The organism is Pseudomonas sp. P4_B3 (genome assembly GCF_056402295.1).
Genome location: NZ_JBFUHR010000034.1, coordinates 1 through 52,754 on the forward strand (window position 1 = coordinate 1; position 52,754 = coordinate 52,754).

Annotated in this window: 45 protein-coding genes, 1 tRNA gene, 1 rRNA gene and 1 pseudogene; 26 read left to right on the forward strand and 22 right to left on the reverse strand. The window is 60.3% G+C overall.

Annotated elements, in window-relative coordinates; genetic code table 11:
* Positions 1-115: 115 nt before the first annotated feature.
* A 5S ribosomal RNA gene (gene rrf / locus AC1DWG_RS28795) occupies positions 116-231 on the forward strand.
* 244 nt (positions 232-475) lie between these two features.
* On the opposite strand, the gene AC1DWG_RS28800 is transcribed toward rrf, so the two are convergent.
* The 4 genes and pseudogenes from AC1DWG_RS28800 to AC1DWG_RS28815 all read right to left on the reverse strand — a co-directional run bounded on the left by AC1DWG_RS28800 (position 476) and on the right by AC1DWG_RS28815 (position 3,677).
* Positions 476-2,215 (reverse strand): dipeptidase, encoded by a 1,740-nt coding sequence (locus AC1DWG_RS28800; protein ID WP_477763958.1) that lies wholly within the window; start codon positions 2,213-2,215, stop codon positions 476-478.
* A gap of 160 nt (positions 2,216-2,375) precedes the next feature.
* Positions 2,376-2,675 carry a hypothetical protein gene (locus tag AC1DWG_RS28805; RefSeq protein WP_477763959.1) on the reverse strand — a complete coding sequence of 100 codons (300 nt, stop codon included), beginning with the start codon at positions 2,673-2,675 and terminating at the stop codon, positions 2,376-2,378.
* Positions 2,676-2,841: 166 nt separating this feature from the next.
* Positions 2,842-2,964 (reverse strand): annotated as a pseudogene (locus AC1DWG_RS28810) (sodium/glutamate symporter); the annotation flags it as partial.
* Between the two features lie 152 nt (positions 2,965-3,116).
* Positions 3,117-3,677 carry a lipid-binding SYLF domain-containing protein gene (locus AC1DWG_RS28815; protein ID WP_477755602.1) on the reverse strand — a complete coding sequence of 187 codons (561 nt, stop codon included), beginning with the start codon at positions 3,675-3,677 and terminating at the stop codon, positions 3,117-3,119.
* A 937-nt stretch (positions 3,678-4,614) separates the two neighbouring features.
* Here AC1DWG_RS28815 and nirB point away from each other — a divergent pair.
* The 3 genes from nirB to AC1DWG_RS28830 all read left to right on the forward strand — a co-directional run bounded on the left by nirB (position 4,615) and on the right by AC1DWG_RS28830 (position 8,104).
* Positions 4,615-7,176: a nitrite reductase large subunit NirB gene (nirB, locus tag AC1DWG_RS28820; protein ID WP_477788689.1), complete on the forward strand. Its 2,562-nt coding sequence runs from the start codon at positions 4,615-4,617 to the stop codon at positions 7,174-7,176.
* Positions 7,176-7,562, forward strand: a complete 387-nt coding sequence (nirD, locus tag AC1DWG_RS28825) for a nitrite reductase small subunit NirD (protein WP_223448538.1) — start codon at positions 7,176-7,178, stop codon at positions 7,560-7,562. Before nirB ends, nirD begins: the two co-directional genes overlap by 1 nt.
* 101 nt (positions 7,563-7,663) lie before the next feature.
* A complete protein-coding gene (locus tag AC1DWG_RS28830) occupies positions 7,664-8,104 on the forward strand; it encodes a CBS domain-containing protein (protein ID WP_477756596.1) in 441 nt (146 codons plus the stop codon).
* A gap of 191 nt (positions 8,105-8,295) precedes the next feature.
* Here AC1DWG_RS28830 and AC1DWG_RS28835 read toward each other — a convergent pair.
* Positions 8,296-8,383 (reverse strand) — tRNA-Ser (locus AC1DWG_RS28835).
* Positions 8,384-8,506: 123 nt separating this feature from the next.
* Here AC1DWG_RS28835 and AC1DWG_RS28840 point away from each other — a divergent pair.
* On the forward strand, positions 8,507-9,178 hold the full coding sequence (locus tag AC1DWG_RS28840) for a Bax inhibitor-1/YccA family protein (protein WP_477788690.1): 672 nt from the start codon (positions 8,507-8,509) through the stop codon (positions 9,176-9,178).
* A gap of 61 nt (positions 9,179-9,239) precedes the next feature.
* Here AC1DWG_RS28840 and AC1DWG_RS28845 read toward each other — a convergent pair whose 3' ends face one another.
* Both AC1DWG_RS28845 and AC1DWG_RS28850 read right to left on the reverse strand, forming a co-directional pair.
* Complete coding sequence (locus tag AC1DWG_RS28845; protein ID WP_477756988.1) at positions 9,240-9,569, reverse strand: YceK/YidQ family lipoprotein; 330 nt, start codon at positions 9,567-9,569, stop codon at positions 9,240-9,242.
* A gap of 56 nt (positions 9,570-9,625) precedes the next feature.
* Positions 9,626-10,063: an Lrp/AsnC family transcriptional regulator gene (locus tag AC1DWG_RS28850; RefSeq protein ID WP_477756987.1), complete on the reverse strand. Its 438-nt coding sequence runs from the start codon at positions 10,061-10,063 to the stop codon at positions 9,626-9,628.
* Between the two features lie 136 nt (positions 10,064-10,199).
* On the opposite strand from AC1DWG_RS28850, the gene AC1DWG_RS28855 reads away from it, so the two are divergent.
* Positions 10,200-11,093 carry a DMT family transporter gene (locus tag AC1DWG_RS28855; protein WP_477788691.1) on the forward strand — a complete coding sequence of 298 codons (894 nt, stop codon included), beginning with the start codon at positions 10,200-10,202 and terminating at the stop codon, positions 11,091-11,093.
* Between the two features lie 15 nt (positions 11,094-11,108).
* Here the strand turns inward: AC1DWG_RS28855 and AC1DWG_RS28860 are convergent, their stop codons facing one another.
* A complete protein-coding gene (locus AC1DWG_RS28860) occupies positions 11,109-12,149 on the reverse strand; it encodes an FUSC family protein (RefSeq protein ID WP_477764107.1) in 1,041 nt (346 codons plus the stop codon).
* A 44-nt stretch (positions 12,150-12,193) separates the two neighbouring features.
* Positions 12,194-13,819 (reverse strand): NADP-dependent glyceraldehyde-3-phosphate dehydrogenase, encoded by a 1,626-nt coding sequence (locus AC1DWG_RS28865; protein WP_477760327.1) that lies wholly within the window; start codon positions 13,817-13,819, stop codon positions 12,194-12,196.
* 447 nt (positions 13,820-14,266) lie between these two features.
* Between AC1DWG_RS28865 and AC1DWG_RS28870 the strand changes: the two genes are divergently transcribed.
* The 10 genes from AC1DWG_RS28870 to AC1DWG_RS28915 all read left to right on the forward strand — a co-directional run bounded on the left by AC1DWG_RS28870 (position 14,267) and on the right by AC1DWG_RS28915 (position 23,619).
* A complete protein-coding gene (locus AC1DWG_RS28870) occupies positions 14,267-15,154 on the forward strand; it encodes a Dyp-type peroxidase (RefSeq protein WP_477764003.1) in 888 nt (295 codons plus the stop codon).
* Between the two features lie 16 nt (positions 15,155-15,170).
* Positions 15,171-16,139 carry a Gfo/Idh/MocA family protein gene (locus tag AC1DWG_RS28875; protein WP_477788692.1) on the forward strand — a complete coding sequence of 323 codons (969 nt, stop codon included), beginning with the start codon at positions 15,171-15,173 and terminating at the stop codon, positions 16,137-16,139.
* 157 nt (positions 16,140-16,296) lie between these two features.
* Positions 16,297-17,049, forward strand: a complete 753-nt coding sequence (locus tag AC1DWG_RS28880) for a GntR family transcriptional regulator (protein WP_477764005.1) — start codon at positions 16,297-16,299, stop codon at positions 17,047-17,049.
* Positions 17,046-18,776 (forward strand): fumarate reductase/succinate dehydrogenase flavoprotein subunit, encoded by a 1,731-nt coding sequence (locus tag AC1DWG_RS28885; RefSeq protein ID WP_477764006.1) that lies wholly within the window; start codon positions 17,046-17,048, stop codon positions 18,774-18,776. Before AC1DWG_RS28880 ends, AC1DWG_RS28885 begins: the two co-directional genes overlap by 4 nt.
* A 26-nt stretch (positions 18,777-18,802) precedes the next feature.
* A complete protein-coding gene (locus AC1DWG_RS28890; protein ID WP_477788693.1) occupies positions 18,803-19,048 on the forward strand; it encodes a 4Fe-4S dicluster domain-containing protein in 246 nt (81 codons plus the stop codon).
* Positions 19,049-19,212: 164 nt separating this feature from the next.
* Positions 19,213-20,619 carry an ABC transporter substrate-binding protein gene (locus AC1DWG_RS28895; RefSeq protein WP_477788694.1) on the forward strand — a complete coding sequence of 469 codons (1,407 nt, stop codon included), beginning with the start codon at positions 19,213-19,215 and terminating at the stop codon, positions 20,617-20,619.
* Between the two features lie 135 nt (positions 20,620-20,754).
* Positions 20,755-21,537 carry an ABC transporter permease gene (locus tag AC1DWG_RS28900; protein WP_477764008.1) on the forward strand — a complete coding sequence of 261 codons (783 nt, stop codon included), beginning with the start codon at positions 20,755-20,757 and terminating at the stop codon, positions 21,535-21,537.
* A complete protein-coding gene (locus tag AC1DWG_RS28905; RefSeq protein ID WP_477788695.1) occupies positions 21,537-22,385 on the forward strand; it encodes an ABC transporter ATP-binding protein in 849 nt (282 codons plus the stop codon). The genes AC1DWG_RS28900 and AC1DWG_RS28905 overlap by 1 nt, the downstream gene beginning before the upstream one ends.
* Positions 22,382-23,344, forward strand: a complete 963-nt coding sequence (locus AC1DWG_RS28910; protein WP_477788696.1) for a HEAT repeat domain-containing protein — start codon at positions 22,382-22,384, stop codon at positions 23,342-23,344. The genes AC1DWG_RS28905 and AC1DWG_RS28910 overlap by 4 nt, the downstream gene beginning before the upstream one ends.
* Positions 23,341-23,619, forward strand: a complete 279-nt coding sequence (locus AC1DWG_RS28915; RefSeq protein ID WP_347907001.1) for a DUF971 domain-containing protein — start codon at positions 23,341-23,343, stop codon at positions 23,617-23,619. The genes AC1DWG_RS28910 and AC1DWG_RS28915 overlap by 4 nt, the downstream gene beginning before the upstream one ends.
* Positions 23,620-23,688: 69 nt before the next feature.
* Here AC1DWG_RS28915 and AC1DWG_RS28920 read toward each other — a convergent pair whose 3' ends face one another.
* Complete coding sequence (locus AC1DWG_RS28920) at positions 23,689-24,408, reverse strand: AAA family ATPase (RefSeq protein ID WP_477788697.1); 720 nt, start codon at positions 24,406-24,408, stop codon at positions 23,689-23,691.
* Between the two features lie 1,315 nt (positions 24,409-25,723).
* On the opposite strand from AC1DWG_RS28920, the gene lexA reads away from it, so the two are divergent.
* The 4 genes from lexA to AC1DWG_RS28940 are packed head-to-tail and all read left to right on the forward strand — an operon-like array spanning position 25,724 to position 31,455.
* A complete protein-coding gene (gene lexA / locus AC1DWG_RS28925; protein ID WP_347906995.1) occupies positions 25,724-26,341 on the forward strand; it encodes a transcriptional repressor LexA in 618 nt (205 codons plus the stop codon).
* On the forward strand, positions 26,341-26,958 hold the full coding sequence (imuA, locus tag AC1DWG_RS28930; protein WP_223462842.1) for a translesion DNA synthesis-associated protein ImuA: 618 nt from the start codon (positions 26,341-26,343) through the stop codon (positions 26,956-26,958). The genes lexA and imuA overlap by 1 nt, the downstream gene beginning before the upstream one ends.
* Before the next feature lie 7 nt (positions 26,959-26,965).
* Positions 26,966-28,381 (forward strand): Y-family DNA polymerase, encoded by a 1,416-nt coding sequence (locus tag AC1DWG_RS28935; RefSeq protein ID WP_477788698.1) that lies wholly within the window; start codon positions 26,966-26,968, stop codon positions 28,379-28,381.
* Positions 28,357-31,455: an error-prone DNA polymerase gene (locus AC1DWG_RS28940; RefSeq protein ID WP_477788699.1), complete on the forward strand. Its 3,099-nt coding sequence runs from the start codon at positions 28,357-28,359 to the stop codon at positions 31,453-31,455. The genes AC1DWG_RS28935 and AC1DWG_RS28940 overlap by 25 nt, the downstream gene beginning before the upstream one ends.
* A gap of 120 nt (positions 31,456-31,575) precedes the next feature.
* Here the strand turns inward: AC1DWG_RS28940 and AC1DWG_RS28945 are convergent, their stop codons facing one another.
* The 7 genes from AC1DWG_RS28945 to AC1DWG_RS28975 all read right to left on the reverse strand — a co-directional run bounded on the left by AC1DWG_RS28945 (position 31,576) and on the right by AC1DWG_RS28975 (position 38,931).
* Positions 31,576-32,238, reverse strand: a complete 663-nt coding sequence (locus AC1DWG_RS28945; protein WP_007995928.1) for a flavin reductase family protein — start codon at positions 32,236-32,238, stop codon at positions 31,576-31,578.
* A 12-nt stretch (positions 32,239-32,250) separates the two neighbouring features.
* Positions 32,251-33,738, reverse strand: coding sequence for an amidohydrolase family protein (locus tag AC1DWG_RS28950; RefSeq protein WP_477788700.1), 1,488 nt, complete (start codon positions 33,736-33,738; stop codon positions 32,251-32,253).
* Positions 33,735-34,931, reverse strand: coding sequence for an amidohydrolase family protein (locus tag AC1DWG_RS28955; RefSeq protein WP_477764016.1), 1,197 nt, complete (start codon positions 34,929-34,931; stop codon positions 33,735-33,737). The genes AC1DWG_RS28950 and AC1DWG_RS28955 overlap by 4 nt, the downstream gene beginning before the upstream one ends.
* Positions 34,932-35,072: 141 nt before the next feature.
* Positions 35,073-36,125: an extracellular solute-binding protein gene (locus tag AC1DWG_RS28960; RefSeq protein WP_477764017.1), complete on the reverse strand. Its 1,053-nt coding sequence runs from the start codon at positions 36,123-36,125 to the stop codon at positions 35,073-35,075.
* A 16-nt stretch (positions 36,126-36,141) separates the two neighbouring features.
* The gene (locus AC1DWG_RS28965) at positions 36,142-36,930 is read right to left on the reverse strand and encodes an ABC transporter permease (RefSeq protein WP_007995935.1); all 789 of its coding nucleotides are present in this window, start codon (positions 36,928-36,930) and stop codon (positions 36,142-36,144) included.
* Complete coding sequence (locus tag AC1DWG_RS28970; protein WP_477764018.1) at positions 36,927-37,844, reverse strand: ABC transporter permease; 918 nt, start codon at positions 37,842-37,844, stop codon at positions 36,927-36,929. Before AC1DWG_RS28970 ends, AC1DWG_RS28965 begins: the two co-directional genes overlap by 4 nt.
* Before the next feature lies 1 nt (position 37,845).
* The gene (locus AC1DWG_RS28975) at positions 37,846-38,931 is read right to left on the reverse strand and encodes an ABC transporter ATP-binding protein (protein WP_477755208.1); all 1,086 of its coding nucleotides are present in this window, start codon (positions 38,929-38,931) and stop codon (positions 37,846-37,848) included.
* A gap of 140 nt (positions 38,932-39,071) precedes the next feature.
* Between AC1DWG_RS28975 and AC1DWG_RS28980 the strand changes: the two genes are divergently transcribed.
* The 4 genes from AC1DWG_RS28980 to AC1DWG_RS28995 all read left to right on the forward strand — a co-directional run bounded on the left by AC1DWG_RS28980 (position 39,072) and on the right by AC1DWG_RS28995 (position 42,731).
* The gene (locus AC1DWG_RS28980) at positions 39,072-39,761 is read left to right on the forward strand and encodes a GntR family transcriptional regulator (protein WP_007987445.1); all 690 of its coding nucleotides are present in this window, start codon (positions 39,072-39,074) and stop codon (positions 39,759-39,761) included.
* Positions 39,762-39,942: 181 nt separating this feature from the next.
* On the forward strand, positions 39,943-42,054 hold the full coding sequence (locus AC1DWG_RS28985) for a hybrid sensor histidine kinase/response regulator (protein WP_477788701.1): 2,112 nt from the start codon (positions 39,943-39,945) through the stop codon (positions 42,052-42,054).
* A 173-nt stretch (positions 42,055-42,227) separates the two neighbouring features.
* Positions 42,228-42,461 carry a DUF465 domain-containing protein gene (locus AC1DWG_RS28990; protein ID WP_046038510.1) on the forward strand — a complete coding sequence of 78 codons (234 nt, stop codon included), beginning with the start codon at positions 42,228-42,230 and terminating at the stop codon, positions 42,459-42,461.
* A 108-nt stretch (positions 42,462-42,569) separates the two neighbouring features.
* The gene (locus AC1DWG_RS28995; RefSeq protein WP_477755531.1) at positions 42,570-42,731 is read left to right on the forward strand and encodes a hypothetical protein; all 162 of its coding nucleotides are present in this window, start codon (positions 42,570-42,572) and stop codon (positions 42,729-42,731) included.
* Positions 42,732-42,865: 134 nt separating this feature from the next.
* Here AC1DWG_RS28995 and AC1DWG_RS29000 read toward each other — a convergent pair whose 3' ends face one another.
* The 5 genes from AC1DWG_RS29000 to AC1DWG_RS29020 form a co-directional block, all read right to left on the reverse strand.
* On the reverse strand, positions 42,866-43,945 hold the full coding sequence (locus AC1DWG_RS29000; RefSeq protein ID WP_477764020.1) for an SMP-30/gluconolactonase/LRE family protein: 1,080 nt from the start codon (positions 43,943-43,945) through the stop codon (positions 42,866-42,868).
* The gene (locus AC1DWG_RS29005; protein ID WP_477788702.1) at positions 43,942-45,087 is read right to left on the reverse strand and encodes a sterol desaturase/SRPBCC family protein; all 1,146 of its coding nucleotides are present in this window, start codon (positions 45,085-45,087) and stop codon (positions 43,942-43,944) included. Before AC1DWG_RS29005 ends, AC1DWG_RS29000 begins: the two co-directional genes overlap by 4 nt.
* 106 nt (positions 45,088-45,193) lie before the next feature.
* Entirely contained in the window at positions 45,194-46,057 is an 864-nt protein-coding gene (locus AC1DWG_RS29010; protein WP_477755528.1) for a LysR family transcriptional regulator, read from the reverse strand.
* 175 nt (positions 46,058-46,232) lie between these two features.
* A complete protein-coding gene (locus tag AC1DWG_RS29015; RefSeq protein ID WP_477755527.1) occupies positions 46,233-46,547 on the reverse strand; it encodes an SCP2 sterol-binding domain-containing protein in 315 nt (104 codons plus the stop codon).
* Between the two features lie 64 nt (positions 46,548-46,611).
* Positions 46,612-47,322, reverse strand: coding sequence for a histidine phosphatase family protein (locus AC1DWG_RS29020; RefSeq protein ID WP_477764022.1), 711 nt, complete (start codon positions 47,320-47,322; stop codon positions 46,612-46,614).
* 201 nt (positions 47,323-47,523) lie between these two features.
* On the opposite strand from AC1DWG_RS29020, the gene sohB reads away from it, so the two are divergent.
* Both sohB and AC1DWG_RS29030 read left to right on the forward strand, forming a co-directional pair.
* Complete coding sequence (gene sohB, locus AC1DWG_RS29025; RefSeq protein ID WP_477755525.1) at positions 47,524-48,546, forward strand: protease SohB; 1,023 nt, start codon at positions 47,524-47,526, stop codon at positions 48,544-48,546.
* 190 nt (positions 48,547-48,736) lie between these two features.
* Positions 48,737-52,708, forward strand: a complete 3,972-nt coding sequence (locus tag AC1DWG_RS29030; RefSeq protein ID WP_477788703.1) for a dermonecrotic toxin domain-containing protein — start codon at positions 48,737-48,739, stop codon at positions 52,706-52,708.
* Positions 52,709-52,754: the final 46 nt, after the last annotated feature.

Below are 52,754 nucleotides of genomic sequence, written 5' to 3' on the forward strand. Positions count from 1 at the left end.
GCGGTGTGTGAAGACGCAATGAACCGAAAGTTCGACGCTCACAAAACACCGAAAGCTATCACATACCCAATTTGCTGAAGCGAGGYCATCTGGTCACGACTCAGTACCCGAATTTCTTGACGACCATAGAGCATTGGAACCACCTGATCCCATCCCGAACTCAGCAGTGAAACGATGCATCGCCGATGGTAGTGTGGGGTTTCCCCATGTGAGAGTAGGTCATCGTCAAGATTAAATTCCGAAACCCCTATCTGCGTCTGCAGGTAGGGGTTTTGTTTTTGTCCGCCGTGTAGGAGCGAGCTTGCTCCGGGCGGCGTTCCGACGATGGAGGCCAACGATGACGCGGGAAACCAGACTTACCGCGGCGTCCTCTGGTTTTTCGCGAGCAAGCTCGCTCCTACAAGGGGGCCTGCATGTGATTTGGGAGTGGAAGTGAAGGCAATGGACCCGCCAGGGCGGCGGGTCCGAAGGGGGATCAGAGTTTCGGCAATTGCCCGATGCGGCCCATCATCTCGGTCACGATCTGCAGGTCCAGCAGGAACTGCTCGGTGGTCTTGAACTCGTTGTCGTTGTGACCGGTGTATTTGACGTCCGGCATGGCCAGGCCGAATTGCACGCCGTTAGGCAGTTCATGCACGGAGGTGGCGCCGGCGGAGGTGCCGAACTTGTGTTCCATGCCGAGGTTTTCGCTGGGCACCGCGAGCAGGGCCTTGACCCATTCACCCTCGGGGTTGCGGTACATCGGTTCGGCAATCGACAGGTCGAAGGTCGGTGCGATCCGGGTCTTCTTGCTCCAGGCGTCCAGTTTTCCGGCGATTTCGGATTTGAGCACTTGCGGCGTCTTACCCTTCGGCACGCGCAGGTTGACCGCGAGTTTGAAGGCTTTGTCATCCATCCCGACATAGGTCAGGGAAGTGGTCAGCGGGCCCATGAACTCATCGGCAAAACCGACCCCCAACTTGCCACCCAGGTAGTCCAGCCCCCAGTTGTCGGCGGCGTAGCGGGCGGCGTCAGTGATCTGGTTGTGCTTGAGCGCGACCTTGCCGTCGAGGCTATTGATGAAGTCGAGCATCCTGGCCACCGGGTTGACGCCGGACTCGGGCTCGGAGGAGTGGGCGGACACACCGGTGACCGTCAGTTTGACGTCCTTGCCGTCGACTTTGGCGGCGACCTCGAAGTTGCCGCCGTTGCGCTTGGCATACTCGCTGCCGGCCTTTTGCAGGCGGGCGGCCAGTTCGGCGGGCTTGTCGGTCACCAGGGTCGCGACCGATGTCGACGGAATCTGGTTGGTGGCCAGGCCACCGGTCATCGAGGTGATTTCTGCGCCTTTGCCTTGCGCGGTGCGCTTGGCGAAGCTGGCCATGACCGTGCCGTAACCTTTCTCGGCGATCACCACCGGGTAGCCACCATCCAGCGCCAGGTTGTAGTTGGGGGTCGGGTTGCGTTCGAAGTAGTAGGGGATGGCGTCGCCCGTGGTCTCTTCGGTGGTGTCGACCAGCAGCTTGAAGTTCCTGGCCAGCGGCAGCTGCTCTTCCTTGATGATCTTCATGGCGTAGAGCGCCACCACGATGCCGTTCTTGTCATCTTCGGTGCCGCGGCCATACATGCGGTCGCCGACCAAAGTGACCTTGAACGGATCGAGGCGGGTGCCGTCCTGCAGCACCCAGTTCTCCGGCGTCACCGGCACCACATCGGCATGGGCGTGAATGCCCACGACTTCATCGCCAGCGCCTTCCAGGGAGACTTCATAGACGCGGTTATCGATGTTGCGAAAGTTCAGGTTGAACGCCTGGGCGAGGCCCTTGATTTTCTCGGCAATCTTGAGAAATTCGGGATTGTCGTGCTGGGCAACACCGTCCACGCGCACGGTTGGAATGGCTACCAGCTCCTTCAAGGTTTCGGTGGCCGCGCTGCCGTATTTCACCCGGGCATAGAGGCCAAGCAGGCGATGGATTTGGTTTTGCTGCTCAGCGGTAAGCGTCTTGTTGCCCTGGAACGCACGGACGGCCGGGCCGAGGTCGTCGGTCTTGGCGATATCGCTCTTGGCCAGACTTGCGAGGAACTGCCTGAAATCCTTGACCGACGTATCGCTGAAGGTCTTGAGGATGATCGCGCTCTGTTGTGGCGTGATGTTGGCGTGGGCAGCGCTGGTGAACGACGAAAGGCTGGCGAGCATGAGGGTGGTCGCAGCCAGGTGCTTGAGGGAAAAATCCATTGCAGGGGGCATTCCTTTGCAGGCGGTTTGTACGAGATATCTGATCGTTTGATCAGAAACATTTGCAAACTACCACCACGAGCGTGTGAAACGGGAGCCCCTGAAGTGGGATCTGTCGCACAGAAATGCAAAAGCGGCGCAGAAATGAAAAACCGCTCTATCAATGCTTACATTCCGCCATCACCACGTGGCAGGTATTCGGCGTGCCGCCGGATCGGCCCGCATAGCGGATGCAATTATCCAGGGATTTCTGGCGAGCCATGTCCAGGGTGTCCGCCCAGGCGAGGCCGCCTTCGCCGACAGTGGGGAGGGCTTTTGCATAGCAGGTTGAACCCGTGTTTGGGGCTGAATAGCGAGCCGTGGTGGCTTTGCCTGAACATCCCGCTGTCAGTACCAGGTCGATGGCGAGCAGGGAAAGCAGGATCCATGGCGAGCATTGACGCGCAGTTTTTCCCGTCATCCCGGTTCCCCTGTAGCAAGAGGTGTATTTGAGATCGTACCCCGCCAGATCAGGGCAGGGGCACACTCTTTCTTTGAGCCTATCCTTGCGGCATCGATCCTGCTGCTCCTTTCGTCTGCTTTCCTTTTTTCAGTGTGTATGGTCGTCCGAGAGTCGAGGTGGGTCGCTATAGGCCACTGAACAGGCTGATGATCACAGCATTGACCAGGTCAATGAAAACGCCACACACCAGCGGCACGATCAGGAAGGCCTGGTGCGCCGCGCCATACTTTTGCGTCACGGTCGATACAGCCAATGCCAGCCTTGCTCGTCCAGATAGCTTCCTAATCATCAGCTACGTCCGTGCGCCAGGAGTGAGGACAGCCTAGCCTGAACGGGAAAACCCATCCGGGTTGGCATAGGCCGTCATCACGCTCCCGATGGTCAATCAAACGGCTGACGCTAGCGCTTGATCAGAGAAATCTTCGTTCCCTCGATACTGACCCCCGCCATTAATCCTTGCTGGTCGAAGATGAACGCGTAGGCGTCGTCTTTGAGCGTCGAGCTGGACAGGTTCTTCGCAACCCCTTCATCCACCACGACAACCGTTGGCCCTACACCGATTTCCCAACCCTTGGTTTCAGCGACATATTTCACGGCTTTATCGGTCATCAGGAAAACCACATAGCCGTACGACTGGGCGCCGGCCTGCAGCCCCCATGAACCGCTGACGGAGTTGTAGTAGTTCTCGACTTTCGTGCCCTTCATTAAAACGCCTTCGCCATAGCTGCCGCCGAACACGAGACCCGCCTTGATGATTTTCGGGAAAACCAGCACAGCCTTGGCGTTGTGCGAGATGGTTTCGGAAAAAGGATGGGTCTTGTTGAGAGTCTGCAACGCTTGTCGAGCGTCGGCATTCAGATCCTCGGCGGTAGCCGCTCCGGCATTGTTCAGGAAACTGGCCGATGCCAATGTTGCAGCCGCGAGGAAGAACGACAGGAAGAACCTCATTGATTGAGTCATTTGCGTACTCCGCTGAGGGAGCATGGGATGAGAGCAGCGGCAAGTGCCTGCTTCATGCAGGAACCGAACCCACTGAGGTTATCCGGCGCGCCCTGAAATGTGTGAATTTGCTGGCATCGCTCGTGAGTGAAGTCGCCCTGGGCCACTGAACATTTGCGCTGCCATCAGCTGTTATGACCACTGCGTATCGGCCGGGTTCGCTGTCAATTCTGCTTCTCGCCGCCAGTTTCACTTTACGAAGCGGTTGAATCACAGTTGAAATCGGTTCGTCACGGGCTCAATGCAGGCAGCAAAAGGCCCGCGCAATGGCGGGCCTTCTGTTTGGGGTCAAATCCTTTTGTGCTGCCAATCTGCGCTCCATCTTGTGAGCGTTTCGTGAAAAGCCTGTCGTAGCAATGAAAAAAGCCCGGTGTCGGCCAAGCTCTCTGTAGATGGGCCAAATCCATTTGGCTGATCCCATTGTGCTTGGTGTATGTGACGACGACATGACAGGGCTGACAGGAACAGCTGATCGAGGCTTGAGTGCTGACGGCCTGTGGAATCGAACTGTCCATGCACTTTTATAAAGCGCCATGCGTCACAACGTGCACCAGTCGGAAGCGCCGCAAAGCGCTTTCGTCTGCGGTAGCTCCAGCGTCGTGACAATCCCCCCGGGCTCAAGAGTCAGTGTTTCCAGACAGTTGAAGTCTCTCTGTCGCTGGCTGGCACAAAGGCTGCAAGGCTGACATCAGGTCCACTTGGAACGCATTCGTGTGGACAGCCCCCTCGGTCAACGACGATCGATTGGCCGGACAGGTCGTGGGCAGCATCGGTGGATCAGGCATAGACGCCTGGTTTCAACACCGCAAAAGAACAGGCAAAGACGCCTGGAACCGCAAGGTTTCAGGCGTTTTTTTTTGCTTTTAAAACCGTGATTGGCTCGGGCTGGGTGCTTTCTATGAATTCCAATGTTGCCACGTTGAACAAGATGCAAACGCTGATCGTGATCGGTAATGGCATGGTCGGACATCATTGTGTCCAACAGCTGATCGAGCGGGGAGCGCTTGACCATTACCGGCTGCACGTCTTCAGTGAGGAACCGATGCGTGCCTATGACCGTGTGCATCTTTCCGAGTACTTCTCCGGTCGTGATGCCGAGTCGCTGGCGCTGTCCGATGCGTCGCTTTACCACACGCCCGGCGTTACGCTGCATTTGGGTGTGCCGGTATTGGAAATTGACCGCGTCCGTCGCCAGGTGGTCACCTCGCAAGGTTGCGTCACGTATGACAAATTGGTTCTGGCCACCGGTTCTTATCCGTTTGTTCCGCCAATCGAAGGCGCCGAAGGTGAGTCGCGTCTGGTCTATCGCACCCTGGAAGACCTCGATGCCATTCGGGCTGCGGCAGCCAATGCCCGGCGCGGTGTGGTGGTCGGCGGTGGCTTGCTGGGTCTGGAAGCCGCGAACGCGTTGAAAAGCCTGGGCCTTGAAGCCCACGTGGTGGAATTCGCACCGCGCTTGATGCCGGTACAACTGGATGACCTCGGTGGCCAGGCGCTCAAGGCGCAGATCGAACGATTGGGCGTCGGTGTACACCTGTCCCGCGCCACTCAATCGATCAGCGCTGGCGAGCAGTACCGCTATCGCATGAATTTCGCCAATGACGAATTCCTCGAAACTGACCTGATCGTGTTTTCCGCCGGTATCCGCGCTCAAGACGCGCTGGCTCGTCAATGCGCGCTGGAGATCGGTCCGCGCGGTGGCGTGGTGATCGACGACGCGTGCCTCAGTTGCGACCCGAACATCTACGCCATCGGTGAGTGCGCTTCATGGAACGGCAGCCTGTTCGGCCTGGTCGCGCCGGGCTACCAGATGGCGCGCAGCGTCGCGGCCCGTCTGTGCAACGAAGTCGCCGAGCCGTTCACCGGTGCCGACATGTCGACCAAGCTCAAGCTGCTGGGGGTGGATGTCGGCTCCATCGGCGACGCCCACGGCAATACCCCAGGCGCACGCAGCTATCAATTCATCGACGAAACCAGCGCCAGCTATCGCCGCCTGGTGGTGGATGCAAGTGGCAAACATGTCCTCGGTGCAGTGCTGGTCGGTGACAACAGCTATTACGACACCTTGCTGCAATACATGCAGAACGGCATTACCTTGCCAGCAGAACCCGCCAGCCTGATTCTGCCATCGTCCGAAGGCGCGCCGACCCTGGGCCCGGGTGCGCTGCCCGAGTCGGCCACGGTGTGCTCATGTCATAACGTCACCAAGGGCTCCATTTGTTCGGCCATCGACGGCGGCTGCACGGACCTGGGCCAGCTCAAGTCGCAAACCAAGGCCTGTACCGGCTGCGGCGGTTGTGCCGGCCTGCTCAAGCAAGTGTTCGAGCATGAGCTGATTGCCCGTGGCGTCAGTGTCGACAAGAGCCTGTGCGAACACTTCGCCTATACCCGCCAGGAGCTTTATGCGCTGGTACGGGTAGAGGGAGTGATCACCTTCGAAGAACTGTTGGCCAAGCACGGCCGTGGCCACACCGGTTGCGACGTTTGCAAGCCGGCGGTGGGTTCGATTCTGGCCTCGTGCTGGAACCAGCCGATCATGGACACGTCGCTGGTACCGTTGCAGGACACCAACGACACCTTCATGGCCAACATGCAGAAAAACGGTACGTACTCGGTGGTGCCGCGTATTCCCGGCGGCGAGATCACCGCTGACAAGCTCATCGCCATCGGCGTGGTGGCGAAGAAATATGACCTCTACACCAAAATCACCGGCGGGCAGCGCATCGACCTGTTCGGCGCGCAGTTGCATCAGTTGCCGGACATCTGGGCCGAGCTGATTGAAGCGGGTTTTGAGACCGGGCACGCCTATGGCAAATCGACCCGCACGGTGAAGTCCTGTGTCGGCAGCACCTGGTGCCGTTATGGCGTGCAGGACAGCGTGAAAATGGCCCTGACCCTCGAGGATCGCTACAAAGGCCTGCGCTCGCCACACAAGCTCAAGTTCGCGGTCTCCGGTTGCACCCGTGAGTGCGCTGAGGCGCAGAGCAAGGACGTTGGCGTAATCGCCACCGAGAAAGGCTGGAACCTCTATGTGTGCGGTAACGGCGGCATGCGCCCGCGCCACGCCGAGTTGTTCGCTACCGACCTTGATGACGCCACCCTGATTCGCTACATCGACCGGTTCCTGATGTTCTACATCCGCACCGCCGACAAGTTGCAGCGTACCTCGGTCTGGCGCGAGAGCCTGGAGGGCGGCCTGGATTACCTCAAGGACGTGATCATCAACGACAGCCTCGGGTTGGGTGAGGAGCTCGAGTCGCAGATGCAATTGGTGGTCAACCGCTACGAATGCGAATGGGCCAACGCCCTGAAAGACCCGGAAAAGCTCAAGCGCTTCCGCACCTTCGTCAACGATCAACGCCCGGACCCGGACATCCATTTTGTCCAGGAACGCGGTCAGCGCCGGCCGATCATGGCCGCTGAACTCCACCTTATCCCTGTCATTGAGGAGATTGCCTGATGAGCCAGTCCGATACCCAGCGAGCCTATTCCAGTTCCTCCCTGGTCAATCCCGATGCCTGGCAAGCGGTGTGCAGCCAGGAGGATCTGGTGAGTAACTCCGGCGTCGTCGTCTGGCTCGACGGTGCACAAGTGGCGCTTTTCTACCTGCCGGCTGCCGAAGGCAAGACCCTCTATGCCATCGATAATCATGACCCGCAATCCGGGGCGAATGTCATCGGTCGCGGGCTGATCGGCAGCATCAAGGGCGATCTGGTGATTGCCTCGCCACTCTACAAACAGCATTTCCGCCTTGAGGACGGCAGTTGCCTGGAGTATCCGCAGCAGCGCCTGCGGGTCTGGCCGGTGCGGCTGAACGAAGGCCAGGTGGAGGTCGCGGTGGCCTGACCCCATGGATTTCGCCGGGGTCTGAGCGCTCATTCAATTAATGATGTATGCCAGGCTCCGGCGGAGTCGATGATCAATGACAAACAGTATCGGAGGTTCGTATGAAAACAGCCGCACAACTGCTGAAGCTCAAGGCCGTGCAGAACCGGCGGGTGCATAGCATCGCGCCAGACCAGACGGTGCTTGAGGCGTTGAGGATGATGGCGGAAAAAAATGTCGGTGCTCTACCCGTCATAGAGGAGGGGCAGGTGGTCGGCGTTATCAGCGAACGCGACTATGCGCGCAAGGTCGTTCTACAGGGGCGCTCTTCGGTCGGTACGCCGGTGCGGGCCATCATGAGCGCGCCCGTCGTGACTGCAGACAGTCAGCAGAGCATTGAGCGTTGCATGGCGGTCATGACCGACAGTCATCTGCGTCATCTACCGGTGGTGGAGGGCGACCAACTGATTGGCCTGTTGTCGATTGGTGATCTGGTCAAGGAAGCCATCGTCGAGCAGACCGAGCTGATCCGGCAACTGGAACACTACATTCGCGGGCATTAAAACGACCGGGGGCAGGGTGGACCGAAGGCTTGTGAGTACTGAAGTTTTCAAATGTGCTGGCCGTCGGAAACCGCGCAGGTCGAAAGGCAAGGCTCCATCCAGGGCGTGGGCCGAAGTGTGGGCTGGCAGGTTTTTTCCAAAAGCCAGAAACGATAAAGCCCTGAATAATCAGGGCTTTGTCGGTACAAATATGGCGGAGGCGATGGGATTCGAACTCATGGACCTGTTACAGTCGACGGTTTTCAAGACCGTTGCCTTAAACCACTCGGCCACACCTCCGTTTGCGTTGCGGGCGCCATAATACCTGAATGAAACACACTGTCAAACTCTCTGCGTAGCTTGTTACAGAGCGTCTGTTATGATCTTTGCGACTGAACGTTTCAAACCAACAGGAGTGTCGCCATGCGCGAACAGGATTACGCAGTTAATAACAGCGTGCAGGCTGAGCGGCTAGAGGTTAGCCGCGTCCTGCGCAACACATACGGCTTGCTCGCCCTGACCCTGGCATTCAGCGGTGTGACGGCCTACGTTGCCCAGCAGATGCGTGTTGGCTACCCGAACATTTTCGTGGTGCTGATCGGCTTCTACGGTCTTTTCTTCCTCACCAACAAACTCCGTGATTCGGCCTGGGGCCTGGTATCGGCATTTGCCCTGACCGGTTTCATGGGTTTCCTGCTGGGCCCGATCCTCAACCGTTACCTGGGTATGCAGGGCGGCGCTGAAGTGGTCAGCTCGGCTTTCGCGATGACGGCGCTGGTGTTCGGCGGTCTGTCGGCGTATGTGCTGATTACCCGCAAGGACATGAGCTTCCTCGGCGGCTTCATCACGGCAGGCTTCTTCGTGCTGCTGGGTGCGACACTGGCGGGCATGTTCTTCCAGATCAGCGGCCTGCAACTGGCGATCAGCGCAGGTTTCGTGCTGTTTTCCTCGGTCTGCATTCTGTTCCAGACCAGCGCCATCATCCATGGCGGCGAGCGTAACTACATCATGGCCACCATCAGCCTGTATGTATCGATCTACAACCTGTTCGTCAGCCTGTTGCAGCTGTTCGGCATCATGGGGCGCGACGACTGATCGTTGACCTTGAAGTAAAAAAACCCGCTCTGGCGGGTTTTTTATCACCTGAAATTCAGGGTCACTCCACAATGACGATGCTGCCGTCGGCTTGCTGGCGGTAGATGGTGTAGGGCAGCAGCAAGGTATCCATCGCCCCGGACACGACCACGTCGAGCAGCACGATAGCGGGGGCGGGACCATGTACCTGCGCATCCCGACCGTCTTCCAGGGGCGCGTTCAGGTAGCAGAAATCGTAGGTCACACCGCTGTAGATTCGTGGTACCGCGCCGCAATAACTCTTGTGGTCCTTGAGGCTTTTTGCAGCCACTTCGTCACCGCGCACAACCGTTTGAATCGTGCCGCAACCCGCCAGCAGCATCGCCACGAGTAGCATCGCCTGAATTTTCATACCGTCAATCCTTCGCCGGAAACCGTCAATCTACTTCAGGCTGAAATAAATATCACTCACGCCATCGGCGGTAACCGGCGCTTGACCGGAGTTTTCTTGACGATCGCCGTATTGGTTTCAGCATGGGTGTTGAGGCGGTCGAGCAGGGTGTCCAGTTGTTCCATCGAGCGCACATGCAGGCGCGCAATGAAACAGTCGTCGCCGGTGACCTTGTCGCACTCGGTGAATTCGGGAATGGCCATGATTTGCCGTTCCACTTCCTGCAATTGCCCCGGCAACGGGCGAATACGCACGATGGCCTGGAGTTGATAGCCAAAGCATCTCGGGTCGATTTCAACGGTGTAGCCCTTGAGCACGCCACGTTCTTCCAGGCGGCGCAGACGCTCGGCAACACTGGGGGAGGACAGGCCACTGATTTGCGCCAGGGCCTTGAGCGAGCGTCGCGAGTCTTCCATCAGGGCCGTGATCAGCACCTGGTCGATATCGTCGGTCATGGCGAAACCCTCTGTTAGGCATTTTTTCAAAACGGCCTTGATAAAAAAGGCAGATCCCGAGTTTAGCCTGCTTTTTGCTCTGGAGTAGCGCCTGGGTGCATTGGCATACTTTGGTCACAAACACAGGAGTCTGATGATGGACAAATCCCTACGCCGCGGTTCGTTCGAAATGACGGCCGCCATGCTGATCTCTGGCACCATCGGCTGGTTCGTGCTGGTGTCCGGGCAACCGGTGCTGGACGTGGTGTTCTGGCGCTGCCTGTTCGGTGCCGGCACCTTGCTGCTCATTTGCGCGGCTTTCGGCTTTCTGCGCCCTGGCATTCTGACCCGCACCACGTTCCAGCTGGCGGTGCTCAGCGGTGTGGCGATTGTCGGCAACTGGGTGCTGTTGTTCGCGTCCTATTCCCGGGCGTCGATTGCCATCGGCACCGCCGTCTATAACGTCCAGCCGTTCATGCTGGTCGGGCTGGCGGCTTTGTTCCTCAATGAAAAGATCACCGCGCAGAAACTGACCTGGCTGGGAGTTTCGTTTCTCGGCATGCTGGCAATTGTCAGTGCCCATGGCAGCCAGGGCGAGAGTGGCAGCGATTACCTGACGGGCATTGCCTTGGCGTTGGGTGCGGCGTTTCTCTACGCGATTGCCGCGTTGATCATCAAGCGTTTGACGGGAACTCCGCCGCATTTGATCGCGCTGATCCAGGTCAGCACGGGTGTGTTGTTGCTCGCGCCATTCGCGAATCTTTCGGTATTGCCCCAGGCACCGAGTGCGTGGGCCAGCCTGGTGACGTTGGGCATGGTGCACACCGGTGTGATGTACGTGTTGCTGTACGGCGCGATTCAAAAACTGCCGACTGCGCTGACGGGGGCGCTGTCCTTCATCTACCCGATTGCGGCGATTTTCGTCGACTGGTTTGCTTTCGGCCATCGTCTGGAGCCGCTGCAATGGATCGGTGTCGCGGCAATTCTGCTGGCCGCTGCCGGCATGCAACAAGGCTGGTCGCTGAAGTTTCGGCGCACGGTGACGCCGTAACCCGCGATCCAGGTGTCAGATGTTCCAGCGCGGCGCATTGCTGGCCAGTCGCTGGCGCATCTCGCCGACGTTGGCAGCCAGTTGTTGAGTCAACAAACGATAGCCGTCCAGCGTGTTGTAGACCGGCGCATCGAGGCTGACCAGCGGCAAATCCATAGGGCGATTGAGCCGTTGGGCGGCGCCTGATTTCAACGCCCTGGCCATACCGATCAATTGCACGCGAATCTGTCGATGCTCGGCTTTCAATGCCGTTTGCAGGAGCCTCATCGCCTCGGGGTCATTGGCATCCGGTCGGGTATTGCCGAGGATTTCCAGGGTACTGACGCACATGCGCAGGTTGCGCTGGATAGCATCCAGTTCGGTCATGGAAATCTTCACTTCCTTGGACACCGACGGCATCAGTGAGCGAAGTTGCACCATCACCGCGTTCAGGCGGGTCATGAGCTTGAGGTGTTCGTCGGCAGTGATAGGCTGGCCGTCAATGATGCGCCCGTAGATTTTCGCGCAATCACGCAGCGCATCGGCCAGGTTGTAGCGCCAGGAATAAACCGCGTACAGCGGCAGGGCGAAGGAAAACGCCAAAGCCAGGGCAATGCCGATCAGGATATCCACCCCGCGCCACAAGCCATCGGTGACCGGGTTGTCGCCGTGCCCCGCGACGATGAACACGGTAATCGCCGACAGCAGCGCCGTGTAACCACCCTTGCCGATGGCGTGATACGAGAAAAAACCGCAGACCACCGACATCGCGAAATAGGTCAGCCAGGGCATCCCGAGCCAGGCCTGTTGCGCCACCAACGCCAGGCCGACACCGGCGCCGATCAAGGTGCCAATGGCACGCTCGGCGGCTTTTTTGCCGATGTTGCCGTGATGCTGCAAGCCGCCGATCACCACCAGCATCGTCACCGACGCCCACTCACCGTGGGGCAGATGGATGCCGGTGGTCAGCAGGATGGTCGCCAGCAATCCGAGCGACACCCGCACCGCATGGATTACCCGGGCATGGCGATAGCGCCGATACGGGTCCAGCAGCGGACGCAGCAATCGGCGCAACAGCGGTGGCAGTCGTTGGGCTCTGGATGTACTCAGGCTGGCTCTCCTCAGAAGATGTAGTCGGTGGTCAGGAAGCTCGAACTGCGGCCGCTGATGATCTCGCTGATCAGGTCCTTGTTGGTCTCCTGGAATTTGGTGGCCACCAGGGTACGGATCGAAAACACCCGCAATGCGTCATGGACCGACAAGGTGCCTTCGGCGGAGTTCTTGCGACCATTGAAGGGGTAGGTGTCCGGGCCGCGCTGGCACTGGGCATTGAGGTTGATGCGCCCGACCTGATTGGCGAAGGTGTCCACCAGCCGGCCGACCGCCACCGGGTTGGTGCCGAAGATGCTCAACTGCTGGCCGAAGTCCGACTCCAGCACGTAGTCGATCACCGTATCCAGATGGCGGTACGGCACGATGGGGATGACGGGGCCGAACTGTTCTTCCTGATAGACCCGCATCTGCGGCGTGACCGGGTACAGCACCGCCGGGTAGAAGAACGATGCACGAGCCTCGCCACCGTTGGGGTTGACCACTTTGGCGCCCTTGCTCTCGGCATCCGCTACCAGAGAATGCAGATAGTCGACCTTGCCCGATTCCGGCAGGGGCGTCAGGGATACGCCACTTTCCCAAGGCATGCCGGGTTTGAGGTTGGCAAGCCGGGCATTGAATTTGTCGATGAAGGACTCGACCACGTCTTCGTGAACAAACAGGATCTTCAGGGCCGTGCAGCGCTGGCCATTGAATGACAGCGAGCCGGTCACCGCCTCACTGACCGCGTTGTCCAGATCCACTTCCGGCAGGACGATGCCCGGGTTTTTCGCATCCAGGCCCAGCGCCGCGCGCAAGCGGTGGGGTCTCGGATGGAGTTTTTTCAGGTCACTGGCGGCCTTGTTGGTGCCAATGAACGCAAAGATGTCGATCTTGCCGCTGGCCATCAGCGCACTGACCGTCTCGCGGCCACTGCCGTAGATGACGTTGATCACCCCGGCCGGGAAGCTGTCGCGGAAGGCTTCCAGCAGCGGGCGAATCAGCAGCACGCCCAGTTTGGCGGGTTTGAACACCACGGTGTTGCCCATGATCAGCGCCGGAATCAGCGTAGTGAAGGTTTCGTTCAACGGATAGTTGTAAGGCCCCATGCACAGGGCCACGCCCATCGGCACGCGACGGATCTGGCCGAGGGTGTCCTGTTCCAGTTCGAAACGACTGGAGCGGCGATCGAGTTCTTTGAGCGCGTTGATGGTGTCGACGATGTAGTCGCAGGTGCGGTCGAACTCCTTTTCCGAATCCTTGAGGTTCTTGCCGATTTCCCACATCAGCAACTTGACCACGGCGTCGCGCTGCTCGCGCATGCGCCCGAGGAAGGTTTCGACGTGCTGGATGCGCTCGGCCACGCGCATGGTCGGCCACAGTCCCTGACCGCGGTCGTAGGCGCGTACGGCGGCGTCGAGGGCGGTCAATGCGGTCTCGGCATCCAGCAGCGGCGTGCTGCCGAGGATCACTTGCTCGTCGCCATTGGCGCCGGTCAGGTAAACCGGGCTACGGACCTGGGCCAGTGGCCCGTTCCAGGTTCTCAGTACGCCATCGACCAGGTACTCACGCTGCTCGGTCTGGCCATCAAGGCGGTACTTGTCCGGGATGTCGGCGGGGCTTGGGAACAGGTTCTGGAGAATATTGGCTGTGGTCATGTCGCTACCCCTCTGGATTGGGTGATGCACTGATGAATCGTTTTAGCAGACCTCAGCAACCCTTGTCATGACTCATTTCAGCGTTTTGCCGCACAGCGTGAAGGATCGCGGATTCATCGAGCCCTACAGTCATGGCCTCAGAAGCGCCCCTTGTTGGCCCCCAATGCCCTCAACCCGCCCACGCCGGGTGCCTTAGTGTTGACCTCGCCTTGATCACAACAAAAAAGGTGCACCCGGCTGGCCGGGCAGCCAATGAAAGGACAGCCATGCGGGCAAGCCGATTAACTGAAAAGCCTAGCCTTTGTTTGGCCTTGGTGGGGGGGCTTCTGTGGCGAGGGGGCTTGCCCCCTCGCCACAGAAGCCCCTTTGCCACAGGTTCCTGGCCTCTGACGGCACACAAACCTTCGTACTCCGGTTAAACTCCGTGCTCTTTTTCAAGGAGTTCATATGAGCTATTACCAGCCGGGTATTCTCTCCACCCCCGTTCCGCCTCAAGCCCGCCATATGTTCTTCGCCCTCGAATCCGTCGAGGCATTGCCGGTTGCGCTCGACAACTTGATGCAACTGGTGGACGGGAAATCGGCTGTCGTTGGCTTCGGTGAATCGCTGGTCAATGCGCTGCACGTTCAGATCGATGGCCTGCGAACCTTTCCGGCGTTGACCGGTGTGGGCGTCGAAAATCCGTCGACCCAGCACGCGCTCTGGTGCTGGCTGCACGGTGAAGACCGTGGTGAGTTGCTCAACCGCAGCAACGTCATCGCCGCCGCGTTGGCCCCGGCATTGCGCCTGGTGCAGATGAACGAAACCTTCCGCCACATGACCGGCCATGACCTGACCGGCTACGAAGATGGCACCGAGAACCCCCACGACGAAGCCGCTGTCGCCGCCGCGCTGTTGAGCGAAGGCGCTGAGGGCCTGGTCGGTGGCAGCTTCGCCGCGATCCAGCAGTGGCAGCATGACTTGAAAGGTTTTCATGGGCTGTCGGCGGACGAAAAAGACAACATCATGGGCCGCCGCTTGAGCGATAACGAAGAGATCGACGACGCGCCGGTTTCCGCCCACGTCAAACGCACCGCCCAGGAAAGCTTTGCGCCTGAAGCCTTCGTGGTGCGCCGTTCGATGCCGTGGATCGAAGGCGACCGCGCCGGCCTGATGTTCCTGGCCTTCGGTTTTTCCCTCGACGCCTTCGAAGCCCAACTGCGCCGCATGAGTGGCCTGGAAGACGGCGTCACCGACGGTTTGTACCGCATCAGCCGTCCGATCACCGGTGGCTACTACTGGTGCCCGCCGCTCAAGGACGGTCGACTGGACCTGCGCGTATTGCGCATTGGCTGAGCACCAAGGAGAGCCTGTGAACCTGGTGCGCTGGGGCATGATCGGTTGTGGCAGTGTCGCGGAACGCAAAAGCGGGCCGGCCTTCTACAAGGCACCCGGATCGGCGTTGGTGGCGGTGATGGGCCGGCGCCTGGAAGTCGTCACCGACTACGCCGTGCGCCACGGCATCGCGCGGGTCTACACCGATGCGCAGGCGCTGATCAACGATCCCGAGGTCGACGCGGTGTACATCGCCACGCCGCCCGACAGCCATCACGCTTACGCCTTGCAGGTGGCCGCCGCCGGCAAGCATTGCTGCGTCGAAAAACCGATGGCGCTGAATGCCGGGCAAAGCCGCGAGATGAAGCAGGTGTTTGCCGATGCCGGGTTGCACCTGTTCGTGTCCTATTACCGGCGTTCGCTGCCACGCTTCCGGCAAGTGCGGCAGTGGCTGCAAGAGGGGCGGATCGGTGAGGTCCGGCACTTGACCTGGACCCTCACCAAAGCCCCGTCGGCAGCGGACCGCAACGGCAGTGAAAACTGGCGCACCGATCCGGCGATTGCCGGTGGTGGCTACTTCGCCGATCTGGCCAGCCATGGCCTGGACCTGTTTCAGTACCTGTTCGGCGATATCGTCGAAGTCGCCGGGTTCACCGCGCGGCAGGCCGGGATGTATGCCGCCGAGGATGCCGTCAGCGCCTGTTGGCGGTTCGCGTCGGGAGCGATGGGCATGGGTTGCTGGAACTTTGTTGCAGACCGTCGCGAGGATCGGGTCGAAGTGATTGGCAGCAAAGGCCGGATCACCTTTTCAGTGTTCGACGAACACCCGGTCGAGTTGCACGCCGATGAACACCTCAGCCTGACCATCGAGCATCACGCACACATTCAGTGGCACCACGTATTGGGCATGAATGCGCATATTCGTGGTGAGGCGCAGCACCCGGCCGTGGCCGAACAGGCGTTGAAGACCGATTGGGTGATGGACCGGATTCTCAAGCGGCACTGATTCCTCAGACCACACAATCCCCTGTAGGAGCGAGCAGGCTCGCTCCTACAGTTTTGGATTGCATCGCGCATCTAACCTTATTCGCATTCGGTATTTCTCAAGCGTGTCATACCCTCTCTAAGATCACGTCATAACTCGTTATAACAAGTGATCTGTCATGACCGATAACGTTCTATCCCTGAGCAGTGTCCCGTTGCATACCCAGCTGCGAGACGTGCTGCGTACCCGCATCCTCGACGGCGAATACCCGCAAGACAGCCAGATGCCTTCCGAAAGCGAGCTTGGCACGTTGTTCAAGGTCAGCCGCATCACCGTGCGCCAGGCCTTGGGTGACCTGCAAAAGGAAGGGTTGATCTTCAAGATCCACGGCAAAGGCACCTTCGTCGCCAAACCAAAAACCTTCCAGAACGTCAGCACCCTGCAAGGCCTGGCCGAGTCCATGACCGGTCGCGGCTACGAGGTGATCAACCGCCTGCGCAGCTTCAAATTCATTGCCGCCAACAAGCTCGTCGCCGAGCGTTTACAGGTCGCCGAAGGCGAGGTTGTGGCGCAGGTCAAACGGGTGCGCCTGATCAATCGCGAGCCGATTTCCCTGGAGATCACTTACCTGCCCAAGGCCATTGGTGAGCGCCTGGAAAAAGCCGACCTGGTCACCCGCGACATTTTCCAGATCCTGGAAAACGACTGCGGCTTGGCCCTGGGGCACGCCGACCTGGCCATCGATGCGGTACTGGCCGACAGCGACCTGAGCCGGGCGCTGAACGTCGAACCTGGTTCAGCAATCATGCGCATTGAGCGCCTGACCCACGATGTCGACGGTTGGCCGCTGGACTTCGAACACCTTTACTACCGTGGCGATGCCTTCCAGTACCGCCTGCGGATCGACCGGCAAAAAGGGGAGCAGGCATGACGCGCAGCACGCTGGAGCAGGAATACGACATCGTTGTCATTGGCGGCGGYACCGCCGGCCCCATGGCGGCGATCAAGGCCAAGGAACGCAACCGCGACCTGCGGGTGTTGTTGATCGACAAGGCCAACGTCAAGCGCAGCGGCGCGATCAGCATGGGCATGGACGGCCTGAACAACGCGATCATTCCCGGCCACTCGACGCCGGAGCAGTACACCAAGGAAATCACCATCGCCAACGACGGCATCGTCAATCAGGCTGCGGTGTACGCCTATGCCACCCACAGCTTCGAAACGATCGGGCAACTGGACCGCTGGGGCGTGAAATTCGAGAAGGACGAAACCGGCGACTACGCGGTGAAGAAGGTCCACCACATGGGCGCCTACGTGTTGCCGATGCCGGAAGGGCACGACATCAAGAAAGTCCTTTATCGGCAGCTCAAGCGCGCGCGGGTGAGCATCACCAATCGCCTGGTCTGCACCCGATTGCTGACGGATGAAGAGGGCGCGGTCAACGGCGTGATGGGCTTTGATTGCCGCACAGCTGACTTCCATGTGATCAAGGCCAAGGCGGTGATCCTCGCCTGCGGTGCCGCCGGACGCCTGGGATTACCGTCCTCGGGCTACCTGATGGGCACCTATGAAAACCCGACCAATGCCGGCGACGGCTACTCGATGGCCTACCACGCCGGGGCCGAACTGGCGAACCTGGAATGCTTCCAGATCAACCCGCTGATCAAGGATTACAACGGCCCGGCCTGCGCCTACGTCACCGGCCCCTTGGGCGGCTACACCGCCAACAACAAGGGCGAACGCTTCATCGAGTGCGACTACTGGAGCGGGCAGATGATGTGGGAATTCCACCAGGAGCTGGAAAGCGGCAACGGTCCGGTGTTCCTCAAGCTCGATCACCTGGCCGAGGAAACCATCCAGAACATCGAAGAAATCCTGCACAGCAACGAGCGTCCGAGTCGCGGCCAGTTCCACGCCAATCGCGGTACCGACTACCGCACGCAGATGGTCGAGATGCACATCTCGGAAATCGGCTTTTGCAGCGGGCATTCGGCGTCGGGGGTGTGGGTCAACGAGAAGGCCGAGACCTCGGTCAAGGGTTTGTACTCGGCCGGTGACATGGCCGCCGTGCCGCACAACTACATGCTCGGCGCGTTCACCTACGGCTGGTTCGCCGGCCACAACGCAGCGGATTTTGTCGCCGGGCGTGAGTTTTCAGCGCTGGATGCCGCGCAGATCGAAACCGAAAAACAACGGGTTTACGCGCCGCTGGACCGTTTACACGGCCTGCCGCCAGCGCAGGTCGAATACAAGCTGCGGCGCTTCGTCAACGACTACCTGCAACCGCCGAAAGTGACCAAGAAGATGCAGATCGGCCTGCAACGCTTCAGCGACATCCAGCGCGACCTCGACCAGATCAAGGCCCACAACGCCCACGAACTGATGCGCGCCATGGAAGTCAGCATGATCCGCGACTGCGCCGAAATGGCCGCCCGCGCTTCATTGTTCCGCGCCGAAAGCCGCTGGGGGCTGTACCACTATCGCGTCGATCACCCACAACGCAACGACCGCGACTGGTTCTGCCATTGCCACCTGAAGAAAGACCAAAACGGTTTGATGAGCAGTTTCAAGAAAGCCGTCGAGCCTTACATCATCGCGCTGGATGCCGACGAGATGCAGGCCTACGACCGGTTGCGGGTCGGTGCCGATGCGGCTTGATGCCGACAACAAAAGAGAGATCGAACATGGCTTACCAACACCAGGAAATCTTCTTTCGCTCCAACGCACCGGTCACGGTCGATGAGGACAAATGCATCGCCCACAAAGGCTGCACCGTGTGCGTCGACGTTTGCCCGATGGACCTGCTGGCGATCAACCCGGCCACGCAAAAGGCCTACATGGCCTTCGATGAATGCTGGTACTGCATGCCCTGTGAAAAGGACTGCCCGACCGGGGCCGTGAAAGTCGAGATCCCCTATCTATTGCGGTAACCGCTTTTGTAGGAGCTGGCTTGCCAGCGAAGACGCCAGAACAGACAACCCAAAACGCCATCCGGCAACCACCGGACGCCTGATTAAAAACACCCCTCGTTTCCCACCGCGCCCTGATCGTGGCGGAGACGAACATCCAATAAATGATTCGAGGGGAAACACTCATGATGTTGCGTGCAGCGTTGGCCGGTCTGGTACTGGCTTCATTCACCCTGTCGGCCTCGGCCGAAACCATCCGCATTGCCATCGGCACCCAGGACACCACCATCAACTGCGCCGCTGGCGGATTGTTGATTCGCGAACTCGGGCTGCTGGACAAATACCTGCCCCACGATGGCCCCTACAAAGACGCCCAATACGAGGTGCAGTGGAAAAACTTCACCAGCGGCGCCCCCCTGACCAACGAAATGGTGGCCGGCAAACTCGACTTCGGCGCCATGGCCGATTTCCCCGGCGCGTTCAACGGCGTGGCGTTCGAAACGGCGGGCAAGCACAGCCTGTTCATCAGCGTGCTGTCGGGCAGTATCAAGGGCAGCGGCAACGGCATCGTGGTGCCAAGCGCATCGGGCGTGCAGTCGCTGGCAGAGCTCAAGGGCAAGACCATTTCCGTGCCGTTCGCTTCCACCGCCCACGGCATGCTGCTGCGCGCCGTCGCGGCCCAGGGCTGGGACCCGCTCAAGGATGTGAACATCATTGCCCAACCACCGGAAGTCGCCGGCTCCGCGTTGCAGGCCGGCAAGATCGATGCTCACGCTGACTTCGTGCCCTTCGCCGAACTGTTCCCCAGCCGGGGGTTCGCGCGCAAGATTTATGACGGCGCCCAGGCCAACGCGCCGACCTTCCACGGTGCGCTGGTCGATCAGGCCTATGCGAAGAAGTACCCGGAAATCGTCGTCGCTTACCTGCGGGCGAGTATCGAAGCCAACCAGTTGCTGGCGGCTGAGCCGGAGAAATACAGCGAATTGATCGCCAAGGTCACCGGGGTCGATGCCGAGGTCAATTACCTGTTCCATGGCCCCCTCGGTGTGCAGACCCGCGACCTGAGCTGGAAGCCGGAATACCGTCAGGCCGTGGGCACCGCCATCGATACCCTCAAGTTGTTGAAAAAGGCCGACCGCGGTCTGGATCTCAACACCTTCATCGACGACCAATACATCCGCGCCGCCTTCAAGGCCTCGAACCTGGACTACAGCGCGCAACTGGCCAGTTACGGGCAGGCGCCGCTCAAGGCTGTCGATGCCGCCAGCGGCCAAGCCATCACCGACGTCAGCCACGTGGCGGAAATCTGGGTGCGCGGTGAGCCGAAAGTCCGCCAGTACGCCTCGGCGCAAGCGGCGTTTACCGCGCTGGCCGGGCTCAAGCAGGAAGGCAAGAGCATCCGCGCGGTGTACGCCCAGGCCAGCGACAGCGGGATCAAGCTGCTGGCGGATCAGGCGTGGTTTGCCACCGATGGGAAAGGGCAGCTGAGTGCGTTCCTGCTCAAAGGCCAGGCCCAACAGTTCGCCACGACCCAGGGCGGCAAGGTCCTCGACTTTACCGATGCTACCGCGCAAGCCGTGGCTGTTCGCTAATCCCCCAAACACTGCATCACCTTGTAGGAGCGAGCTTGCTCGCGAAGGCGGCGGGTCAGTCGACATCAATGTTGACAGTGATACCGCTTTCGCGGGCAAGCCCGCTCCTACAGGGGGCAGGCGAGAGGAACAATTGTGTACCGATCATATTCACGCTGGATTCCCAGAGCCGCATCCTTGCTGCTCTGCCTCGTATTCTGGCAACTCGCCGCCAGCCACCACTGGAACCTCGGCCTGGTGACTTTCGCCAACGTCCCGACACCCGTGGCGGTCATTGGAGCCGCCCTCGGCCTCGGCGACTCGGGCAAGCTCGCGCAGCACCTGGGCAGYAGCCTCGGCCGGGTGTTCGCCGGTTACTTCGCGGCGCTGATCATCGGCGTGGCCCTGGGCCTGGCCATCGGCCGCTCGAAATGGGCCGAAGATCTGTTGCTGCCACCCCTGGAAGTACTGCGCCCGATCCCGGCCGTGGCGTGGATTCCCCTGGCAATCCTGATGTTTCCCTCGTCGGAGCTGTCGATGGTGTTCATCACCTTCACCGGCGCACTGTTCCCGATCCTGCTCAACACCGTGCACGGCGTCGAAGGCGTCGACCCACGGCTGATCGCCTCGGCAAAAAGCCTCGGGGCAGGGCGCCGGGCAATCCTGCTGGAGGTCGTTCTTCCGGGGGCTGCGCCCAGCATCATCACCGGCCTGGCCATCGGCATGGGCACCTCGTGGTTCTGCCTGGTGACGGCGGAAATGATCTCCGGCCAATTCGGCATCGGCTATTACACGTGGGAGTCCTACACCATCCAGAACTACGCCGACATCGTGGTCGGCATGTTGCTGATCGGCGTGCTCGGGATGGGCAGCAGCCTGTTGATCAAACGTCTGGGCGGGTTGTTCACGCCCTGGCATCGACCACGAGGAAAAGCCTGATGAGCGTTTTTCAACATCTGGAAGGGCGTATCGATATTCGTGGGCTGTCGATCAACCTGGGCGAGGGCGACACTGCCTTCGACGCAGTGCAAGGCCTCGATTGCCAGATCGAGCCGGGGCAGTTCGTGTGCATTCTCGGGCCGTCCGGTTGCGGCAAGTCCACCTTGCTCGGCGCGCTGGCCGGCCACCTGCAACCGCGCACCGGCACGCTCAACGTCGATGGCGCAGCAGTCTCCGGTCCATCGCCCCAGCGCGGCATGGTGTTCCAGCAGCACACCCTGTTTCCGTGGCGCACTGTGCGCGACAACGTGGCGTTCGGCTTGAAAATGCGGGGCGTCGGCAAGGTCGAACGGCACAAGGCGGCGGATGAAATCCTCGCACTGGTGGGCCTCGAAGGTTTTGCCGGGCGCTGGCCCGATCAACTCTCCGGCGGCATGCAGCAACGGGTGGAAATTGCCCGGGTGCTGGTCAACCGTCCGCGTCTGTTGCTGATGGACGAACCCTTCGGTGCCCTCGATGCCCTGACCCGGTTGAACATGCAGGAACTGCTGCTGGACATCTGGACGCGCATCCGCACCACCGTGGTCTTTGTCACCCATGACATCGACGAAGCGCTGTTCCTCGCCGATCGCCTGCTGGTCATGAGCTCGCGCCCCGGGCGAATCATCGAAGACCTGCGCCTGGACTTCCCCAGGCCGCGCAGCACTGAGCTGGTAACCCGCCCTGAATTCTCGCACCTCAAGCGCCATTGCCTCGAACTCCTGCGGCACGAAGACGGTCGGCAACTGCCGCGCCTGAACCCGCTCGGACTTCCCCCTGAAAACAAACTGCCGCGATTTGCCCTATGACCTCACTATTCGATGTAACCGATAACGACGACATTCTTGCCCTGCAACCGCGACTGACCGATGACGACCCCGGTGTACGCCGGATCGCGCTGATCGAACTGGCCGATCTCGAGGAGCCGGAAGGCCTGCAGTGGTTGATCAATCGACTGGCCGAAGACCCGATTGCAGACGTTCGCGCCGAAGCCGCGCGGTTGCTGGAAGCCTGGGAGGACGCGCCGGTGGTCGAGGCGTTGTGCCAGGCGCTGACGGATCCATCCCCGGTAGTGCAGGTGGCCGCTGCGCAAAGCCTCAGCCTGCTCAAGAGTGAAGCGGCGGGCCGGGTCATTCTGCCGTGGACCGGGCACGCCGACAGCGGCGTACGCATTGCCGCGTTCCGGGCGTTGCGCGAGTTGCGTTGCCCCGAAGCCGCCGATGCGGCTGCTCGGGCACTGGACGATGCAAGCGCCAGCGTGCGCCGCGAGGCGGTGGGCGTGCTCGGCTGGCTCAAGCAACTCGATGCCTTGCCGGCACTGGCGCGGCTGGCCAGCGATGACCCGGACACCGAGGTGCGGCGTGCCGCCACCGGGGCGCTGGGCCTGGCGTCTGACGCACAGGTGCTACCGGCCCTGCGCCAGGCCTTGCGGGACGCTGCCTGGCAAGTCCGCGAAGAAGCTGCCACCACCCTGGGCAAGGTCGGCCACCTCGACGCCGGCCCGGCCCTGATCGACGCCTTGGGCGACGATTACTGGCAAGTGCGCCTGCGCGCCACCCGCAGCCTCGGTCGCTTGCGTTTTGTACCTGCGCTCGAAGCGCTGATCGACACCCTCGGCCACCGCATCAGCAACCTGCGCAAGGAAGCCGCGTTGGCCCTCGGCGAATTGAACGACCCACGGGCCATTGCGGCATTGCAGAGCGCTCAAGACGACGGCGACCCTGAAGTGCGCAAGGCCGTGCGCATCGCCTTGAGTCAACTGCAATGAATCCGCTGGCGATTGGCAATTCCCGCAGCAAACAGCAGTTGCGACTGAACTGGCCGGATGGTCGCGAGCAGGTGTTCGAACACGCCGAATTGCGCCGGCAGTGCCCGTGCTCGCAGTGCCGGGCGTTTCGTTTGCGGGGGATGGCGCCGATGGTGGATGCGCGGGTTCAGGTGATCGAATTGCACTCGCAGGGGTATGGCCTGCAACTGGTCTTCAGCGATGGGCATGAACGGGGGATTTATCCGTGGGCTTATCTTGCTGGGCTTACCGACTGAATCGAATTCCATTCCTCATCGGGAGCTGTCGCGGTCTGCGGCAGCTCCCCTATGTGCGCTTCCAGTTGCTTATGTTGCGAATACAGGTTCAGTAACGGCTCGGATAAACGCATCGTCCACAGTCTTTACGCCATACCGATGCATGAACTCACTACCATTGGCAAAGCGATTGAAGCGTTGCTGGCTAATCATGTAAAAATAATCACAGTGGTTAATTACTTCATCAACATTATGCGAGGAAACCAGAATGGCGGTGCCCTCCCTGGCGGCGCCGTGAAGGCATTGCCAAATATAGCGGCGAAACTCTGGATCTACACCGGCAGTAGGCTCGTCGAGAATCACGAAGTCTGCAGAAATTGAAAGAAGAGAGAGCGTAAAGAACCAGCGTGTCTCTCCGTAGCTGCATAGCGATGATTTTTTGTTCCATATGTCTTGGTATCGGTTAACTATTGCAGGGCTCCACGCACTTAGTTTTTCTAAGGTTTTTTCTTGTGTCATGGGCTCGCTTGATGACAGTGCAGTCACCATTTTAAAAATGTCACGCATGCGCAATGGTGGGGGAGTGGAGATGATTTGAGAAAGGTATAAAAAGTGACTGAAGTCGTTTTTTATGAAGCCGGACTTTGCTTTTTTAAGGTCGCAGACGATATCGAAAAAATTTGTTTTTCCAGATCCGTTGGGCCCCAGAATGCCGACAATGTTACCTTGAGCAACCTCAAGAGATGCCTGGGTCAAGAGGGGGTTGTCTGTATAGGAGAAATCGATGCTCTGCGCCGTGAATTTTTTCATCAGTATCGGCTCCATACAGGATTGATTCTCAGGTGCTTGAACGTTCTGTGCAGTACTGAAATAAATAAAAGAATTATTGCTGTCGTGATGAGTTTGTTGGATTCAAGACCTTGTTCCATTATCTGGCTTGCAAGTGTCAGTGGGTTTGCGAGGTTCAAAGTGTCGGTGATGGGGTTTGATCTGCTGGCACTCATTACGCCGAGAATCAGCATGCAGAACGAAAAAATGGAAAGCAAAGTGTTCGAGTTCTGAAAGTTGATCGGTAACAATGAAAATGCAGCCCCGAAAGTGCAAAACATGATAAAGCAGATGTAAAAGCGTAGTGCGATATTCAGTAGTTCATTGAGGTTGTAGTTTTCAAATGGGAATTTGGTCGTTAAGTAAAAGGTTGTGCAGTAAGATATTGATATTAGCGAGTAGGCAGTGAAGTGCGATAATAGAAAAATCAGTTTTGATTCCCTGGAGTAAATAAATGATCGAGTGAACCCGCTTTCCCTTCTTCCGATTATGTAAAAGGCGAATCCAAATAATGCGACACTAGAAGAGATATAAGCATAAAACCATGCTGAAATCGTAATGTAATTGCTCGAGAAATAGTTGGGGTCTTGCCTGGTTGTTGCAAAAGAATAGAACATCGCACAAGGTGATATCAAAATCCAGAAAAAGGCAATGGGTTCTTTTAATTGTTCTTTTATGAATATGGATGCTAGGGAAGAAACTCTGGGTATAATATTTTTGGTCATTGGGTGGCGATTCTCCATGTTTGTTGTTTTTCATTTTGCTTTTGTTTTGGGGCGCCACTTGGTGTTAAGTGGTGTTGCAAGGATTAGTTGATTTTGCTGTTGGATGCAAGCGAGAGAACTTTGTGTTGTAGGGGGATTCCTGCATGTTTTTAAGATGCGTCCTGCATGATGTTAGGAATCTTAGTGGCTTGGTTTTGTTTTGGTGTGGATAGTTTTTAGCGTGGAACTGTGGAATTCCTTTTTGAATCTGTATTTTAGTTTTCGGCAAGTAGAAAAGATCTTGCTATTTTGAGTAAAGTATTTCTGTAGGAGCAAATGTGTGTTTTGCACTTTTTTATGGATTTTTATTTTCTTCAGATGCTAATTATTTTAGAAAGGCGACGAACGGTAGACCTTATTGTTTGATCGTCCGTTTTGTTCGAGTACGGAGCGCTGGACGTTACGTTTGAACCGGCTTCCTGTAGGAGCTGCCGCAGGCTGCGATCTTTTTGCTCTGGTCTCAAGAGATCGCAGCCTCGTTTCACTCGACAGCTCCTACAAGTCCTTGCCAGGAAAAAGCCGAAAGAGTACAAATGTACTCCATGACGACTCTGACTCCCCGCCGTACCGCCATCCTGACCTTTATCCGCGATCGCATCGCCGAGCACGGTCAGCCTCCGAGCCTCGCTGAAATCAGCGAGGCGTTCGGTTTCGCCTCCCGCAGCGTCGCGCGCAAGCATGTGCTGGCGCTGACCGAAGCCGGGTTTATCGAGGTCAACCCGCATCAGGCCCGGGGCATTCGCCTGCTCGGGCAGCCGCCGCGTCCCGAATTGCTGGACATCCCGGTGCTTGGCCGAGTGGCGGCCGGTGCGCCGATTGGGGCCGATGCGGAAGTCCATAGCCGCTTGCTGCTCGATCCGTCGATCTTCTCGCGGGTGCCGGACTACATGTTGCGGGTGCGGGGTGACTCGATGATCGAGGACGGCATCCTCGACGGCGATCTGGTGGGCGTGCACCGCAGCCCCGAGGCCGTTAATGGCCAGATCGTCGTGGCGCGGCTCGACGGCGAAGTCACCATCAAGCGCTTCGAGCGGGTCGGCGATGTGGTTCGCCTGCTGCCACGCAACCCGGCCTACCAGCCGATCATTGTCGAGGCCGACCGGGACCTGGCCATCGAAGGCGTGTTCTGTGGCCTGGTGAGGCAAGGCTGATGGGCGCCGTCGTTGCGCTGGATACGCTGTTCAATGGCGGCCAGGTCTGGAAGGGCCGGCCTGCGCCACCGGCTGCCAGCCCGCAACCCACCGGGCATGCTGCGCTGGACGCCGCGTTGCCCAGCGGTGGCTGGCCGGAGGCGGCACTGACGGAAATCCTGTTGGCCGGGCAGGGCGTGGGCGAGTTGCAACTGGTGTGGCCGACACTGGCACGGCTGTCGGCGGCGGGCGAGCGCATCGTGCTGGTGGCGCCGCCTTGTGTGCCGTACCCCCAGGCGTGGCAGGGCGCCGGAGTGGATCTGCGTCAGTTGTCGATCATCCAGGCCAGCGAGCGCGATGCGCTGTGGGCCGCGGAACAATGCCTGCGCTCGGGCAGTTGCGGCGCGGTGCTGTGCTGGCCGCACAAGGCCGATGACCGCGCCTTGCGCCGCTTGCAGGTGGCGGCGGAAACCGGCCAGACCCTGGCCTTCGCCTATCGTCCCCTCGGTGAAGCGATCAACCCTTCGCCAGCGGCCCTGCGCATTGCCATCGATGCCCGACCGGCACAACTGCGCGTGCTCAAGTGCCGCGGCGGCCTGGCCCGTTCGGCGCCGATTGCCTTCGCCGTGGGGCATTGAGGTTGCCATGCGCTGGGTCTGCATTGTTTTCCCGCAATTGGCGCTGGACGCGGTACTGCGTCAGCGCGCCGATCCCGATGAACCCCTGGCGTTGCTGACCGGCCCGGCCCAGCGCCGGGTGCTGCAGGCCGTCAACAGTGCGGCGCGGGCGCTGGGTTTGCGTCCCGGCCAGTCCATGAGCGCGGCACAGGCCTTGAGCAAAGGCTTTGTCACGGCCGAATACGACGCCTCTGAAATCGAACACTGGCAGCAGTTCCTCGCCGCCTGGGCCTATCGCTTCAGTTCCCAGGTCAGCGTGCATTACCCCCGGGCCCTGGTGTTCGAGATCGAATCCAGCCTCGGCTTGTTCGGTGCCTGGCCGCAATTCGAAGCGCTTTTGCGCCGTGAGCTCGACGAGCTGGGGTTTCGGCACCGCATCGTGGCCGCGCCCAACCCGGTGGCGGCGCGGGTGCTGGCCAATGCCTATGACGGTCTGGTGGTCCCGGACGATCAAGCCTTGCAGCATCACCTGGGGCAAATGCCCGTCGACCGGATCGGCCTCGAAGCCTCGGTCGCCACGGCCTTGTCGCGCATGGGCTTGCGCATCTTGAGCCAGGTGCAGGCGCTGCCCCGGCATAGCCTGGCCCGGCGTTTCGAGGCCCAGGTGCTCAAGCATCTGGATGCCATGTTGGGGTTGCGGCGGCTGGCGTTGACGTTTTACCTGCCGCCGGACCGCTTCGATGTGCGTATCGAACTCAATTTCGATGTGCAGTCCCATCAAGCCTTGCTGTTTCCGTTGCGCCGATTGACCGGCGACTTGTCGGCGTTCCTCTGCGGTCGTGACAGCGGCGTACAGCGTTTCGACCTGCACCTGGAGCACGCCGGGTTGCCGGATACGCTCATCAAGGTCGGCCTGCTCAGCGCCGAGCGCGATCCGGCGATGCTCTTCGAACTGGCCCGGGGGCGGCTGGAGCAGGTCCAGGTCGAGGCACCGGTACGCGGTTTTCGCCTGCGTGCCGAAGACCTGCCGATCTTTGTGCCCCAGCATCAGGAACTGTTCGACGATCGCCCGCAGCAGTCCTTGCCCTGGGAGCAACTGCGCGAACGCCTGCGTGCACGGCTGGGAGATGACGCGGTGCACGGCTTGCGCTTCCAGGCCGATCACCGCCCCGAGTGTGCGTGGCAGGCCAGTGCCGACAGCCAGCCCTGCGCGGTGCCGGCGGCAGTGAAACGGCCGGGCTGGTTGCTGACTGAACCGTTGGCCGTGCATCAGGGCTCGGCGCGCATCCTCATGGGGCCGGAGCGTATCGAGTCCGGCTGGTGGGATGGCGGCGACGTACGCCGTGACTATTACCTGATCGAAACCCGTGCCGGCCAACAGGGCTGGGCCTACCGGGCGGTCGGTGAGGACGGCCCGTTGTGGTTGCAGGGGTGGTTCGCATGAGCATCGACTATGCCGAACTGCACTGCCTGTCGAACTTCAGCTTCCAGCGCGGTGCCTCCAGTGCCCTCGAGCTGTTCCAGCGCGCGAAAAAGCAGGGTTATCAAGCCCTGGCGATCACCGACGAATGCACCCTGGCGGGCATCGTTCGCGCCTGGCAGGCGGCGAAGTCCGTGGAGTTGCCGCTGATCATCGGCAGTGAAATACGCATCGAGAACGGTCCGAAACTGGTGCTGCTGGTGGAGAGCCTCGAGGGCTATCAGGCGCTGTGCCGATTGATCACCCGCGCCCGGCGCCGCACGCAGAAAGGCCAGTATCAGGTGCTGCGCGAAGACTTCAGTGAACCCTTGCCGGGATTGCTGGCGTTGTGGGTGCCGGACGCTGTCGATGCCTTTGAACAGGGCCGCTGGCTCAAGCAGGTCTTCGCCGAGCGCCTGTGGCTGGCGGTGCAGTTACATTGCGGTCAGGATGATGCCCGGCGCCTGGACGATCTGCTGACCCTGGCCAGGGAGTTGCGTATTCCTGCGGTCGCTTGCGGCGATGTGCACATGCACGCGCGCGGCCGGCGCGCCTTGCAGGACACCATGACCGCGATCCGTCATCACCTGCCGGTGGCCGATGCCGGGTTGCGCCTGCATCCCAACGGCGAACGCCATCTGCGCGGTCTCGATGTGTTGCAGGCGCTTTATCCGCCAGACTTGCTCGCGGAAACGCTGAACATCGCCCGGCGCTGCACCTTTGAACTTGGCCAGTTGCGTTACCAGTACCCCCGCGAACTGGTGCCGCAAGGGCACTCGGCCACCTCGTGGCTGCGTCATTTGACCGCGGAAGGCATCGAGTGGCGCTGGCCAAAAGGGCCGAAAAGCGAAGTGCTGGTGCAGATCGACAAGGAGCTGCAACTGATCGCGGAGCTGGGCTATGAAAGCTATTTCCTGACGGTCCACGACATCGTCCGCTTCGCCCGCACCCAGCACATTCTTTGTCAGGGGCGCGGCTCGGCCGCCAACTCGGCGGTGTGTTTTGCCCTGGGCATCACTGAAATTGATCCGGATCGCACCACGCTGTTGTTCGAGCGTTTTCTCTCCAAAGAGCGTAACGAACCGCCGGACATCGACGTCGATTTCGAGCATGAACGCCGCGAGGAAGTCTTGCAGTACGTGTTCCAGCGTTATGGCCGGGCCCGGGCCGCGTTGACGGCGGTGGTCAGCACTTACCACGCCGCCGGTGCGGTACGGGATGTGGCCAAGGCATTGGGCTTGCCGCCGGACCAGATCAACGCCCTGGCCGATTGCTGCGGTCACTGGAGCGATGAGACACCGCCCGTGGAGCGTCTGCGCGAGGGCGGGTTCGACCCCGAGAGCCCGATGCTGCACCGGGTGCTCCGCCTGACAGGGCAACTGATCGGCTTCCCCCGGCATTTGTCCCAGCACCCCGGCGGTTTCGTGATTTCCGAGCAGCCGCTGGACAGTCTGGTACCGGTGGAAAATGCCGCCATGGCCGAACGCACCATCATCCAATGGGACAAGGATGATCTCGATGCGGTCGGTTTGCTCAAGGTCGATATCCTGGCGCTGGGCATGCTCAGCGCGATTCGCCGATGTTTCGATCTGCTGCGCCGGCACCGGGGGCTGGACCTGAGCCTGGCGACCATCCCGTCCGAAGATGCGGCCACCTACGAAATGATCGGTCGGGCCGACACCATCGGCGTGTTCCAGATCGAGTCCCGGGCGCAGATGTCGATGCTGCCCAGGCTCAGGCCGAAGACGTTTTACGATCTGGTGATCGAGGTCGCCATCGTTCGGCCGGGGCCGATCCAGGGCGGCATGGTGCACCCGTACCTGCGGCGACGGAACAAGGAAGAACCGGAGGCCTATCCGTCGCCGGAACTGGAAGTGGTGCTCAAGCGCACCCTCGGTGTGCCGCTGTTTCAGGAACAGGTCATGCAGATCGCCATCGTCGCCGCCGACTACAGCCCCGGCGAGGCCGACCAGCTACGTCGCTCCATGGCCGCGTGGAAACGCCACGGCGGGCTCGAACCGCACAAGGAAAGGCTGGCCGCCGGGATGAAGAAAAACGGCTACACCGCCGAGTTCGCCGCGCAGATCTTCGAGCAGATCAAGGGCTTTGGCAGCTACGGTTTTCCCGAATCCCACGCGGCCAGTTTTGCCTTGCTGACCTACGCCAGTTGCTGGTTGAAATGCCACGAGCCGGCGGCCTTCGCCTGTGCGCTGATCAACAGTTGGCCGATGGGGTTCTACAGCCCGGACCAGATTCTGCAGGACGTTCGGCGTCATCATTTGCAGGTTCGCCCGGTGGACGTGCGCGCCAGTGACTGGGATTGCAGCCTGGAGCCGATCACCGGTGCGCAACCGGCGATTCGCCTGGGCCTGCGCATGATCAAGGGCTTTCGCGAGGACGATGCCCGACGCATCGAGGCGGCACGCTCCAAAGGCGCGTTTGCCGACATCGCCGACCTGGGCGAGCGGGCGCGACTCGATGCCCGCGCTCAGGAGCAACTGGCCGATGCCGGCTCGTTGCGTGGCCTGGCCGGCGACCGGCATCGGGCACGCTGGGAAGTGGCCGGGGTACAAAAGCAACTGGGTTTGTTCGCCGGCCTGCCGAGCCAGGAGGAGGGCGCGGTGTCGTTGCCCAGACCCACCGTGGGCGAGAACCTGCAAGCCGATTACGCCAGTGTCGGCACCACCCTCGGACCACATCCGTTGGCTCTGTTGCGCGGTGAGTTGAAGGCGCGACGCTGCCGCAGTTCGAAGGAATTACTGGACGTCGAGCACGGTCGGCCGGTCAGCATCGCCGGGCTGGTCACCGGCCGACAACGCCCAGCCACCGCCAGCGGCGTGACCTTCGTCACCCTTGAGGACGAGTTCGGCAACGTCAACGTGGTGGTGTGGCGCGACCTGGCCGAGCGGCAGCGCCAGGTGTTGGTCGGCTCGCAGTTGCTCAAGGTCGATGGCCGCTGGGAGAAGGAGGGCGAGGTGCGGCATCTGATTGCCGGGCGGTTGAGTGATCTGAGTGCGTTGTTGGATGGCATTACTGTGCGGAGCCGGGATTTTCATTGAAACACGCATTTCCCTGTAGGAGCTGCCGAAGGCTGCGATCTTTTGGCGGCCTTGAGATTACCGAAGATCAAGATCAGAAGATCGCAGCCTTCGRCAGCTCCTACAGAGATCACATACGTTTTATTTGGCCAGCGGCCAAAACCGCTCCCCACCCCCCGGCGCATCCGTCCACGCCTGTAACGACCGTGTCGGCAGATCGAAGTAATCCCGCGTGCGCGCATAGCCATGCCCGCCCATGCGTCCGATGGCGTCGAGCCCCAGTTGATCGATGTACAGGGTTTTCGGGTCGATCAGTTCGTCCCGCACATGGGCCATCAGCACTTCACCGAAGATGATCTCCCGGGATTGGCCGATGGACAGGGCCATCATCCGCCGGCACTCCAGCGCCACCGGGGCTTCGCCGATGCGCGGGCATTTGACCGTGGTGCCGGGGATGGCGGTGAGGCCGGCGGCGGTCAGTTCATCGAAGCCGGGGGCGAAGGGCACGGCGCAGACGTTCATGGCTTCCACCAGGGCATCGCTGACGATGTTCACGGTGAATTCCTGGTTGAGCTGAATGTTGCGGGTGGTGTCCTTGGGGCTTTGGTCGCCGTAGTTTTCCACGCCCAGGGCGAGGATGGGTGGATCGGCCGACAGCGCATTGAAGAAGCTGAACGGCGCCGCGTTGACCCGGCCTTCGCCGTCGACGGTGGTGACCAAGGCGATCGGCCGTGGCACGACGCTGCCGATCAGGATCTTGTACTTGTCCCGTGGGCTCAATGTGCTGAAGTCGAAGCTTTGCATGGGCAGAAATCTCTAGAGAAGTGGATCAATCGCGCTCAGTGGCGAATGTGCGCTGTAGTCGTCGGCGAACGGGATGGCGGGCTGAAACAGGCTCTTCCAGTCCGGTTGGCCAAAGGCCCGGTCACTGTGGCTGCGCATCAGTTTTTCGAATTGGCGTTGGGCCTGGCGTTGCAGGGCGAGGTAGTCGACGCCCTCGACCTGGCCGTCCTGCATCACGCAACGGCCGTCGATGTAGCTGGCGATGCAGTCATCACCGCGCCCGGCCAGCACCAGATTTTTCAACGGATCGAAGAGAGGTCCCAGGTGCATCCCGCGCAGGTTGAACACGGTGATGTCGGCCTTGCAGCCCGGTGCCAGGCGGCCGAGATCGTTGCGGCGCAGTGCCTTGGCACCGCCGAGGGTCGCGGCGTTGTATAGGTCCAGCGTGCTGGTCAGCTCGTTGCCACCCTCCATCAGGCGAGCGATGTTCAATCCCTGGCGCATGTTGTCCAGCAAGTCCGCCGGCCAGGTGTCGGTGCCCAGGGCGAAGTTGATGCCCTTGGCCCGATAGCGGCCAAACGAATTCAGCGCCTCGCCGTCCCGGGCAAACACCACGGGGCAATGCACCAGGCTTGCACCGCCGTCCACCAGCCGTTGCAGGTCGTCATCGCCTCGGGTGTAGATGCCGTGGGGCAGCAGGCTGCGCGGGGTCAAAAGCCCAAGCTGCTGCAACCAGCCCAATGACGAGGTGCCGCGAAGTTGCTCGACCATCGTCACCTCGCCGAGGCCCTGGCAGCAGTGCAAGCGCATCGGTGCGTTCAGTTCCCGACTCAGCGCGGCGGTGCGTTGCAGCAGCGCCGGGGTACAGGTCTGGATGCGATCGGGCAGCAGCGCGCCGCGAATCAGACCGCTGTTCGCACCGTCGAAATCCCGGAAAAACCGTTCGGCGGCATCGAGGCCGGCCATGCCCCGGGCTTCGTCCCAGTGGTGCGCAAGGGTTCCATCGGTGCGCGAGTAACTCATGCCGCTCATGTAGCAAGGGCCGAGGTAAGTGCGTAGCCCCAACTCGGCCACCACACCGGCTACCGCTGCAAATTCGTCATAGGTCTCGGCCCATTCGCGGTAGTACATCGAGGTGATCGGCATGGCGGTGGTTATGCCGTTGCGGATCAGCTGGGTGAAGGCGTAGCGGTATTTGAAGACTTCCTCTTCGGGGCTGTAGCTTTCCCGCGATCCACGCGCCAGATACTGCGCCGACCACATTCGGCCCATGGCGCGCTCGTCGCCGTTATCCAGGGTCAGCACCGTGGAATCGAGATCGCCCAAGGCATCCAGATCGATGAAGCCGGGGCCGATCAACGCGTTGCCGTAATCGATCCACCGATCCACCGGCCCCGGATAACCGCGCCCGACAAACTCGATGCGCGAGCCTGTGAACACCACTTCGCCGTCGCGCCACAGCACATGCTGCGTGCCGTCGAAGCCGACTACGCAACTGGCCCGCAAGCCGATGCGCTTCACAGACGGCTTTCCAGCAAACGGCCACCCGTAGCAATTAACCGACCTGCGCGATAGACCTGACGCAGCGGTCGCGAAACCACGGCTTCGCCCAGCGTTTGCACCGGCATCAGCAGGAAGTCCGCCGGCTGGCCGATCTCCAGGCGATTGGCTTCGCAACCCAGCGCCTGGGCGCCGTTGACGGTCGCCGCTTCGAACGCCGCCGCCAGTTCTTCGTCCTTGTTCAAATCGAAACGGAACGCCAGCAACATCGCCCGTTCCAGCATGTCGCCGTTGCCCATGGGCGACCAGGCATCACGAATGCCGTCCGAGCCCAGGCACACATTCACGCCGGTTTCGCGCAAGGCCATGAATGGCGGCACCGCGCAATCGGCCGGGGCCGAGCTCATCAGCGAAATACCCAGCGCCGCCAGGCGCTCGGCCACCGGTTTGACCTGGCTCCACGGCAACATCCCCAGGCAATACGCGTGGCTGATCATCACCCGGCCCTGGCGGCCGTAGCGCTTGGTGTAATCGGCGATCAGCGCGATCTGCCACAGGCCCAGTTCACCCTTGTCATGCAGGTGAATGTCGACGCCCCGGTCGAACTCGCTGGCCAGTTTGAAGACGAAATCCAGTTGTGCGATGGGGTCGTTGTCGATGCCGCACGGGTCCAGTCCACCGACGTTTTCCACACCCAGGGCCATGGCTTCGCGCATCAGTTCGGCGGTGCCGGGGCGACTGATCAGGCCGGTCTGCGGGAACACCACCAGTTGCAGGTCGATCAGGTCGCGGTATTTTTCGCGCAGTTGCTGCATGGCCTCGACATGACGCAGGCCGAACTCCGGATCGATGTCGACGTGGCAACGCATGGTCAGCGAGCCACGGGCGATGCAGTTTTCCAGCAGGGCACCGGCCCGTTGCGCAATCGGTGTGGTGACTTCGCGCAGGATGCGCCGTTCGTTGGCAATGTAGTCCTTGAGGGTCGGGCCGGCGCTGTTGGGGCGCCAGGGTTGACCCCAGAGGGTTTTGTCCAGGTGCACGTGGCTTTCCACCAGGGCGGGGGTGAGCAACTGGTTCTGGCCGTCGATGTCGGTGGCGAGCAGCTCGGTGGTCGAGGCCGGGCGGCGTTGGCTGAAGCAGCCGTTTTCGATCAGCAGGTCTTCGGCGGTTGAGCCGTAGGGGCGCACGTTGCGCAGCCAGCGGGGTTGGGTCATACAAAAACCTCAATATCGGTGTTGTGTGGGAGGGCCTCTTCGCGAGCAGGCTCGCTCCTACAGTGGATCTTCGGCGTTCACAAAATCCCTGTAGGAGCGAGCCTGCTCGCGATGGCCGCAACTCGGTTTCAAGTCGAACAATTACCCCTTGAGCTTGGCCCAGATCCGGTCCTGCAGTTCCCGCGCCTTGTTGCTGCATTCCTTTTCCGGGCGCAGGCGCGAGGCGAACTCGTCGGGCATGTTGATGGCGTCCATCACTCGCCACTTGGCGTCGATCAGCTTGTCGCTCTGGATGCCGTTGGCGTAGGCGATGGCGTTGGACACGGCGGCGGCGTTTTCCGGTTTCATCATCCAGTCGATGAAGATCTTCGCGTTGCCGGGGTGTGGTGCGCTTTTCGGTACGGCGAAGTTGTCCTGGAACATCGCCAGGCCTTCCTTCGGATACACGTACTTGATGGTGCTCTTCTGCAAGGTGGCCCGCGCTGTAGAACCGTTCCAGTTCTGCATCATGATCACTTCACCGGAGGCCATGCGGTCGACGGTGTTGTCCGAGCTGTACATCTTCAGGAAGGGTTTCTGTTTTTGCAGCAGTTCGAGGATGCGCTTGGCGTCCTGCGGGTTTTCGCTGCATTCGTCGACATTCAGGTAGTGGCTGGCGGCGTTGATCACGCTGCTGGAGGTGTCGAGGGCGGCGAGCTGGCCTTGCAGTTCCTTGCGCGGCTCGAAGAACTCTTTCCACGAGTCGTCGAGCTTGCCGCCGGGCACCCGGGCGCTGTCATAGGAGAACCCGGTGGTGCCCCACAGGTACGGCGCCGAGAACTTGCGACCGGGGTCGAAGCTCGGGTCGCGGAACGCCGGTTTGACGTACTGGAAGTTGGGCAGGGCCGAGGCGTCGATTTCCAGCAGCAGGTCTTGATTGATCAGGGTGCGCATGATCGATTGCGATGGCACGATCACGTCGTACGCCGCACCACCGGCCTGTAACTTGGCCAGCAGGGTTTCGTTGCTGTCGTAGCCGTCCATGGTGACCTTGATCCCGGTCTCCTTTTCGAACTTGGCCAGCAGGTCGACCGGGTAGTAGTCGGTCCAGTTGTAGAAGAACAGTTCCTTGGGCTCGGCGGCCTGGGCGGTGAAAACGGTGAAGCAACTGAGGGCCAGACCGGCGACGCTGTAACGCATGCTTTTCAGGATCATTGTTAACGCTCCAGGCTCATTGTTGTTTGCCGCGCTGTCCCAGCCAGAAGGCCAGCACCACCAGCACGATGGAAATCACCAGCATCAGGGTCGAGATCGCGTTGATCTCCGGCGTCACGCCGGCCTTGATGGCCGAGAAGATGTACACCGGCAAGGTGGTCGAACCAGGACCTGCGACGAAGAAGGTCATGATGAAATCGTCGAGACTGACCACGAACGCCAACACCGAACCGGACAGCACCGCCGGCCACAGCAGCGGCAGGGTCACCCGGCGAAACACCTGCCAGGGGTTGGCATACAGGTCGTTCGCCGCTTCCAGCAGGCTCTTGTCCAGGTCGTTGAGCCGCGCACGGATTGGCAGGTAAGCGAAGGGAATGCAGAAGCCGATGTGGGCGACGATGACCGTCAGCAAACCGAGCTTGATCCCCAGCGCCATGAACAGCAGCAGGGTGGCGACGGCGGTGACGATCTCCGGCAGGATCAGCGGCAGGTTGATTCCGCCCTCGACCATTTTCTGCCCGTAGAACGGCCGATAAGTCGCCAATGCCGCGAGCAATGCAATGGCTGTGGCACAGACCGTGGCGATGCTGGCGACGATGATCGAGTTCAGCGCCGCGGTCTGGATCGATGGGTTGGCCAGGATGCGTCCGTACCAGGCGAACGAGAACTCGGTCCACACCGTCGCCGAGCGGTTGGCGTTGAAGCTGTAGGCGATCAGCACGAAAATCGGCAGGTACAGATAGGCCAGCATCAGCAGGCTGACTTCACGGGTCAGGGGCAGTTTCTTCAGGTGCAGGGCGATCATGCTTGGGCTCCTGGGCGTTGGGTCTTGGCGGCATTGCGGCTATAGAGGGCGTAGAGCACCAGGGACAGCAACATGATCCCCAGCAACAGGAACGACAGCGAACTGCCCAGCGGCCAGTTGCGCGCGGTGCCGAATTGCTGCTGGATCAGGTTGCCGATCATCAGCGTCTTGCCGCCGCCGAGGATCGCCGGGGTAATGAAGGCACCCAGGCTCGGTACGAACACCAGCAAGGCACCTGCGATCACGCCCGGCATCGACAGCGGCAGGATGATCCGGCGCAACGCGTGCCAGCGGTTGGCACCCAGGTCGTAGGCGGCTTCTACCAGGCGCCAGTCGAGTTTTTCCAGGGTCGAGTAGATCGGCAGGATCATGAACGGCAGGAAGCTGTAGACCAGGCCGACGCTGACCGCGAAGTCGTTGTAGAGCAGGGTGATGCCCCCGGCTTGCGGCAACAGCGCGTTGAGGCTCTGGGCAATCCAGCCGTGTTCGCGCAGGATGATCAGCCACGCATAGTTGCGGATCAGCAGGTTGGTCCAGAACGGGATGGTGATCAGCAACACCATCAGGTTGCGTCGGCGGGGCGTCAGGCTCGACATCCACAGCGCCACCGGGAAGCCGAACAGGAAACACAGGACCGTGGTGCCACCGGCCTGGAACACCGAGCGGATCAGTGCCTGGGCGTAGACCCAGTTCAGTTCCAGTTCACCGTCGAAACCTTCCTGGAAAAACAGCTGAACGTAACTTTGCAATTGCCAGTTGGCCTGCCAGTCGACGCCACCATAGACGTTGCGTGGCAACAGGCTGATGTAGCCCATGATGCCCAGCGGAATGGCGATCAGGGCCAGCAGGGTCAGGAGCACCGGGCTGAGCAGCAGCGCACGGTTGAGGGCTGGAGAAGTGCTGCTGACGCTCATCTCAGGCCTCCATCAACAGGCAGGCGTGTGGCGGCAGGTTGACCGCGACGCGATCACCCACCACCCGGCCGTGGTTCAGGCCTTCGTTGTTCTCGCGCAGCATGACCTTGATGTCGTTGTTCAGGCGGCATTGGTAGAGCGTGGCCGTGCCGACATACAGCACGGCTTCGATCACGCCGCGCAGGTGATGGGGCTGCGTCGGCTCGACCAGTTGCGAACGCTCGGGGCGGAACGCCAGTTGCACCTTGCTGCCGTCAAAGCCCTGGGCCAGGCAGGGGATTTCCACGGGCATGCCGTTGGGCACGAAGAGCTTTTCGTTCTGCTGGCCGCGCTTGATGTGGCCGGGGAGGAAGTTGATGTCGCCGATGAATTGCGCGACGAACTGGTGTTGCGGCCGTTCGTAGATCTCGTTGGGCGTGCCGATTTGCAGGATCTTGCCGGCGGACATCACGGCAATGCGATCGGACAGGGTCAGCGCCTCTTCCTGATCGTGGGTGACGAAAATGAAGGTGATCCCGGCTTCTTTCTGCACACGCTTGAGTTCGACCTGCATTTCCTTGCGCAGCTTGAGGTCCAGGGCCGACAGCGGTTCATCCAGCAACAGCACTTTGGGTTTCGGTGCCAGGGCCCGGGCCAGAGCCACCCGTTGCTGTTGCCCGCCGGACAGTTCGGCCGGTTTGCGCCTGGCCAGGTGCTGCATTTGCACCAGCGCGAGCATTTCCTCGACACGCTGCGCAATCAGCTTGCGATCAAGGCCCTGCATCTCGAGGCCGAAGGCGATATTCTGCGCAACACTCATGTGCGGAAACAGCGCGTAACTCTGGAACACCGTGTTGACCCGACGCTTGAACGGCGGCAAATCGTTGACCGGCTCGCCCGCGAGGCGAATCACACCGTCGCTGACGTGCTCGAAGCCGGCAATGGTGCGCAGCAAGGTGGTTTTGCCGCAGCCGGAGGGGCCGAGCAGGGTGAAGAATTCGTTGTCGGCAATGTCGACCGAGACGTTATCGAGGGCGGGTGCCAGCCCCGGATCGTCGGAATATCGCTTTGAGACGTTTCGCACTTCGATTGCTGTTGGATGACCCATTATGGTGCATTCCTCTAATTATTGTATGCAAAATCTGGATGCAATTTAGAAATACCCGGATTAATCTGCCCGTGCAAGCCCCTTTTTCAAAGGCTGTTCACTCGCCAGGGTTGGTTGCACAGGGCGCGAGGAGTTGATGAATGACGGAAAAGAAACTGGAAACCACGGTCGACCGCGTCTACCAAGGGGTTTACGAGGCGATCAGCAAACGCTCGTTGCGTCCGGGCATGAAACTCGGCGAAGCCTCACTGGCCGAGCTTTTCAATGTCAGCCGCACGTCCGTTCGGGCCGCGCTCAAGCAATTGGAGGCCGATGGACTGGTCACCACCGAGCCCAATAAAGGTGCATCGGTGTCGTTGCCGAGTGACGAAGAGATCCGCTCGTTGTTCGAAACCCGGCGTTTGATCGAGATCGGTATCGTCAGCGAACTGTGCCGTCGGCGTGATACAGCGGTGACCCAGGACCTGCGCGATCATTTGCTGCTGGAAGATGAAGCGCATCAGAGCGGTGATCACGAACGGCTGATTCACCTGCTCGGCGAGTTCCACATCAAGCTGGCCCGCAGCCTGAACAACCCGGTGTTGCTCGACTGGTTCCAAAAGCTGATTTCCCGGGCGTCGCTGTATGCCGCCGCACTGGATGACGACAGTCACGAGGCCTGCCGCGACGACGAACACCTGCGGCTGATCGAGTACATCGAGGCGGGCAACCAGAGCGCGGCCATCGAGCTGACCTGCATGCACTTGAATGGCATCGAGAAGGCCATTCTGGATGTCGCGGCCACGCTGAAAAGCAGTTACAACCCGCTCAAGCATTTGATTGAGGTGTAGGAGCTGCCGAAGGCTGCGATCTTTTGATCTTGTTGTTAAAAGTCAAAGTCAAAAGATCGCAGCCTGCGGCAGCTCCTACAGGGGGCACCAATTTCATCGCATCAGCTATACCTCTATGAAACGAATAGCGTGCAGGATGCTCGAAACAAACGGGTGCAATTTACTGGGATTGAGCCAGCCGATGCAGTTTCTAGCGGATAGCCACGGGTGTGCCGGGTGGAACGGTGAAATGGCCGGGCGCATCCGTGCGTTCGACTGGAGCCGGACCGAACTTGGCCCACTCGACTCATGGTCGAAGAGCCTCAGCAGTGCGGTGCAGTTGATGCTTGCCTCGCCGTTGCCGATGGTGATGCTCTGGGGGCAGTCGGGGTACATGATCTACAACGACGCCTATTCGAAATTCGCCGGTGGGCGTCATCCCTATCTGCTGGGGTCCACGGTGGAGCTGGGTTGGCCAGAAGTCGCCGAATTCAATCGCCACGTAGTCGACACCTGCCTGGCGGGCGGCACCTTGTCCTATCGCAACAAAGAACTGGTGCTGCTGCGTGACGGGGTTCCGGAGCATGTCTGGATGGACCTCTACTACAGCCCGGTGGCTGATGATGACGGACGTCCGGCCGGGGTCATGTCCATGGTGGTTGAAACCACGGAGCGGGTGATATCCGAGCACCGGCGACAAGTGGCTGAAGACGCTTATCGTGCGGATAACGAGCGGGTGCGCCTGGCATTGAACGCCGGTGCCTTGCTCGGTTCCTTTGTCTGGGACATCAAGACAAATGTGTTGTCGGGTGATGAGCGATTCGCTCGCACGTTCTCTTATCCACCCGGGCAAGACTTGGGCAATCTGTCACAGGAGATCGTCGAAGGGCGGATCCATCCGGACGACCGCAGCTGGGTCCAGGAACGGGTCACACTGTCGGTCGAGACGGGCGAACCCTACAACGTCGAGTACCGGATCCGGCGTCCCGACGGCAGTTACTTCTGGGTGCTCGCCAGCGGTTGCTGTGAATTCGATGAGCAAGGCGAGGCATTTCGTTTCCCTGGTGTGCTGATCGATATTCACGAACGCAAGACCGCCGAAGAATCCCTGCTCAAGTTCACCCGCAACCTGGAGCAGCGGGTGGCCGATGAGGTCGAGGCGCGGCTGGCGGCGGAAGAACAACTGCGCCAGTCACAGAAACTCGAAGCCATCGGTGGCCTCACCGGCGGTGTGGCCCATGACTTCAACAACCTGTTGCAAGTGATCGCTGGCAACCTGCACCTGTTGGCACGCCATGAGCCGAATAACCCCAATGTGCAACGCCGGGTCTCGGCGTCGATTGCCGCGGTCGAGCGCGGTGCCAAGCTGTCCTCGCAATTGCTTGCATTCGCCCGTCGCCAACCGTTGTCGCCTGCGGTCTTCACGTTGCGGCAGATTTTCGATGGCCTGGCGGAGCTGTTGCAACGTGCCTTGGGTGAAACCCTTCAGGTGCACATGGCAGCGCCTGAGGATTCCTGGAATGTGTTTGTCGATCGCAATCAACTGGAAAACGCCATTCTCAACCTGGCGATCAATGCCCGGGACGCCATGCAGGGTGAGGGGACCATTGATCTTTGCGCGGACAACATCGTCCTGGGTCGCCAATTTTGCGCCGGCAAGGGCATTGCTGCCGGGGACTATGTACGGGTGTCCGTGGCGGACACCGGCGTCGGCATGCCGCCGCAGGTGCTGGCCCAGGCGTTCGAGCCATTCTTCACCACCAAGGCCGACGGTCAGGGCACCGGATTGGGCTTGAGTATGGTGTTTGGTTTCGTCAAACAGAGTGGCGGTCATATCGAAATTGCCAGCGCCGTCGGGCAGGGCACCCGGGTGCAGCTGTATTTCCCGCGCACCTTGCGCTCGGCACCCAGCGAAACACCGAACCCCGACGTGCCGCAACGGGGTGGCCACGAGCGTATCCTGGTGGTCGAAGACAATGAGGCGGTGCGGGTATCGGCGGTGGAGTTGTTGCGCGAAGAGGGTTATCAGGTCCTCACGGCCACCAACGGTGACGTCGCCATGCAAATGTTGCTGGAAGGGCTGGCGGTGGACCTGATATTCACCGACGTGGTCATGCCCGGCCTGATCAAGAGTTCGGACCTGGCGGCCTGGGCGAAAGTGCAGGAACCACCGGTGGCCGTGCTGTTCACCTCGGGGCATACCCACGACATCATCTCGCGTAATCACCAGCTCAGCCCCGACACCCATCTGCTGAGCAAACCCTACAATCCCGAAGCACTCAGGCAAATGGTGCGCACGGTGCTTAACGGCTGAAACCAGTGGAGGCGCGGGTGCAGGCAAAGGTTTTATCGCCTGTGCGACAGGACGACGAACGGACGCCGCTGGTCTGACAGGTGGTCGACAGAACGGGCTAACCGAGGCCATTCTGATAGTTGGTGAACGCAATTGATCGCGTTTCGCTGCCGATCAACAAACGGAGGTGTTCCATGCCGGTGCCCCATGACCTTTATCAGGATCTGAAACGCTCAAAGGAAGAAGTCCAGCAGAAACGCACCAAGGATCCGTTACTGGATTCACTGCTTAACAAGTATTCCCAGGCGGATGCCGAAGTGGTGAAAGCAGAGGAGGCCAAGTCCAACGATGACACGGTAAGGAAACTCAAGGAGGCTCGCCTGCTGGTCAAGGACAAGATCGTCAAGCAACTGGGCTCGACATCCTGACCCAGCGTGCTGCCACCGACGAGCGGTGGCCGGAAAGTTGGAACGGCAACCAGAACCGGCACCTCGAATGCTCAGAGACCAATGTTACGGCTCTCAACGAGGTGCCTCATGACCCAGCCCGAATATCCCAGTGAACAACAGGGTGCCTACGACCCTATACCCACTCATCCCGAACCGCTGAGCCCCGAACACACCACGGTCAATCCCGAGGAAGAGCCGGGCATTGATGAATGTCCGGAAGATGAAGGTGTCGACTCGGACACCGAGTGAACGCTGTCCCTGTGGGAGCGAGCCTGCTTGCGAAGACGTCAGCACAGTCAACACCACTGGTGACTGCCCGTCCGCGATCGCGAGCAGGCTCGCTCCCACAGGGGGGCTTCGGTGAATTCAGGAAGGGGGACTGCTCATTGCAATGCCTTGCTCAACGGCAAACGCACCATGTTCTGCGCTTTCAGCGAACCGAAATACAACCAATCCCCATACTCGCGCACTGTGGTGATCGGTGAGTAGTTGTCGCTGCTGCCGTCCTGCAGGTTGGCAATCACTTTGCCCTCAAGGTCCAGACCCAGGGCAAACCCGCGATTTTCCACGGGTTTGGGCAAGACAGTCATGGCCCGCACGATCATCTTGCGCACGAACGGATGTGCAGCCGTGCCATCGAGCAAGGCGTTTCGGGGGGCATACAGTGCCACCCAGAACCGGTCGTGACCATTGAACGACAGATTGTCCGGCAGCCCCGGCAGGTTGTCGATGAACAGGTCATGGGTGCCGGCCTTCGGACCGCTGAGCCAATAACGGCTGATGCGGTAGGCCCCGGTTTCATTGACCAGTACATAGGCATCGTCCGGCCCCAGGGTCACACCGTTGGCAAACTCCAGCTTATCCAGCACAACCGACGTTTTGCCGGTCTGGAAGTCGTAACGCAGCAGTCGACCGTCGCCGCCGTGTTCGAGCACGGCCTCACCGTCGTGGCCATAACCAAAGCGGCTCGAAGCATCGCTGAAATAAGCGTAGTGACCGGGTTTATCGATGGCCACATCGTCGGTAAAACCGAAGGGAACGCCGCCGGCCTCTGTGGTCAAGGCCACCAGACGCCCCTGGGCGTCGAGGGACAACAAACCTTTGACGGCATCGGCGATCACCAGCAGACCATTGGGATGCCGGGCCAGGCCCAGTGGCCGGCCACCGGTATCGGTCAGGACTTTGGTGGTCTTGCCATCCAGGCTCGTGCGGATCAGGCGACCGTCGTGCAGGCCGGTGATGAGCGTGTCGTTTTCCAGCAACAAGGCTTCCGGCCCGTCGATGTCGGCGGCACCGACGCGTTCCACCCCCTTGAGCCGCTGATTGTCGGCGTAGATTCCGCTGGTGAGGGACGGCGCAGGTTGTGGCGTCCAGGCCACCGGTCGCACTTTGGTCGGCATCAGCAGCAGGAAGGCGCCGATGACGACGATGGCCAGCAACAGACATTTGAAGGTTCTGCTCACGCGCCGACCCCCGTCGCCGCCAGATACTTCTGCGCCATGTCGCGCAACGCCAGCATCGACGCCGCCGATTCCCGATCGATGCGCCGCTTGAGCAACAACCGGTTGGCAATCCGCATCGCCAGACCGCTGAATTGATACTCCAGGGTCCGGACGAAACGCGTGTCGTTGCCCTCGGCATCGCATTCATAGGTCACCACCAGCGACAGGCCATGATCACCCTGGGCCCGGGCGCTCCAGCGCCGTCCGGGCAAGTACTCCGCTACCTCCCAGCGCAAGTGCCCGTCGCGGCCACCAGCGCGGATGTCCTCTTCGAAACGTGCGCCAGCATGCAACGGGCCTTTCGGCCCATCGATATGCAGCGACGACGGATGCCATTGCGGCCAAAGGGTCACGGTGCTGGCGTAGGCCAGTACATTGATCGGGTTTCCGGCAATGACAAGCTGATGCTGCATGCGGGTCATGGGCGTTCTCGTAGGGTTGAGCGGCTCGGGTTCCGGTTCCCAGTAGAGGGTGCCGAACAGGTAGTCCATCAGCGGGAAAACGATGTTGAAATTACGCTCCTGCATCAGTTCGCGGCGGTGATGCAGTTCGTGCAACCGGCGCATCTGGCGGATCCACGGCAATCGTGTGACCCGGTTGTGCGACGGCAGATGCTCGCAGGCATGAAACACTTCGTAAGTCAGGTAACCGAGGACAAGAAGGCCGCCGACCAATCCGGCGACGTTGGTATTGATGTGCTTGAGCAGCCACCAGAGTGGCAGGGCGACGGCGAGGGTGTGCAGCACGATCAGCCATGCCGGAAACAGTATCACCCGCCAGTCGCGGGCGCTGTCGTAGGTCATGTGGCCGGGGGTGAAAAAGCTGTGGTGGTCGCCGGCGTGGCGGGCATAAAACAGCCGAGCGAAGCCCTTTCTATGATGACCCAGGTGGCGATGCACCCTGTACACGCCGAGGTTGAACAGCAGCAGCGTGACGGGCACCGCCAGCCATTCTGTTGGCCGCACCTGATGTACGGTGCTCCAGAAAGCGCTGATCGCCAGCGCCCCGAACAACAGGACAAAAGCGCCGTGCAGCCAAGGGTTGTAGAGCGGATGAATGTCGGCGCGGTAACGGCTGCGGAATCCTTCGGTGGTCTGCCTCACTGCAATCACCTGTCGTTTTTGTTATCTCTTTCAGATTAGCCGATCCCGGTGAATTGACGGGCCGAACCTTGAGGCCACAACGGCCATGATCCGGTGCAAACCGGTCTCAAGTCAGCGGGTCCCAGCGTTGCGACCAGTCTTCGTCGGAATCGATAACCTCGCGCAGCAGGTCGAAGGCCCGTTGCAGTGTCGGCGAGTCACGATCGCGCGAATAGACCAGATAGGTCGGGTAGTTGAATTCCGGCGCCTTGGGCACCCGTTCCAGGGCGCCGCTATCCAGATAACTTTGCACGACGCGGGTGCGAAAGTAGCCGCTGCCGCCGTTTTCGAGAAGGTACTGCAGGCCCAGCGGGCCAAGATTGAAGCTCAGCGCCGCCTTGGCTTTTTCCGGCAGGGCGGCGTCGTGCTGGCGTCGGAAGTCAGCGCCCCAATCGATGTACACGTAAGGATCTGGCTTGCCGGCCAGGCGCACGAGAATCAGTTTTTCTTCGAGAATCTGCTCAACCTGCAAACGCGGCCAATACTCGGGCTGATACACCAGCGCGGCATCCAGAACGCCCAACTCCAGTTGACGCAGCAGGTTTTCACCGTCACGGATTTCCATGCGCAAGGCGTGGCTGGGGATGTTTTTACGGATTTCGCCGGCCCAACCGAGCATCAGCGGGTTGCACAGGCTCACTTCGCCACCGATGTGCAGCACATCGCGATAGCCCTCGGGCAATGGCAAATCACGCCGCGCGGCTTCCCAGGTTTGCACCAGTTGATTGGCGTACACCACGAACGCTTCGCCATTGGGTGTCAGGCGGGCTCCGGCGCGGTTGCGCACGAACAGGGTACTGCCCAGTTGGCTTTCGAGTTTCTGCACCCGCGCGGTGATCGCGGTCTGGGTGACATGGAGCTTCTCGGCAGCCGCGGCCAGGCTGCCGTGGCGAACGATTTCGAGGAAGGTGCGGGCGAGGTCGATGTCCATGGGGTGGCCGGTGTTGTAAGTACTCGCATTGTAAGAGCGGATACCTTACTGGTACCACTCATACCCTGTGACAAGCCCCCTCACCACAGGTCGGGATTCAAAACGACGAATCCCGCCACTAAGGGCGGGATTCGTTTGCGGCCTTGCACGCTCCCGAAGCTCGGGAGCCAGGTGCTTACGACGGGAACAGTTCAGACAGTTTCATCGCCAGCATCATGTCGCCTTCAGCGCGCAGTTTGCCGCCCATGAACGCTTGCATGCCGTCAGTCGAACCGTCGACGATGCCTTCCAGGGTTTCGCCGTCCATCACCAGGGTCACCTGGGCGTCCGGGTTCTCGCCTTCCTGCAGTTCGCAGGTCTGGTCCTTGACGATCAGCGAGAAGTTCTTGGAGTCGTCGATGCGGAAACCGAAGACCAGGTCCAGACCGGCAGCAGCGGCTGGGTTGAACTTGGCTTTCATTGCTTGTACGGCGTCGGCTACGGAGGTCATGGTTCGATCCTTTCTTGGGTAATAAGAGCTGGGTGATTACAGCCAGGGTCACAATAGTCCGGACTCAGCGAAACGTGATGAGTTCCGGGGCCTTCAACAGTTGCAGGTGCGCATGAGTGTTGAAGGAAGCCAGGGCCACCTCGCGACCACGAAACTTAAGCTGGTTAAGCGAGGTGTTGACGATTTGCCAGTTCAATTCAAAGGCCTGTCGGGCAGGCATTTGCGTAATCAGGTGGAGCAGGGCAGTAATGGTGCCGCCGGACGTGAACACGGCGATTTTCTGGGTGTTGTCGGCCTGGTCGAGGATGCGGTGCAAGCCGGCCTGGACCCGCTCGACAAAGCCCAGCCAGCTTTCCAGGCCCGGGGTGTCAAAGGTGCCGGCGAGCCAGCGTTCGATGATCAGGGCGAAGATACGCTGGAACTCACCACGGTTTTGCGCGGCATTGCGCAGGATGTTCAGGGCTTCGGGTTCGTCTGGCAGCATGGCCGGCAACAGCGCGCGGATCACCGCATCGGCGTCGAACTCGTTGAAGGCGCAGTCGGTTTCCAGGAGCGGCACCGGCAGGCCCACCGCGGCGAATTGTTCCAGCGCGCTGTTGGCCGTGTGTTGCTGGCGGCGCAGGTCGCCCGCCAGGCAGCGGTCGAAGCTGATGCCGAGTTCGGCCAGGTGCCGGCCAAGGATTTCAGCCTGTCGAATGCCGGTCGGCGACAGGACGTCGTAGTCGTCCGCACCAAAAGAGGCCTGGCCATGTCGAATCAAATAGATGCTGCCCACGTCCGCGTCATCCCGGTGCGTTGAAGGTTTGGCGAGGTTATGAGGATGGCGGTGTACTGTCAATTAAAAAACATACGCTTGTTTGAAATGCCCGTTGCAGGCCTGCTGCCAGAGGTTTCACGGCTGGTCGCAAGGTCGGCGCATGGGTATGCTGGAGGTATCCCGCGCGCGTTCGAGCCGCGCATCGTTTGAGGAGTCCCCGTGGAGTTTTTTTCCGAGTACGCCATTTTTCTGGCCAAGACCGTGACCCTGGTGATCGCCATTCTGGTGGTCCTGGCCAGTTTTGCGGCCTTGCGCAGCAAGGGACGGCGCAAGTCGTCCGGCCAGTTGCAGGTCAGCAAGCTCAATGATTTCTACAAAGGGCTGCGCGAGCGCCTGGAGCAAACCTTGCTCGACAAGGACCAGCTCAAGGCCCTGCGCAAGACGCAGGCTAAAACCGACAAGAAACAGAAGAAAAAAACCGAGGCCAAACCCCGGGTGTTCGTGCTGGATTTCAACGGCGATATCAAGGCTTCGGCCACCGAAAGCCTGCGCCACGAAATCACGGCCTTGCTGACCCTCGCCACACCGAAGGACGAAGTGGTGCTGCGCCTGGAAAGCGGCGGCGGCATGGTTCACAGCTACGGGCTGGCTTCTTCGCAACTGGCGCGCATCCGCGAAGCCGGCGTGCCCTTGACCGTGTGCATCGACAAGGTCGCGGCCAGTGGCGGCTACATGATGGCGTGCATCGGCCAGAAGATCATCAGCGCACCCTTCGCGATCCTCGGCTCGATTGGCGTGGTGGCGCAGTTGCCCAACGTCAATCGCCTGCTGAAAAAGCACGACATCGATTTCGAGGTGCTGACCGCCGGTGAATACAAGCGCACCCTGACCGTGTTTGGCGAAAACACCGAGAAGGGGCGGGAGAAGTTCCAGCAGGATCTGGACATTACCCATCAACTGTTCAAGAACTTCGTGTCGCGCTATCGCCCGCAGCTGGCGATCGATGAAGTGGCCACCGGCGAAATCTGGCTCGGCGTCGCGGCGCTGGACAAGCACCTGGTCGACGAACTCAAGACCAGCGATGAATACCTCGCCGAGCGCGCCAGCAAGTCCGAGCTCTATCACTTGCATTACACCGAACGCAAAAGCCTGCCAGAGCGCATTGGCATGGCCGCCAGCGGCTCGGTCGATCGCGTGCTGCTGAGCTGGTGGAGCCGTTTGACCCAGCAACGCTTCTGGTAAGCCTTTAGCGGGCGTCTGCAACAAGATCAAACCGCGGATTTTTCGCGGTTTTTTTCGCCCGGAATTTCAGGTTTGTCATTTTCCTGTGGCCGCCGCGAAACGTCCTAACTGATCAGCCGAGCATTCCGACTTACGCTTGAGTCGCCGCTGGTTATTCTGGTGATTCCCAATAGTTTGCAATGGAATGCACATGAATAATCACGCCCATGGCGGTGCCCCAACACCCAATGTCCTGATGCACAACGAACTGAAGGCCGCGGTGGAGACCGCACTACCGCAAACTCCCGCTCAGTTTGGCGAGCGCTTGATCAAGGAAAAGTGGGGAGTGGACATTGATCCGCAGGCAGCCCTGCTGGTAACACTCGACTATAACTACCATAGGCATCCTCCAGAGAACGGTATCCATCAGGGGCAGGTGGGGAGTTCCCGCACCCTGATCCAGGCCCTGCTTGGCAATTATCAGACGGTGGGCGACGGGCGCTTCGGCGAAACGGTGTTTGGTCTGTACACACCGCCCGACATCGGGCCGTCGGTGCGCATTGTCGAGAAGGTCGATGAGTTTGCTTATGTGGGCAGCGGTAACCACGACACCTATGAAGGCATTTACCGCGCCACGGTTCCGCAATCCTATGGCCCGCACACGCAAATCAATCTGCGGCCTGCCGATTTCAAACAGTGGGTCTGGGGGTTGTTTCTTTCTGATCGATACCAGGCTTATCTCGATCAGGCCTGGCCGTCGGACGCGGTCATCACTGCTCCCGGTCCTTATGCCCTGAGGACATCGGTCAAGGTCGCTTTCGTCATGGCGGCCCGGCTGCAATATCAAGAACGGTGCCTGTCCCGAAAGGGGCTGGAACTTGCCATGCAAGCCGCCGGGTTGCCCGCCACGCAGACCTGGGAAGCGCTGACGATCGAGCAATTGCAAGCGCCGACAAAAATGCCTCCGGGTGTCGAGGCGAGTCGGTTGAAACTGTACCGTTATACAGCGACGGATATCTGGTGCTTTCAAGAGCGATCAGGTTCCAGGGTGTTGCTGTACATCCCCGGCAATTCTTCGCCATTGCACGAATTCACCGACAGTCGACAGTTGCGCCAATGGATCGTGGCTCAGGGCAGGGGCGCCGATACGAAACATGCATTGGCGGCTCACTTCACCGAAGAGGATCGAGAGGACGGCACCTTTCATGCGGGTGTACTGACCGCGCTGGAGGGCATGGCGATTTATCCCAAAATGCACAGGCTGACGAAGAATGCCGGGTTCTTCAACGATGATGGCCATTGGGATCCGGGCGACTACATCGAGTTTGATCGCTCACCCAGCGCAACCGACCCTTTTGCGCAGTTGGTGAAATCCATGAAGCAAGTCGCCCAGGATAGCGTCAAGACCATCCGCGACGATGCTCAGGTCAACCGTGACAATCTGAGTGCTTTCGTCGAGCCGATTGTGCAATGGATCAACCGGTTCGGGCCACTGGCGTTGTTTGTGCCTGGAGGTGAGGGATTGTTGGTGCTGGCCGGGCTTATTGATGCCGGTTACGGTCTGGATGAGGCAGTCGAGGGGCAAACAGCCAGTGAGCGCTCCGAAGGCGTGACGCGAACTGTGTTCGGCTTGCTCAATGCATTGCCGCTGGTCGGGGCTGTCGCCTCGTTAGAACGCGACGGCGCCGAGGTCGCCGCGCTGACCAGGACCGAGCACGAGACTGGCGAGCCCGATGTGCAACCCGGCGGCAGACCGGCTGGTGATCCGTCCGCTCCTATCGCTGCCTCGGAACCGATCACGCGGATACCGAGTCGTCTGAGCCTGCTGCGAGGGATAGGCGCCCCGGTGGACGCTTTCAGCGATGAGGTCCTGATGCAGATCGGCAAGGTCAGCGACGTCGATGACGACATGCTGCGGATGATCCAGGCCGGTCGTCGACCTGCTCCCGTGTTGGCCGACACCATCAGCCGGTTCAGGATCGATCAGGACGTCGCGCAAGTCATCGATAAAACCCAGGCTGACGCGGCAACTGCGGTCGAAGGCAGTGATTTGCACGAGGCGTTGCAGGCCAGGCGAGTGGAGTTGTTCAACAGTCGTTATCAGGCACTTCAGAATTCGAAGCATGAATGGGTCCGATTGTTTCAACAGCAATATCCCGGGCTGCCGAAAAGTGCGGTGGAGCAGATGCTTGATCGCTATGGAGTAGAACTGACGGCGACGCCGGATGAGATCCAGGCCAGGGAACTATTCAGGCAATTGGATAGCAAAGCCCGCCAGTACCAGCGGCATGTGCGCCTCACTCGTGCTTACGAAGGCCTTTATCTGCGGTCGGTGGCCCATTCCGATTCGGACACGCTGGCTTTGCACTCACTGAGGAACCTGCCCGGATGGCCGAAAAACCTGCGAGTCGAGGTGCTCGATGGCTCGTCGCAAGGCCGGGTGCTGGATCGTTGCGGTTCCCTCGATGCCGCTTATTGTCGACGCTTGATCAAAGTCGGCAACCATTATCAATACTTCGACGTACCCACCCAAACCCTCTTGCAAACAGATTTTTACGGGGCTGTCATCGGTGCATTGTCCGAGGACGAGCGTGCGGCGCTGCAGTTGCAGTCGCTGAACCCGGCCAACGAGCTGAAGCTCAATCTCCGTGACCGTGCGCTATCACGCTCCGAGTTCGGCCTGGGTCTGGGCAGAATGGACGGGGGGCTACCCTTCGAAATGCAAGGCTTGAGGGGCGGCGGCTTCCCAACCACCCCGCAGGCCGCAGCGTTGACCCACGAAATGCTGAGGTTGCAAGTCAGGGACCTCTATCCCGACTTCGGCAACGCGCAGGCCGATGAATGGCTGCAACAGGCCGGAGAAAGCGTTCAGTCGCAGCTCGATGGATTGAAGCAACAATTTGAGCAATTGAGTACGGATTTGACGGGGTGGATCGACCAGGCCCTGCAGGATCTCGATGACATGGACATCGACTTTCTGGCCGCTGACGACGAGGACGCCGCGGGCATGAATCATGCGCAAATCGCGGCGCATAACGTCGCGCTGCTGCAGCACACGATGGAGTACGAGCGCGAGACCCGGATGGAACTGGCTGACGAGTTGGTGTCAATCTTGCGAAAGTGCCCGCCGCAGGCCAATCGTCTTTATTCCGGGGAGACGTTAACGGGATACAAACTGGATCTGGACTTCGAGGACTACCACCGCTTGCCGGTCATGAGCATTAGGTTCAACGAGGTGATTGAATTGTCGATGCGCGGATTCCATCTGATTGAACGTGAGAGCTTGAACGGCTTCCTTGATTCTTTCCCCAATCTGCGCGTCTTGAATCTGGAAAGAGTCGATCTGCGGCTGCCTGATGCAATAGGGGGACTTGAGGGTGGTGTTCTGCCGCCGGCGATTGCGCGAATGCGCCATCTCACGACGCTGAATCTGAAAGCCACGTTTCTGCAATTCAGGGAGAACACGGCGTCGCAATTGTGTGACTTGATCAACTTGCAATCACTGGATTTAAGTGGAAACCCCTTGGGTGTTCCGCCTGTGTTGTTAGGGATGAACGAACTGCGCCAGGTGAACCTGAGGAGTACAGGGATCAGTAGATGCCCGATCGGAATTCGGGACGAGCCCTACCTGATGATGCTGGACCTGAGCGATAACCGAATCACCCGGGTTCCGCCAACGGTGCTGAGCCAGGCCGTCGCCCGGGATCGGGTGAAACTCTGGGGCAACCCGTTGACGGACGAGGACACGTTGCGGCGCTTGGTCGATCATCGGCAACGCACCGGGATCAACCTGTGGTTGAGTACGCCAGGAGCCGCCTATGGCAATCCGGTTGCGTGGTTGCGGGAGGGTGACGAAGCACTGCGGCAAACCAGGCGAACGATATGGCAGCAATTGGCGGTCAAACCGTCAGGCGGTCATTTCCTGAGGGTCATCGACGGGCTCAGTCTGACGGCGGACTTTCAGGTCGACTATCTGGTATTGCAAGCGAGAGTCTGGCGACTGTTGAACGAGGCGCAGGCGTCGGACGAGTTGTGGGGCTGGCTGAACCGGTTTGTCGAAGGCGCAGCGATCGATGCTGAAAATCCGCTGGGAATTTTCACCTCGCTGGAAGATCGGGCCAGGCTTTACCGCGATTGGGTAACGATGGGGCGGCCGTTTCCGGTGATTACCGAACAGGCCTAGAGGATGGCCTTGAACCCCGTAAGGGGTTCAAGGCCTGGACATCAAC

Excerpts from the sequence above, each read along its gene's own strand:
- AC1DWG_RS28800 (WP_477763958.1), bottom strand. The coding sequence starts at position 2,215 with ATGGATTTTTCCCTCAAGCACCTGGCTGCGACCACCCTCATGCTCGCC.
- AC1DWG_RS28805 (WP_477763959.1), bottom strand. The coding sequence starts at position 2,675 with ATGACGGGAAAAACTGCGCGTCAATGCTCGCCATGGATCCTGCTTTCC.
- AC1DWG_RS28815 (WP_477755602.1), bottom strand. The coding sequence starts at position 3,677 with ATGACTCAATCAATGAGGTTCTTCCTGTCGTTCTTCCTCGCGGCTGCA.
- nirB (WP_477788689.1), top strand. The coding sequence starts at position 4,615 with ATGAATTCCAATGTTGCCACGTTGAACAAGATGCAAACGCTGATCGTG.
- nirD (WP_223448538.1), top strand. The coding sequence starts at position 7,176 with ATGAGCCAGTCCGATACCCAGCGAGCCTATTCCAGTTCCTCCCTGGTC.
- AC1DWG_RS28830 (WP_477756596.1), top strand. The coding sequence starts at position 7,664 with ATGAAAACAGCCGCACAACTGCTGAAGCTCAAGGCCGTGCAGAACCGG.
- AC1DWG_RS28840 (WP_477788690.1), top strand. The coding sequence starts at position 8,507 with ATGCGCGAACAGGATTACGCAGTTAATAACAGCGTGCAGGCTGAGCGG.
- AC1DWG_RS28845 (WP_477756988.1), bottom strand. The coding sequence starts at position 9,569 with ATGAAAATTCAGGCGATGCTACTCGTGGCGATGCTGCTGGCGGGTTGC.
- AC1DWG_RS28850 (WP_477756987.1), bottom strand. The coding sequence starts at position 10,063 with ATGACCGACGATATCGACCAGGTGCTGATCACGGCCCTGATGGAAGAC.
- AC1DWG_RS28855 (WP_477788691.1), top strand. The coding sequence starts at position 10,200 with ATGGACAAATCCCTACGCCGCGGTTCGTTCGAAATGACGGCCGCCATG.
- AC1DWG_RS28865 (WP_477760327.1), bottom strand. The coding sequence starts at position 13,819 with ATGACCACAGCCAATATTCTCCAGAACCTGTTCCCAAGCCCCGCCGAC.
- AC1DWG_RS28870 (WP_477764003.1), top strand. The coding sequence starts at position 14,267 with ATGAGCTATTACCAGCCGGGTATTCTCTCCACCCCCGTTCCGCCTCAA.
- AC1DWG_RS28880 (WP_477764005.1), top strand. The coding sequence starts at position 16,297 with ATGACCGATAACGTTCTATCCCTGAGCAGTGTCCCGTTGCATACCCAG.
- AC1DWG_RS28890 (WP_477788693.1), top strand. The coding sequence starts at position 18,803 with ATGGCTTACCAACACCAGGAAATCTTCTTTCGCTCCAACGCACCGGTC.
- AC1DWG_RS28895 (WP_477788694.1), top strand. The coding sequence starts at position 19,213 with ATGATGTTGCGTGCAGCGTTGGCCGGTCTGGTACTGGCTTCATTCACC.
- AC1DWG_RS28905 (WP_477788695.1), top strand. The coding sequence starts at position 21,537 with ATGAGCGTTTTTCAACATCTGGAAGGGCGTATCGATATTCGTGGGCTG.
- AC1DWG_RS28910 (WP_477788696.1), top strand. The coding sequence starts at position 22,382 with ATGACCTCACTATTCGATGTAACCGATAACGACGACATTCTTGCCCTG.
- AC1DWG_RS28915 (WP_347907001.1), top strand. The coding sequence starts at position 23,341 with ATGAATCCGCTGGCGATTGGCAATTCCCGCAGCAAACAGCAGTTGCGA.
- AC1DWG_RS28920 (WP_477788697.1), bottom strand. The coding sequence starts at position 24,408 with ATGAAAAAATTCACGGCGCAGAGCATCGATTTCTCCTATACAGACAAC.
- lexA (WP_347906995.1), top strand. The coding sequence starts at position 25,724 with ATGTACTCCATGACGACTCTGACTCCCCGCCGTACCGCCATCCTGACC.
- imuA (WP_223462842.1), top strand. The coding sequence starts at position 26,341 with ATGGGCGCCGTCGTTGCGCTGGATACGCTGTTCAATGGCGGCCAGGTC.
- AC1DWG_RS28935 (WP_477788698.1), top strand. The coding sequence starts at position 26,966 with ATGCGCTGGGTCTGCATTGTTTTCCCGCAATTGGCGCTGGACGCGGTA.
- AC1DWG_RS28945 (WP_007995928.1), bottom strand. The coding sequence starts at position 32,238 with ATGCAAAGCTTCGACTTCAGCACATTGAGCCCACGGGACAAGTACAAG.
- AC1DWG_RS28955 (WP_477764016.1), bottom strand. The coding sequence starts at position 34,931 with ATGACCCAACCCCGCTGGCTGCGCAACGTGCGCCCCTACGGCTCAACC.
- AC1DWG_RS28960 (WP_477764017.1), bottom strand. The coding sequence starts at position 36,125 with ATGATCCTGAAAAGCATGCGTTACAGCGTCGCCGGTCTGGCCCTCAGT.
- AC1DWG_RS28965 (WP_007995935.1), bottom strand. The coding sequence starts at position 36,930 with ATGATCGCCCTGCACCTGAAGAAACTGCCCCTGACCCGTGAAGTCAGC.
- AC1DWG_RS28970 (WP_477764018.1), bottom strand. The coding sequence starts at position 37,844 with ATGAGCGTCAGCAGCACTTCTCCAGCCCTCAACCGTGCGCTGCTGCTC.
- AC1DWG_RS28975 (WP_477755208.1), bottom strand. The coding sequence starts at position 38,931 with ATGGGTCATCCAACAGCAATCGAAGTGCGAAACGTCTCAAAGCGATAT.
- AC1DWG_RS28980 (WP_007987445.1), top strand. The coding sequence starts at position 39,072 with ATGACGGAAAAGAAACTGGAAACCACGGTCGACCGCGTCTACCAAGGG.
- AC1DWG_RS28985 (WP_477788701.1), top strand. The coding sequence starts at position 39,943 with ATGCAGTTTCTAGCGGATAGCCACGGGTGTGCCGGGTGGAACGGTGAA.
- AC1DWG_RS28990 (WP_046038510.1), top strand. The coding sequence starts at position 42,228 with ATGCCGGTGCCCCATGACCTTTATCAGGATCTGAAACGCTCAAAGGAA.
- AC1DWG_RS28995 (WP_477755531.1), top strand. The coding sequence starts at position 42,570 with ATGACCCAGCCCGAATATCCCAGTGAACAACAGGGTGCCTACGACCCT.
- AC1DWG_RS29010 (WP_477755528.1), bottom strand. The coding sequence starts at position 46,057 with ATGGACATCGACCTCGCCCGCACCTTCCTCGAAATCGTTCGCCACGGC.
- AC1DWG_RS29015 (WP_477755527.1), bottom strand. The coding sequence starts at position 46,547 with ATGACCTCCGTAGCCGACGCCGTACAAGCAATGAAAGCCAAGTTCAAC.
- AC1DWG_RS29030 (WP_477788703.1), top strand. The coding sequence starts at position 48,737 with ATGAATAATCACGCCCATGGCGGTGCCCCAACACCCAATGTCCTGATG.